The sequence below is a fragment of the Gordonibacter sp. RACS_AR49 genome (assembly GCF_030418435.1).
GTDB lineage: Bacteria > Actinomycetota > Coriobacteriia > Coriobacteriales > Eggerthellaceae > Gordonibacter > Gordonibacter urolithinfaciens.
Genome location: NZ_JAIUDM010000011.1, coordinates 55,621 through 100,749 on the forward strand (window position 1 = coordinate 55,621; position 45,129 = coordinate 100,749).

Sequence of the window (45,129 nt, forward strand, 5' to 3'; positions counted from 1 at the left end):
GGGAGATCCAGGGCGTTTGTGGAGTTCGTATGCACAACGTTTGTGAATCCTCGGCTTTTCCCTCGCGAAAAACGGAAGAATCGGTAACGAACGGACTCCCCGTTGGGACGGGCGGCTGCGAAGTGGCTATAATCGTCCGAGCTTGCGAACTCGCACGACAGCACACGTACCATCACCACACCAGGCAGCAGCAGGGGGCGCCGAAGCCCTTGGGCCTGCGTGCGAGCGAGCAGAGGACGGCCGTCGGCAAGGCAGGGACGGCCCGTAAAAGGAGCAAACGGAGTGCTAGACCAATTCTTCTCGCAGATATCGTTCGTCGACATCTTCAACTTCTGCGTGTTTCTCACGTTCAGCATCTGCTATACGTACCAGCTCTACTACGTGTTCGTGGTGCTCACGCGCAAGCCCAAGAAGCTCGTGGCGAAGAAGAACCATCGGTTCGCCGCCGTCATCTCGGCTCGCAACGAGAGCGCCGTCATCGGCGACCTCATCCACTCCATCAAGGTGCAGAACTACCCGGCCGAGCTCATCGACGTGTTCGTCATCGCCGACAACTGCACTGACGACACGGCCGACGTGGCCCGCGAGGCCGGCGCCATCGTCTTTCCCCGGCACAACGACAAGGAGGTGGGGAAGGGCTACGCGCTCGACTACGGCTTCCAGGTCATCCGCGAGCAGTACGCCGACCGCGGCTACGAGGCCTACTTCGTGTTCGATGCCGACAACGTGCTCGACGTGAACTACTTCCGCGAGATGAACGCCACGTTCGACCACGGCGCCAAGGCCTCCACCAGCTACCGCAACTCCAAGAACTACGACTCGAACTGGATCTCCGCCGGCTACGCCGTGTGGTTCCTGCGCGAGGCGAAGTTCCTGTCGCAGGCGCGCCTCACGCTCAACACGAGCTGCGTCGTGTCGGGCACGGGCTTCTTCGTGGCGGCCGACATCATCGAGCGCGCCGGCGGTTGGAAGTGGCACCTGCTCACCGAGGACATCGAGTTCTCCACGAACAGCATCCTGGAGGGCGTGCGCATCAGCTACACGCCCACGGCCATCCTCTACGACGAGCAGCCCACCACGTTCCGCGACTCGTGGAACCAGCGCTTCCGCTGGGCGAAGGGCTTTTACCAGGTGTTCTGGCATTACGGCGCCCGCCTTGCGAAGGGCGTCGTGGCCAACCCCAAGGGCGCGCGCTTCGCCTGCTACGACATGCTCATGACCATCGCGCCCGGCATGCTGCTCACTATCGTGTCGGTGCTGTTCAACGGCATCATCATCGCGCTGGCGGCCACGGGCATGATGTCCACGGGCATCATGATCGCCTCGTCCATCTCATCCATCTTCTTCTGCCTGTTCAACTACCTGGTTTTCATGTTCATGTTCGGCGTGCTCACCACGTTCGTGGAGTGGGACTCCATCCACGCCGCCACGGGCAAGAAGGTGCTCTACATGTTCACCTTCCCGTTCTTCATGCTCACCTACATCCCCATCGCGCTGGTGGCGCTGGTGAAGAAGTGCAAGTGGAAGCCCATCCAGCACAGCATCTCGGTGGACGTGGCCGAGTTTTCCGACGCTGCCAGCTCCAAGCGCGAGCGCACCATGTAGCAGGCGGCTAAACTGATAGTAACATTGGAACGGCGGATCGGAAGGTCCGCTGTTTTCGCGTTCAGGGGCGGCTTACCACACCCGGGCGAACGTGAGGCACCAGACGTGGGCGGCGCCGGCGCGGCGCAGGGCATCGGTGGCGTCGAACAGGGTGGCGCCGGTGGTGCAGACGTCGTCCACGAGCAGCAGGTGCCCCGGCACGGTGGCGCCGGGCAGGGCCTCGAAGCGGCCGGCCGTGTTCTCGAGGCGCGCCCGGCGCGAGAGCGCGCGCTGGTCGCGGGTGCGCGGGCGGGCGAGGGGGGCCGCCACGGGCAGGTTCAGCTGCTGTGCCAGGCCGCGCGCCAGCAGCTCCGCGTGGTCGAAGCCGCGCCGCCGGCGCGCGGCGGACGTGGCCGGCACGAACGCCACCGCCTCCGGCCGCCAGGAGGGAGGGTGGGCGCGCGCCATGAGGCAGGCCAGGGGCTCGGCCAGGCGGCGCTCTCCCTGGTCCTTGTACGTGCGCACGATCCGCGCGGGCGCCTCGCCGAACGTGACGGCGCTCGCGCACCCGTCGTAGGGCACCCCGTCGCGCCCGGCGCGCCCGAGCACCACGGGGTTGCACTCGCTGCACTGTACCCGCCCGAACGGCGCCCCGCACACCGGGCAGGCACGCCACCAATCCAGATAGGGCAGGGCGCTTCGGCAGGCGTCGCACAGCACCTCGCCGGGCGCGTCGCACACGGCGCAGCGCGTGGGCCACAACGTCTCCGCCAGGGCCTCGGCGGCACCGCGGACGTAGAGGCGCGTTCTGTCGACTGCGAGGGGCATATTACGAGCATAGCGCCGCAACCTTGCCCGCCGACCGTATTCCCGCCGTCGCCGAGCCGCCCGGGCCTTGCCCGAACCTGGCGCGGGCACCGTCCCCGCCTTGCCGACCCGCCGTGCGGACCTTGCCCGTCGGTCGTGCGGATCTTGCGCAGGCGGGCACGTCCGGCGCCGATCCTGCACACAGGGTTCCCCTGCGCGACCCCAACACCGGCCCGCCTGTTTTCGCGAACCTTCCGCGGGCAGGGGCGGGCCCTTTCGGATGCTTCCGGCGATTCTTGTCGTGCGATTCTGCGCGCCGCGCTTCCGGGCGTTTTCCCTATCTGCTAAACTGAACGGTGCTTCTTTCGAGTCTGTAGTTGCGGGACGTCTATCCCTAGTCCATGGCAGATGCGGTCGAAAGGATCCACGTAAGTCGAACCGACCTGGTCGGGGAGGCGATCATGGCGCATCCTAGAGGTAAGTCGCACCGCCCGTTTACTTATGACGCGGCATACGGCCGCGACGGGCGAGAGGGTAACCGGTGGGAGCTGGGCCCCGGTGCGCGAGTGTGGGGGCAAAGACTAGGTCAGTCGAAAGGGGCGCTTTGAGAGAGAAACAGCGGATGGAGGCACACCGGAAATGAAGCGTATGAAGGCGCTCGTATGCTGCGCGGCAGCCGCCTGCCTGGCGATGGTGCTGGCAGGATGCTCGTCGCAGCAGAGCTACACCCCTCCCGAGAAGAGCGCGACGGTGTCGTCGCCTGCCATCGGCAAGAGCGGCACGTTGCGGGTTGGCGTGAACGCGGGGTCGCCGCCGTTGGCCGGCTCGCCTTCGTCCTCGTCGAAGATCGTCGGCATCGACGTCGACGTGGCCGCGGCGCTGGCCGACCAGCTGGGCTTGAAGCTGGAGATAGTGGACGTGGGGACCGATCCCGAGGCCGCGCTCAAGGAGGGCAAGGTCGACGTGGCCATGGGCATCGGCTCCGAGATCGAGGTGCCGTTCTGGAGGTCGCCGGCGTACCTGCCGAAGGGCGTGGCGCTGTTCTCCACCTCGGCGAATGCGACGGTGCCCACCAAGGCGTCGTCCCCCAAGATCGCGGCCCAGGTGTCCTCCACCAGCTCGTGGCAGGTCACCAACGAGTTCGGCCAGGACGCGCTTGTGTCCGAGAACGACTTGAAGAGCGCGTTCGCCGCCCTTGCCGACGGCTCCGCCCAGTACGTGGCGGCCGATGCCGTCATCGGCATGTACGCGGCCCACAGCGGCGGCTACGACGCGCAGATCGTGGCGCTCATGCAGCAGCCCGGCGGTTACTGCGTCGGCATGCTCGAGGCGAACACCGAGCTGCAGGCGGCCGTCAAGGATGCGCTCGCTGCGCTCACCGACGGCGGCATCGTGTCGGTCATCGAGAAGAAGTGGCTGGGCGCGGACATCGACGCCTCGTCGCTCCCGCTCACGACGGGCGCCTCCTCGGCGAAGACGGACGAGTCCAAGACAAGCGGTGACGAATCGGACGGCGGCGAGAATGCGCCTGCTGCCGAAGATGACGAGGAGGGCAACGTCGAGAGCAACGCCGGCAGGAACGCCGTGCGGCCCACGGCGTAAGCCTTGTCGAGGAACCCGTTTCCCAAACCGAATGAAAAAGCCCGCTTATGCGGGCTTTTTCATTCGGTAGACTATCCAATCGCTCGGGAAAGCGCTTCGCACGCCGTGTGCGCGACGGGGAGGCTAGTTCAGGAAGTCCTCCAGGATCTCCTGCTCAGCCTCCTCCTCGGTGAGCCCGAGCGTCATGAGCTTGATGATCTGGTCGCCGGCGATCTTGCCGATGGCGGCCTCGTGCACCAGCAGCGCGTCCTCGCTCGCGGCCTCGATGCCGGGGATGGCCGTGACCTTCGCCTTGCCCATGATGATGGCGTCGCACTGCACGTGGCCGCGGCAGGCCGCCTCGCCGATCACGAGCGGGTTGAACACCTGCTTGGAGTTGTCCTGCGCCACCGAGCGCGAGATCACCTGCACGCTGGAGTCGTCGCCCTTGAGCTCCACCTTCATGTTCGAGGTGGCCACCTGGTCGTCGTGCGTCAGCAGCTTCTCGGTCAGCACGAGCTTCGCGCCCGCGCCCAGCTCGGCGTTCGTGTCGCGCACGGTGGACGACACGCCGCGCAGCTGCGTGAGCTCCATCTCGCAGCTCGCGTTCTCCTCCATGATGACGTTGGTCACCGGGTTCAGGATGCGCTCGCCGGTGCCCGCGCCCTCGCCGTAGTGCTTCTCCACGTACTTCACGTGGCTGTTCTTGCCGCAGTAGAACGTGTGGATGCCGTCGTGCTCGGAGGCCTGGTGGCTCTCGTTGTGGATGCCGCAGCCGGCGATGATGGTCACGTCGCAGTCGTCCTCGATGTAGAACGTGTTGTACACGACGTCCTTCAAGCCCGCCTGCGTCACGATGACGGGGATGTACACCGTCTCGCCCTTCGTGCCGGCCTTGATGCGGATGTCGATGCCGGGGTTGTCCGTCTTCGTGGCGATCTCGATGTTCGCCGACGAATGGCGCTCGACGAGCTGCCCGTCCTTGCGGATGTTGAACGCGCCTTTCGGCATGCCGTGAATGTTGGCGATCTCGGCGAGCAGGCTCTCGTCGATGGGGGACAAATCAACAGCCATGATGGCCTCCTTCTTCCTGACGGCTTCCCGTGGCGGCCGCCTAGCCGTTCAGCCCCTCATCGCCTTCGCACACGGCCCTAAGGCCGCTTAGCTTTAGGCTCCTCGGTGCTTCGCGGCTCTGACGACTCGCCACGGAAACCCTGTCTCTTCTTTAGCAGGTGGTGGGGATCTCGGTCAGGTGCAGCTCGGGCGGCTCGGTGAACGAGCAGCCGGGGATGCCCTTTGCCACGAAGCCCAGCTTCGGCATGAGTTCGGCGGGCGTTCCCGTCTCGGCCACCTGGCCGTTTTTCAGCAGCACGATCTCGTCGGCCAGCTGGATGATGCGCTCCTGGTGCGAGATGATCACGATGGAGCGCCCGTCGCGCGCCTCGTGGATGTCGCGGAACGTCTCGGTCAGGCGGTCGAAACTCCAGAGGTCGATGCCCGCCTCGGGCTCGTCGTAGATTGCCAGCTTCGGGTCGCGCGCGAGGATGGTGGCGATCTCGATGCGCTTCACCTCGCCGCCGGAGAGGTTCTTGTCCACCTCGCGGGTGAGGTAGTTCGCCGAGCACAGGCCCACGCGCGCCAGGTACTCGTTGCACGAGAGCATGGGCAGCTTCTTGCCGGCGGCGATGTCCAGGAGCTTCTTCACCTTCATGCCCTTGAAGCGGGCGGGCTGCTGGAAGCCGTAGCCGATGCCCTTCTTGGCGCGCTCGGAGATGGACAGGTGCGTGATGTCCTCGCCGTCGAACAGGATCTGGCCGCCCGTGGGCTGCTCCACGCCCATGATGAGCTTGGCGAGCGTGGACTTTCCGCCGCCGTTCGGGCCGGTGATGACCGTGAAGCGGTCGTCGGGGATCGTGAGCGTGAGGTCGTCGATGATGCGCTTCGTCTCCTTTGCGCCCTCCGACAGCGGTACTTCAAACGTGAGGTTCTTCAGTTCCAACATGGCAGATGCTCTCCGTCTCTTCCTCCACTAATTGATACTACATTACTACCATTTATGGTGCATGACGTCAAGGCGCGGTGCCCGAAACCCCCTCGGACGGCGCGCCGCGCCCCCTTGGGCGGCAGCGCGAAGAACCCGCTCATGCGCCGATTCGTTCCAATCGTTAATTCTAGCTTTTAAAGCCTGGAACGGAAGCATGAATGTCTTATTTATTCGCTCGAAAGGCGCAAGGTCGCACCAAGCACGTACAAATGTTCCACGTGAAACATCGCGTGTGCCCGCACACTGGAAATTCGAACATCGGAATAGCCACAGGTTCACCGAACGACCGCGTGGAAAAAGCGGGCGCGCGAAACCGGGCGATCGAAAAAACGATGCACGAAAAAACGAGCGATTGAAAAAAATGCGCTCCAGCGCGTTAGGGCGCTGGAGCGCATCTCGGGTGCGGTTTCGTCGCAGCGACGCCGCGGCCGTGCTGCGGAAGAGCGCTTGCAGCGCCCGCCTCAGCCGCGTTGCAAGCGCATCGTTACTCGTTCAGCAGGTCGACCACGTCGAAGGGGGTGCGGGAGGCCTCGATGATGTCCTTGCTGCCGAACGTGCATACGGCGTCGTGCGCCACCGCGTCGGCCAGGGGGGCGCCCAGCGCGCGTACGGCCTGCGGGTCGGCCGCAACCATCTCCTCACGGGTCTGGAGGCGCGTCTCGGGCGTCCGGCCGCCGAAGTAGTCGCCGTCTTGGCGGCGCGCCAGGGCGCGGGCCTTGAGCGGCGCGTCGAAGCCCGCCGCGGTGCTCACCACGTAGCCCTCCATGGCCTCGGGCTTCGGGTCGAACGCCTCGAGCCAGGCTGCCGAGGCGGCGAAGCGCGCCAGCGTCTCGTCCAGATGCGGGTCGCGATAGGAGTAGAAGCGCAGGTTGCCCGTGCGCGCCGCCCCGAAGCCGGCTCCGTAGGCGCCGCCCTTCACGCGCACCTCGTTCCACAGGAAGTCGTAGGACAGCGCGCGCGCCGCCACCTGCCAAGCGCCCGTGTAAGGCGCGCCGTCGGCGCGGCGGTCGAAGCCCTGCGCCGCGTAGCACACGTCGGTGGGCACGATGAACGCCTCGTTGCGCACGGCGGGCGCGGGCACGGCCAGCGGACGCTCGGAGGATCCCGTGCGCCCGGTGACGGCCCCGGCCCTCCAGAACCGCTCGAAGTCGTCGTCGGCGCCTGTGAAGCTCACCGTGCAGCCGTCGTCCACGAACAGGCGTCCCGCCAGCTCGGCCAGACGGCCGGCCAGATCGTCCGCACGCTCGTCGTAGTGCGCGAGCAGGTCCTTCAGGAAGCGGTAGAAGTCCACGCCCCCCACCTGCTCGCGCACGATGCCGGCGGGAAGGTAGTACGATGCCACGCGCGCCATGGCGGCCGCATGGCCGGCTGCGGCGAAGCCCTGCTCCATGCCGATGCGCCGCTGCTGCAGCACGTCCTTGATCTTCCCGGCGTCGGAGAAGTCGGTCTCCAACATGATCTCCAGCGGCAGCTCGCAGGCGGCCTCCACGTTCTCGGCGAGGGCGCTCGCGCCCACCACCAGCTTCGGCGCCAGGTCGTTCGCGCCGCCCTCGCCCTCGTGGACCTCGGTGAAGAACGACAGGTTCCCCAGCCGCCCGTTCACCAGCGTGTCGATCTCGGCGGCCGTGTGGCGCGCCGTGCCCAGCTTGCCCAGCACGAGCGCGAGCACGGCGACGTAGGGCAGGTCCTCGAAGCGCGCGCGCCCCAGGTCGAAGTAACGGTAGGCGTACGCGATGCCGCGCGTGGGGATGTCGTGGCGCAGGCAGGGCACGGGCGTGCCTTCCGCCAGGCCGTAGGAGGGCTCGACCGGCGCCGGCCCGATGTCGGCCACGGACAGGCGCGGCAGCGTGGCGAGCGCCGCGGGCGCGTCGGGCTCGGTCTGCAGGCGCCGCAGCTCGGCCTCTTCGTCGGCCACGCGCGCGAAGTCCTCGGGGCCCATGGCGGCCTCGGCGGCGCGCAGGCGCTCGGCCTCGTAGGCGTCCTCGTCGCCTTCGAGCGGCCGCACCTCGGCCAACGCCCAGTGGCCGCTCTCCAGGAACACGTCGATCATCAGGCGCTCGAAGTAGCCCGTGCCCAGCTCGCGGCGCAGCAGGGCGAAGTCGTCCTCGTAGCGCAGGTAGGTCGTGGCCATCTCGTCGTCGTAGAGCCAGCCCGAAAGCGCCGTCATGGACAGCGCCACGCCGTCGGCCATGCCGAAGTCGCGCTCGCGCATGACGAACTCGGCGCGCGAGAGCGACGCCTCCACGAGCGTGCGGTCGATGCCCTGCTCCGCTACGGCGCGCAGGGCACCCTCGAAGGCGGCGCGGAAGCGTTCGGCGGCCCCGGGCTTCGACCCGCGCAGCTGCACGACGGCGAACGGCTGCAGCATCCCGTCGGCCACGAATGCCTGCACGTCGTCGGCCAGGCCGGCGTCGAGCAGCGCGCGCTTCACGGGCGCCTCGTTGCTGCCCATGAGCGCGTCCAGCAGGATGTCCACCGCCACGAGGCGCGTGCGCTCGGCAGCGTCGCCTATGACGTAGCCCAGGCCCGCGCAGGCGTTCTCGGGGGCCGTGTCCATGTCGCGCACCACGTGCTCGGCCACCACGGGCGCCTGGGCCTCCAGGGCGTGCGGCTCGAGCGGCGCCCTGCCGGCTGCCGTGCGCTCGGCAGCGCGGGCGGCCTCCTCGTCGGCCACGGGGGAGAGGTACTGCCGGTCCAAGAACGCCAGCATGCGGTCCAGATCCACGTCGCCGTACAGCGTGAGGTAGCTGTTGTCCAGCCGGTAGTGGCGCGCGTGCTCGTCCAGGAACTGCTCATAGGTCAGATCGGGGATGGCACGCGGCGTACCGCCCGACTCGAAGCGGTAGGCCGTGTCGGGGAACAGCGCCGCCTGCAGCTCGTCGTAGAGCACGGAGTTCGCGTCGGAGAGCGCGCCCTTCATCTCGTTGTACACCACGCCGTTGAGCACGAGCTCCGCCTGGCCGTCCTCGGCCTCGGTCGCCGCCACGAGGTCGCCCGCGATGGAGTCGCCCTCGTCGGCCTCCGCGTCGGCGGCCAGCTCGTAGTGCCAGCCCTCCTGCTCGAAGATGGCGCGCTTATGGTAGATGGCCGGGTGCAGCACCGCGTCCAGGTACACGTCCGCGAGGTTCATCAGGTCCTGGTCGTTCGTGCTTGCCACGGGATACAGGGTCTTGTCGGGGAACGTCATGGCGTTCAGGAACGTCTGCATGGAGCTCTTCAGCAGGTCCACGAACGGCTCCTTGACGGGGAACTTGTCCGAGCCGCACAGCACCGAGTGCTCCAGTATGTGGAACACGCCCGTGTCGTCGGCGGGCGGCGTCTTGAACGCGATGGAGAACGCCTTGTTGGCGTCGTCGTTCGCCAGGTAGAGCAGTCGCGCGCCGCTCTTCCGGTGAGAGAGAACGTATGCCGTCCCGTCGATCTCGGGCAGCTCCTCGCGCGTGAGCACGGTGAACCCGTGCAGCTGGTCGTTAGGTGAGAGTTCCATGGGTGGCTCGCTTTCCTCGTGGCAGCGTTGCGTTTCCGCTCATTGTCGCACAAAAAAAGGAGGCCCGGCAGGGCCTCCATACTATCGGTTGACTAGTCGATGACCGCCGTTCCCGGGCCGCCCTCGTCGTAGCGGTGGCAGGCGCACTGGTGGTTCGGCTTCACCTCGACCAGCGGGGGCATGACCTCGTCGCAGCCCTCGACCTTCGCGAAGCAGCGGCCGGCGAAGCGGCAGCCGGGCGGCGGGTCGATGGGGCTGGGCACGTCGCCCTCGAGGATGATACGGTCGCGCTTCGTGGCCGGGTCGACCGACGGGATGGCCGACAGGAGCGCCTGCGTGTACGGCGACAGCGGGTCGGCGTACAACGACTTCTTCGGGGCGATCTCCATCATCTTGCCCAGGTACATGACGCCCACGCGGTCGGACACGTGCTTCACCACGTTCAGGCCGTGGGCGATGAACAGGTACGTGAGGCCGAACTGCTCCTTGAGCTCGTCCAGCAGGTTCAGCACCTGAGCCTGGATGGACACGTCGAGCGCCGACACCGGCTCGTCGCACACGATGAGCTTCGGGTTCACGGCGAGCGCCCGAGCGATGCCCACGCGCTGGCGCTGGCCGCCCGAGAACTCGTGGGGGTAGCGGTTGCGCATGTAGTTCGCCAGGCCCACGCACTCCAGCAGTTCGTTCACGCGATCCTCTACCTGGTCCTTCGGCAGGATGTTGTTGGTGAGGATGGGCTCGGCGATGATGTCGCCGATGCGCATGCGCGGGTTCAGCGACGCATAGGGGTCCTGGAAGATCAGCTGGATGTCCTTGCAGTAGGCCTTGCGCTCCGCGGGCTTCATGGCCGTGAGGTCGTGCCCGTCGAAGATGATCTTGCCGGACGTGGGCTTCAGCAGGTTCACCAGCATCTTGCCCACGGTGGTCTTGCCGCATCCCGACTCGCCCACGAGGCCGAACGCCTCGCCGCGGCGGATCTGGAAGCTCACGTCGTCCACGGCCTGCACGTGCGAAGTGGCCTTGCCGAAGAAGTTCGTCTCGGCGGCGAAGCGCTTCGTGAGGTGCTGGACGTCCAGCAGGATATCCTGCTGGGGCGCGGACGGCACGTCCGCGCCCGCCTGCGGCTGGGCGGCAGCGGCCTTGTTCCCGTTGCTCTCGCTCATCGGCCCGCCTCCTCGCTCTTCTCAAGTTCCTCTAGCTCTGCCTCGCGGATCTCCTCGCCGGCCAGCAGCGCCTCGGCCGTCTCCACGTTGCGCGCCGCCTCGGCGTCGGCATGCGCCTCGGCCTCGCCCTCGGCGATGGCGGCCGCGCTCTTGGCCTGGCCTTCGGCGTTCTCGTACAGGAAGCACCGCACCTTGTGGCCGCCCACGTCCACCAGGTCGGGGATCTTCTCGCGGCAGATGTCCATGCAGGAGTCGCACCGGTCGGAGAAGTGGCAGCCCGGGGGCATCTCCAGCGGGTTCGGCACCATGCCCTTGATCATGTACAGGCGCTTCGAGTCGTCGTCCTCCAGGCGGGGGATAGACTTCAGCAGGCCCAGCGTGTAGGGATGCATCGGATGGTCGAACAGCGTGCGCACCTCGGCCTCCTCCACCACCTGGCCGCAGTACATGACCACCACGCGGTCGGCCGTTTCGGACACCACGCCCAAATCGTGCGTGATCAGCAGCACGGCCATGCCGGTGTCGTCGCGCAGGCGGCGCAGCAGATCGAGGATCTGTGCCTGGATGGTCACGTCGAGGGCCGTGGTGGGCTCGTCGGCGATGAGCAGCTTCGGGTTGCACGACAGCGCCATGGCTATCATGACGCGCTGGCGCATGCCGCCCGACATCTGGTGCGGGTAGTCGTCGATGCGCTTCTCGGGGCTCGGGATGCCCACCTTGCGCAGCATGTCTATGGCGCGCTCGCGCGCCTCCTTCTTCGACACGTTCTCGTGCGTGCGGATGGCCTCCACGATCTGCTTGCCCACGCGGTACACCGGGTTGAGCGACGTCATGGGCTCTTGGAAGATCATGGCCATGTCGTTGCCGCGCAGCTCGCGGTACTCGCGTTCGGACAGCGTCACCAGGTCCTTGCCCTCGAACTCCATCGAGCCGCCGGCCACGTGCCCCGGCTCGGCCAGGAGGCCCATGACCGAGAGGCTGGTCACGGACTTGCCGGAGCCCGACTCGCCCACGATGGCCAGGATCTCGCCGGCGTCCACGTCGAAGCTCACGTCCTCGACGGCCTTGACGATGCCCTTCTTGACGGGGAACTCCGTGGAGAGGTTCTTCACCGATAACAGCATGCGATCACCTCTTCCTTGCTTTGGGGTCCAGGCCGTCGCGGATGCCGTCGCCCAGCAGGTTGAACGCCAGCACGGTCAGCGTGATGGCCATGCCGGGGAAGATCATGAGCCACGGCGCGCGGAACAGCTCGTTGCGGCCGCGTCCCAGCATGTCGCCCCACTCGGCCGCCGGAGGCTGCACGCCCAGGCCCAGGAAGCCGAGCGCCGCCGCATCCAGGATGGCGGTGGAGATGCCGAGCGTCGCGCGCACGATGATGGACGGCAGCACGTTCGGCAGCACGTGGCGGAAGATGATGGCGGCGTTGGAGTCGCCCACGACGCGCGCTGCGGCCACGTAGTCGTTCTCCTTGATGGAGAGTATCTCCGAGCGCACGATGCGCGCGTACTCGGGAATGGACACCAGGCCGATGGCCACGACCGCCTTCTCGATGCCGGGCCCGAGGGCCGCCATGATGGCGATGGCCAGCAGGATGGAGGGGATGGCCAGCATCATGTCCATGATGCGCATGATGATCGTATCCGCCTTGCCGCCCTTGTAGCCGGCGATGGAGCCCAGGAGCACGCCCACCGTCAGCGAGATGGCCACGGCGGCCAGGCCCACGGTCAGCGTGATCTGCGTTCCCACGAGCACGCGGCAGAAGATGTCGCGGCCCTGGATGTCGGTGCCGAACCAATGCTGCGCCGAGGGCCCGAGCAGAGACTCGCTCAGGTTCTGCGCGTACGGGTCGTAGGGCAGCACGCTCGGCACGAACTTCGTGACCAGCGCGATGATGATGAGCAGCAGGATGAAGATACCGCTCACGAGCGACGCCTTGTTCGACACGATGCCGGCGAACACGTCCTTCCAGATGCTCTCGCGCTTCTCCTTGGCCGGCCCGCCGTTCAAGACGATCCCGGCGGCGGGCTCGGTTGCGAGCTTCTGCTTCTTTCCCATCGATATCACCCCTCTTCCTTCGCGCCGTACTTGATGCGGGGATCAAGGTAGGCGTACACGATATCGACGACAAGGTTCATGATCACGAAGATGACCGCCACCAAGAGCACGATGCCCTGGACGACGGGGAAGTCGCTCTTCAGCACGCAGTCGACGGCGAACTTGCCGATGCCCGGCCAGGCGAACACCGTCTCGGTGAGCAGCGCGCCGCCCAGGAGGCTGCCGAACTGCAGGCCGATGACCGTGGAGATAGGCAGCATGGCGTTGCGCAGCGCGTGCTTGATGTTCACGGTGCCCTTCTTCAGGCCCTTGGCGCGCGCGGTGCGGATGTAGTCCGCGTTCAGCGTCTCGAGCATGCTCGAGCGCGTCATGCGCGTGATGATGGCCATGGAGTACAGCGACAGCGCCACCGTGGGCAGGATGAGGTGCACGAGCACGTCGCCCAGCGCCTTCCAGTCGCCCCGCATGATGGTGTCGAGTATGAAGAAGCCCGTCCCCCCGGTGGGTTGGAGCAGGGGCGTCACGCGCCCGCTCGAAGGCAGCACGTGCAGGATGCCGGCGAACAGCAGGATGAGCAGGATGCCCGACCAGAAGATGGGCATGGAGACGCCCACGAGGGCCACCACCATGCTCACGTTGTCGGCAAGCTTGTTCTTCTTCACCGCCGCCAGCACGCCGAGGGCCACGCCCAGAAGCGATGCCACGATGATGGCGCAGATGGCGAGCTCGGCCGTGGCGGGGAAGCGTGCGGCGATCTCGGCCGTGACCGGCTGGTGCGTGTAGTAGGACGTTCCGAGGTCGCCCTGCACGGCGCCCACGATGAAGTTGATGTACTGCATCCAGATGGGATCGTCCAACCCGTTGTCCGCGCGCCACGTCGCCATCGCCTCGGGTGTTGCGTGCTCGCCCAGAACCACCGGAGCCGGGTCCGGGGCCAACACGCGCGTGATGAGGAAGATGATGATCGTAACACCCAGCAAAACGGGAATCACCATGAGGATTCTCTTGAGGATGTACTTGAGCATAAAGCCCCTTTCTTACCTGTCCTGCTCCGTTATCCGAACGAATACAGGAACGAAGCCGAAGACCCGTGGCCCCCGGCTTCGGGCACGCCAAACCGTCCTTGGCGTGCAGATCATCAGATCGTTTACGACCGGATGACAGTGTAGCGCAAGTGCGGCCCGCACGCGACGAGAATACGACGTGCGGGCCGCACAGGGAAAACCCGGCGCCCTCGCGGGCGCCGGGGAACAGCCTTTACGCTTCCTTCGAGACGCCCTTGAAGAACACGACTCCCGTCGGATGGTAGTAGAAGTCCTTGACCTTGGGGCTGTAGCCCAGCAGGTTCTTGGAGTGGGAGATGAGCACCCACGGCTGCTTCTCGGCAACCATTTCCTCGCACTGCAGGTAGATGGCGTCGCGCGCGTCGCCATCGGGGGTCTTCAGGCCCTCGGCGATGAGCGCCTTGTACTCGTCGTCCTGCCAGTGGGCCACGTTCATGGACCAGTTCGTGTCGGCGAGCAGGTTCATGAAGTTGTCCGGGTCGCCGTTGTCGCCCGTCCAGCCGTAGAAGCAGATGTCGTACGGGTCCGTCTGCACCTTCGTCTTGTAGGTGGTCCAGTCGTACTGCGTGATGCTCAGCTCCACGCCCACGGCGGACAGGTAGCCCTGGATCATGTTGGCCAGGTCGCTGCCGCCCTTCTGGTTGTAGGGGCGGGCGGTGGTGTAGGTGATGCACTGCAGCGACGTGATGCCCTTGTCGGCCAGCGTCTTCTTGGCGGCCTCGGGATCGTAGGCCGTCTGCTTGACGTCCTTGGTGTAGGGGGCCATCCAGGTGGGCATGACCGAGTTCGCCACGGTGGCGTAGTCGCCGTAGATGGACTTCACCATCTCCTCGACGTTGATGGCCTGGGCCACGGCCTTGCGGACCTCCTGGTCCGTGCACTTGCCGGTCTCGGTGTTGAACGCCATGTAGTTGATGGTCATGCCGTCCTCGGAGAACAGCTCGAAGCCGTTGTCGACGATCTGGTCGGCCGATGCGGGGTCGACGCTGGAGATGATGTCGCACTCGCCGTTGATGAGCGAGGTCAGGCGCGTGTTGCCCTCGGCGATGATCTTGAACACGAGGTTCTTCGTCTTGGGAGCCTCGCCCCAGTAGTCCTCGTTGGCCACGAGGGTGACCGAAGCGCCCTTCGTCCAGTCGACGAACTTGTAGGGGCCGGTGCCCACGGGGTTGGTGATGGCCTGGCCGTCGGTGGCCGCCTCGATGGCGCTCGGCGCCACGATGGGGGAGGCCAGGGCCATGGCGAGGTTCTTCACGAACGGGGCAGAAGCCGCGCGCATCGTGATCTTCACCGTGTAGTCGTCAACGGCCTCGACGCTCGCGACGCCGTTGTCCGCCTCTTCCTCGCCGAACACGAACGACGCGTAGGGCATGTCGGAGTTGCGGTTGGGCTCGAGCTGGCGCTCGATGGAGGCCTTCACGGCCTCGGCGTTGAAGTCGGTGCCGTCGTGGAACTTGATGCCCTCGTTGAGCTTGATGGTGTACACCAGGCCGTCGTCGGAGATCTCGGGCAGGTCCTTGGCCAGGCAGGGCGACACCTTCGCGTCGGTCTTGCCGTACTGGTACAGGCCCTCGTACATGTTGCAGGACACCACGGCGGACTCGCCGTCGTCGAAGTACGCCGGGTCGACCGCGCGCGGGTCGGCCGTCAGGCTGTACGTGATGGTGTCGGCCGTGCCGCCGGCGGCGGGGGCGTCCGCGCCCTCGTCCTTCTTGGCGTCGTCGCCACCGCCGCAGCCTGCCATGCTGACGAGGCCGAAGCCTGCCGCCGACACGCCGAGCAGCTCCATGAACTGACGCCTGCTGAACGCACTCTTGCTTTCCATAGGGGTATGTCTCCTTCCCTCAAACCCCGCGCGTCGCGGGGCCCTCCTTCGAGCTTTCAGCTCGCGCGCGGTACGTCGCATCCTGCGGCGACCGTCGCGTATCCGTATACTTTATTACAATAAAGCGTAAGGAAGCGCAACAAAACCGCCCGAAACGCGATATTAATCTGCCGAGCGCACCAATTGGCCCCCGAAAGGCAGCGGAAGGGGCGGCGGGCGGAGGGCCTCGCTGCCGGGCCGGCCGCTTACGCGAGGGCGCGCCTGCGGAGCCTGCTCTGCCAGCCCGCTCGCGGTAGGGCCGCAAGAGGGCCTGCGCGCCGAGCGGCTTGCCGCGATCGGGATTGCCCCCTTCCCAAGGCCGCCCGGTTGGTGCTATGCTTCGTCCGACCCGGAAAGCCCGACCGAAGAAAGGCCGCAATGCCCTCAACCGCCCACACCGCAGCTTTCGCCGACAGCGTGCCCAACACGTTGCCCGTCGGCGCGTGGTGGTGGAAGAGAAGGCATTGATCCCGGGTCTCGCATAGGCTTCTGTTCCGCGCATGCATACACAGAAGAGCCCTCGGAGATCCGGGGGCTCTTTTTGTTTGCGCGGACGGAGGATGAACCGCGGCGGGGACGCCGCAGCAACGTGAAAGGAACCATCATGACCGAGAACGCGCCGCACCGCCTGTACCTGCGAGAAGACCAGATCCCCGCGCAGTGGTACAACCTGCGGGCCGACATGCCGGAGAAGCCCGAGCCCATCCGGCTGCCGAACGGCGCCGTGGCGCGCCCCGAGGACCTCGCGCCCGTGTTCTGCGACGAGCTGGTGGCGCAGGAGCTCGACGACGACACGGCCTACTTCGACATCCCCGAGCCCGTGCGGGAGATGTACCGCATCTACCGGCCCTCGCCGCTATGCCGCGCGTACAACCTGGAGCGCGCACTGGGCACGCCCGCGAAGATCTACTACAAGTTCGAGGGCAACAACACGTCCGGCTCCCACAAGCTGAACTCCGCCATCGCGCAGGCCTACTACGCCAAGGCCCAGGAGCTCACGGGCATCACCACCGAGACGTGCGCGGGCCAGTGGGGCACGGCGCTCGCCGAGGCCGCCGACCACTTCGGACTCAACCTGGACGTGTTCATGGTGAAGTGCTCCTACGAGCAGAAGCCGTTCCGCCGCAACATCATGGAGACGTTCAAGGCCAACGTCATGCCCTCGCCGTCGGACACCACGGCCATCGGCCGCAAGATGCTTAGCGAGCATCCCGATTCCACGGGATCGCTCGGCACGGCCATCTCCGAGGCGGTGGAGCGCGCGCTGAACATCCCCGAGAACAAAGGGCGCTACACGCTGGGCAGCGTGCTCAACCAGGTGGTGCTGCACCAGTCGGTCATCGGGTTGGAGAGCTACGCCGCTTTTCAAGAGCTGGGCGAGTACCCGGACGTGGTGATAGGCTGCGCGGGCGGCGGGTCGAACCTGGGCGGCCTCATCGCGCCGTTCATGCGCGACACGCTGCGCGGCGAGCGTCCCGACACGCGCTTCGTGGCCGTGGAGCCCGCGAGCTGCCCCTCGCTCACGCGCGGGCGCTACGCCTACGACTTCGCCGACACGGGCCAGACGTGCCCGCTTGCCAAGATGTACACGCTTGGCAACGGCTTCCAGCCCAGCGCCGACCACGCCGGCGGCCTGCGCTATCACGGCATGAGCCCCATCGTGTCGAAGTTGAAGCACGACGGCTACCTGGAGGCCGTGGCCGTGAGGCAGACCGACGTGTTCGCCGCCGCCGTGGAGTTCGCGCGCTTGGAGACCATCCTGCCCGCGCCCGAGAGCGCGCACGCCATCTACCAGGCCATGGAGGAGGCGCGCCGCTGCGCCGAGACGGGGGAGGCCAAGACCATCCTGTTCGGCCTCACCGGCACCGGCTACTTCGACATGAAGGCCTACGACGCCTTCAACAAGGGCGAGATGGTCGACCACGAGCCCACCGACGAGGAGCTGGAAGCCGGCTTCGCCACCATCCCGCACATCGAGGGCCTGCAGTAGGAGGCGGCCCTCGGCCGAGGCCGGAGGAGGGGAGTCCCCCTCCCCGGCCGACCGGCCGCGGCCGCTTGGCAGCGGTCGCGCTCTCCGCTTGGCAGCGGGCGCGATACCTGTCGGGGGCGCCACACCATGCGAGCGGGTCGCCTGGGCTGGGAGCTGCGTCGCGTTACGCGGGAGCCCTGCGCTCGAGCTTCGCACGGGGGACGCCGCACTGCACGGGGATCGCACCGAGCGGGAGCTCCGTAAAGAGCAGGGGCGCCGCCCCGGGTAGGGAGCCGCGCCGCGCAGGTGATGGCTGTCTCCGCATAGGCCGGTGTTTTTGTCACGCGAAACCGTCCTTCCTGTCAAAAAAGAGCCGGTTTGGCAATCGAGAAGCGCGTTTCGAGGCGCCTTTCGACAGGTCGCCTCGAGAAAGGCCAGGTCGCCTTTTTGAGCGTTACGTTGTCGATTGCCAAACCGGCTCTTTTTTGACAGGAAGGGCCGGAATCGGCGGCAGATCCCGGCCTTTCAGGCTCGCAAGGGCGGCCTGCGGTTCCGGCAGCGTTCTCTGGCGCGCTGCGAACGGGGATTCACCCGCCGTGCAGCGGGTCCATCAGGCGGGGCTTCGCTAGGCTCGCCCGCCCGCCCCGCTGCGGCGCGCCTGCTCGGGCGCGCGTCTGCATCCTAGCCGGCAACCGTTTCGCCTCATGAGACGAAACGGTGCTACCATGGTTCCATGAGCCTTTTCCGTGCCGAGCATATCGCCCTGTCCTACCGTCGCGGCGGCGAAGCCGTGCCGCTTCTGCGCGACGCGTCGCTCTCGCTCGAGGCGGGCGCGATCTGCGACCTCGTGGGGCCCTCGGGCGCGGGGAAGTCGACGCTCCTGCGCGCGTGCGCGCTCATGCTGGGGCGCGACTCCGGCGAGCTCTACCTGGACGGACGGCCCTCCTCGGCGTTCAAGCCGACCGAGTGGCGCCGCCAGGTGTGCCTCGTGCCGCAGCAAGCCGCGCTCGTGGCGGGCACGGTGCGCGACAACCTGGTGCTCCCGTGGAGGCTCAAGGTGAACGCCGGCACGCAGCCGCCCGCCGACGACGAGCTCGCGCGCCTGCTGGACGCGGCCGAGCTCTCCGACGTGGGCCTGGCCCGCGACGTGTCGCAGCTCTCCGGCGGCCAGGCCGCTCGCGTGGCGCTCCTGCGAGCGTTCGCCACGCGCCCCCGCGTGCTGCTGCTCGACGAGGTGGACGCGGCGCTCGACGACGACTCCGCGCTCGCGGTGGGACGCCTCACGCGCAGCCTCGTGGACGCGCGCACCGCCTGCCTGCGCATCCGCCACCGCGCCTCGGACGGCTTCGCGTCCGGCACGTTCACGCTGGCGGACGGCGCGCTCTCCTTCGCGGCGGCGGGCGGGGAGGGGATGCGCCCGTGACCGACGGCGTGGTGGACATCGGCTACGTGGAGCTCTTCTCGGCGAGCGCCCTCATGCTCGTGGCGGGCCTCGTGTCGTGGAAGCTGGAGCTCGGGCAGACGCGCCGCATCGCCGTGTCGTCGGTGCGCTGCTTCGTGCAGCTCCTCGCCGCGGGCTTCCTGCTCACGTACCTGTTCGAGTTCCAAACGTGGTGGCTCGTGCTCTTGGTGCTGGCGGCCATGGTGATCGCCGCCACGCAGATCGCCACGTCGCGCGTGAAGAGCCGCATCCCCGGGCTGGTGCCCGCCGTGTTCGTCTCGCTCTTCGTGTCCTCCACCGCCATCGGCCTCATCGTGGTGGAAGGGGTCGTGCACGCCGAGCCGTGGTACAACGCGCGGCAGCTCGTGCCCATCGTGGGCATGATCATGGGCAACGCCATGGCTGCCGTGGCCGTGGCCATCGATAGGCTGTTCGCGGACATGGACGCCCGCGCGCCCGAGATGTTCTCGCTCGTGGCGCTCGGGGCGACGCCGCACGAGGCGGCCGCCCCCTCGCTCAAGGCCGCCATCGGGGCGGGCATGACGCCGGTGCTTGCCAACATGTCGGCGGCGGGCATCGTCACGTTCCCCGGCATGATGACCGGCCAGCTGCTCGCGGGCGCCGACCCGCTGGCCGCGGCCAAGTACCAGATCGTGGTCATGCTCATGCTTTCGGCGGCCAACACCATCGCCATCGTCATGGCGAGCTACCTCACGTACCGCCGCCGCTTCGCCCCCGATGGATATTATTTGGACAAGGGCCTGCGCGGATAGGCCGTACCTTATAATCGGCAAGACGCGAAAGGAATGCACCGTGGCTGACGAGAAGGCGTTTTCCCATATTACGGTTACCACCGACGATGATGACGACGTCGTCATCCAGGCGGGCGCCCGCGCGGTTTCGCGCCCGGTCCCCTTACCCGTGCCGGAGCCCGATTGCGCGCCCGTTGCCGAGGAACCTGCGTCCGGCGAGGCCGCCGCGGAAGAGGACGCATCCGGCAACCCGTCTTCCAGCCGCTCGGGCGAGATGCCGCGGTCCTCGGAGGAGCCCTGTCGCGAGCAGCGGCTCGAAGATCTTTCGGGAGCACCCATGCCCAAGGCCCAGAAGGCCGTGCTGGCTACGGCGCTGCTGCTCATCGTAGGGTTCGCCGCATACTACTTCTTCTTCATGCGCTGATGCGCTCTCCTCAAAGGCAGGAAGGTCGAACGATGCCAAAACACGCTGCAAGCAAACCATCCGGGGCCCCGTCGGATCCCGATCGCATTCCCGATGCCGGCGGCCCTGCCGCAGACGACCGCGACGAGCGCATCGGCCTGACGGAGGCGTTCGCGCCCGTCGGCGCCGACCCGGTGGCCGCAGCGCCCGAGGCTCCAGCCGACGACCGGGACAACGCCATCGGCCTCACCCAGGCGTTCGCCCCGGTGGGCGGTGCTCCGAGCGGCCCGGCGCATGCCGGCGGCTTCAGCTACAAGGGCGACACCGACGACGAGTACCCGGACGCCTTCGACAGCCTCGAGCCGCGCGACACGCCGTCGCTGCTGCTCGACGACGAGGCGCCCCTGGAGCCCGAGCCGCCGAAGGGCCTCCACGGCAAGAAGGACAAGACGGACGTGCCCCCGCATATGCGCAAGTCGCGCCGCATGCGCCGCGTGCTCATCGTGGTTATCGTGCTGCTGGTGGTGCTCATCGGCGTTCTGGGCTACCTCACCTGGCGCCTCGTCACCGAGAGCCAGACGCTGGCCGCCCAGCAGACGCAGCAGCAGCAGGACGCGCAGGAGGTGACCGCCATCCAGCAGGAGGAGACGAAGGACGCCTCCACCGAGACCACGAAGAAGACCGAGGCGCCGAACCTCGCCGCCGTGCTGGGCCTCGGCCAGGACGAGGCCCTGGCTGCGCTCGCCCATGGCGCCCAGGTAACCGCCTCGAAGGACGTGAACGAGGAAGGCAACCCCATCAAGAAGGACGTGACGGTGGCTTTGACCGACGAGCCGGCCGACACGCGCACGGGCACGCCCACGGTGTACCTGGGCCTCAACGAGGAGGGCAAGGTCGTGCAGGCGGGCTATTCCGCCTCCACCGCCGCGCTCGGCTACGGATCGAGGAGTTTCGCTGATATCGTCCAGAATGATCATGTTGTAGAAAGAACATTGCAAGAGGCTGGTGTTCCTGTTGCCGAAGGCTCTGCCGTGCTTCCCGAGGACAAGATGGTTTATACCACTATGGATTCCAGTGGCACTAGGGTCGTGAAGGAGAACTGCTCGTTCTCGGGCACGGTCGACCTGAACGGCGCGCCCCACGAGTGGTCCGCGGTGCTGTCCTATAACTACACCACCGCGAACATGTCCGGCAACCTTGCCGACACCATCCGCATCATCTACGTGTACATCAACGCTTAGGGGTTCCGGCGGCCTCCTGGCCGCCGGAACCTGCCGACGCTGCGGCCGGCCGTGGTGCCCGATCTTGCCGCGATCCCGGAGGCTCGCGTACCGCAGTACGCTTCGCCTCCGCAATACCGCCAACCTCGGGCACGGCCGGCCTCGCTAACTTGCTACGACAATATGCGATCCCGTTTTCGCGCCTTCTCACGCCCCGTGCGGTCGGAAGCCGAAGTACTGCTCGCAGGCGTCGGCGAAGGCTGCCTCGTCGGGCAGGGGGATGCGCTCCTTCTTGCCGTCTTTTCGCACGGTGAGCATGTCGTCCCAGATGGCGAAGTAGCCGTTCGGCGTGCGCAGGTTCGCTATGCGGTGGTCGTGGAACTCCGTGCCCGGACGGGAGCAGGCAAGGTTGAGCGCGTCGAAGTCCCTGTCCATCACGGTTGCCAGGCACAGCTCCAGCTCGGTCTGCATGCGAGAGGGCCCCTCGATGCCGTAGAGATCCTTCTTCGCCCCGGTCACGCGATCCACGGCCCACCAGTACGCGTCGATGCGGCGCGCGGTGAACGACTCGCCGCGGATGATCTGCTCCTGTCCGTCCGCGAGCGAGAGCGAGGCCGAGGGCAGCGGCCCGCCGAAGCCCACGTCCACGAGGACCTCTTTGCCGTCCAGCTCCACGAGCACGGCGCGGTGGTTGATGGGATCTTTCACCTTGGCCCCGCATACGGCGCGGCACAGGCACGGACGCACCCGGTAGCCCAGGCTTGCCAGCAGCGCCTCGAACAAGGCGTTCAGCTCGAAGCAGTAGCCGCCGCGGCGTTGCGCGACCAGCTTGTCGAACACCCGGGCCGGCTCCAGGTCGGGCGGCTCGGTGCAGCGGTACATGTCGATGGTCTCGAACGGGATGGAGCACTGGTGCGCGTAGACGAGTTCGTCGAGCGCCTCCCGCGTGGGACGTTCGGGCCGCTCGAGCCCGAGGCGTGCAAGGTAGGCGCGCGTCCTTTGCGCGCCGAGAGCGAATTCGCCTTCCATAGATCTCCCCTGTTCGGTCTACGGTGCCCGGGCTTCCCCTGCGCCCGAGGCGTCACGTGCCAATGATAACGCAAAACGCACGCAAAGTGGGATGGGCCTTCCATTTTGCTCGATGCGGCCGCTTGCATGGCGGGCGGGCGCAGGCCGACAGGGCGGGCGGAACGCGACCGGCGCGGCGGCCTACTCGGCCTCGTCGGCCTTGCGGGCGGCGCGCACGTTCTCGAGCGAGATGGTGGGGATGCGCACGAGCATGAGGTACAGCAGGAACAGGGCCACGCAGCCCAGGACGATCCAGACGACGGGCTTGCGGACGAAAAAGGCGCTGGCGCCCATGAGCACGAACGACACGGTGAGTATGCGCACCTTCGTGGCAGCGGGGATGCCCCCGGCCTCCTTGAACGCGGCCACGTAGGTGCGGTAAACCTTCGTGGAGACGATCCACGCGTGGCAGCGCGGCGACGACCGCGCGAACAGGAACGTGGCCAGAAGGAGCAGCGGGGTGGTGGGCAGCACGGGCACGAACACGCCGATGCAGCCTATGACGCAGGCGATCCAGGCTCCGGCGAGCATGAGCAGGCGGGGCAGGCGATTCATGGAAGTCCTTCCGTAGCGGTGGGCGGACGGTGCTCCTCGGCGGCGTTTCGCCGTTGGCAGCAGTATACCGAACGCCAAGCTCCGCGGGCGGAATCCGCGGGGTTTTCCCGACGGGCGGCCTCGTGTCGGGCGTGCGTGTGGCGCAGGGCGACTTCGCCGCACTCCGAACAGCGCGTCGGCTGCCGAACTCACGTTGCCTTGTATCTTGGTTGGACATCTTCGGAGCCCCCCCCCTTTTTTTTCTCGCATACCGCCGTCTTTCGGAAAAATGTGCACGATGGGGGATATTTCTCGGTCGTTTTTATTGACGGGGGGGGGGGCGCTTTCTTTAAGCTGATCTAAGCCGTAACGTTTACGGCTTGGGCGCAAAGCATGCGAGCGGGGTTTTCGCAGCAGGCGGCGAAGCGTGTGCGACAACGTATCAGCACGGGGAAAGGGCAGGCTATGAGGTGGAAGAAACGGGTCAACCAATCATTAGCGATCGCACTGACTGTTGCCCTTGCCTTTGCGATGAATGTTCCAATTGCTGCTTGGGGAGATGCGCGGGATCCGGCTTTTGACGTGCCAGGCGCTGAACCTGCTTCCCTTGCCGAGCCGACCGCCGCGCAGCAGTTCGAGGCGCTGGTGGCCGAGCTTCCCGAAGCGAACGCCGTAACAGCCGCGGACACCGATGCCGTGTCGACTGCTCAGGCTGCTTATGATGCGCTCGCCGAGGACGAGAAGACGCTGGTGACGGTGAGCTTCGAGAGGCTCGCAGCCGTTGCAGCCGCCCTCGCGGCGCTGAGCACGCCGGAAGCTCCGGATGCCGAGACGCAAGCGTTCGAGGTTATGATAGGGGATCAAGGGTATTCGACGCTTGCTGACGCGATAGGCGAGGCTCAATCAGGCAGCACGGTTGTCCTCAAAGGCAATGTTGCCCTTACGGAAACGCTTGACATCGACAAAGGCCTAACGATCGAAGGCGGTGGGTTCACGGTGACGGCAGAAGGACTTGCACCGGCTATCCAGGTGAGCACGTCCGAGCCTGTTGTGATCAAAAATATCACCCTGACGGGTGTGCAGCGCGGGATCAAAATGAATAACAGCGCCGTGAATCTTGCATTGACTGGCTGCACCATCAATGCTTCGCTTCGCGGCATCGACTCTCCTTCCCTGATGTACAGCGGCGTTAGCCTTATCCTTGACAACACCACCATCAATTGCTCCGACGTTTCTGACTATGATACGCAGGTGAAGTACGATCAATCTTGTCGCGGGATATCGCTCTGGAATATCAAGAATTCGCAGGTCACCCTGCAGAATAACAGCTCTATCAACGGATTTTCGTATTGTATAAACGTGAGCGGCGATCCAAGCGAGAGCGGGGTGAGCGATACAGCCGGCTTGAAGGTTGATGTGGTTGATTCGACGTTGCGTGGGTGGACGGGCTTTAATATTTGGGGTTCTTCTGCTGTGTACACTATAAAAGGATCAACGGTCAAAGGCGTAAACACAAGCAGTGCTACATCGAATTCTTTTGCTGCAATCGTCTTTAACGACGATATCTACGATCAGTTCGCCCAGGCTCATGCGGTGAACAACACGCTCTCGATTGCGGATTCGACGATCACGAACTTCCAAGGGGGCTCGTGTACGGAAAATCTTCTGCGTATAGACTGCGGCATCACCAGGCTGATTCTTTCTGGTGAGGTCGAGTTTAAAGACACAACGGGAAACATTGCTGCTGCGTTGCAGCTCGACTCTATGGATGATCCTAATGAATTCCTGCAAAACAATGTGGTCTACGAGAGCGGCGCAAATGTTATATGCACGGCTCCTTCGGCGGCGGAGCTTCCGTTCAGTCCGGCGTATGCCGCTCATTACTACTGGCCCAATAACAACGGCGGCACGACGGGAGTCAATTGCGCTGATTTGACGGACATCTTCACCGGCAATGGGTACACCCTTTGCAACGGCGAATCGATAGACCTGTTGTTGGATGCTGCCCTCTCCCAAAATGTCGTTGTGGCGTTGAATGAGGGCGCTGGGGAGTTCACGCTCAATCTGAAAGGGCATCGGATTACCGGAGGCACAATATCCCTTCCTGCTGGCACGTCGGTAAAAACGGACGTCCAGAATACCGGGGTCTTTGTCGCGGCGGAAGGCTGCGAGTTAAAGGAGCGGGTCGATGGCGCGGTGTACGTATACACGAGCGTCCAATCGACTGCCGTTGCCCAGATTGGCGAGGGCGAGGCTGCAAAGAAATTCGAAACTCTTCAAGCAGCCATCAACGCTGCGCAATCCGGCGACACCGTGAAGCTTTTGAGCAATGTCGATCTGGGCGATGCCCCGAGGATCGATGTGATTGACAAGGAACTTGTCCTCGATCTGGCTGGATTCACGCTGACACGGTCTGGCGGTGTGATAGCTACTTCGAACTCCGTGGTCACCGTGAAAAACGGGTCGATTGTCGGCCTGTGCTTGAATTCGACGAATGGAGCTGAATTCGTTTCCGCGATTACAGCTGGCCGAGGATCCAAGTTGACTATCGCGGCCGATGCGAAGATCTCTGGACCCTTCGGCATCGGGATTGGGGCTCTTGGAAAAACAGAGGATGCCGCCACGGCGGGAGAGGGCACTGTCATCGAGGTCTATGGGACCGTGTGCGGTACTGACGAGGCTTCCGCTCTCGAGTGGAGCGGCACAGGCGCGATCACCATTAATGGGAACGTAACAAGTCTTGCAAACCATGCCACCGTGCATGTCCGCCCCGGAGCCAAGCTTGTTGGGACGCGAGGTACCGATCAGAATATCAATTACGCTACCGGGCCAGCTATTTACGCTGCTGGTTACGGTGAGTGGATCATCGATGAAGGAGCCGCTCTCACAGGCGACGAACCATTGAGCATCAAAGCCGGCAAGTTCACTGTCAACGGGGGGACGTTCACCGCTCAAGGGGAATACTGCGATCCCGTTACTGCCCATGATGGCGGAAGCGAGGCCACTGGTGCTGCTATCAGCATCACCAAGAACGGCTCGTATGCCGGACAAGTAAGCATGGAGATACTCGGAGGGACATTCGTCTCGGAAAACGGGTTCGCATTATTCGAAACAGATTCTAAAAAATACCCCGGTAGCCCCATGGCCCCGTCGTCGCCTCTTTTGATTAAGGGCGGAACGTTCAGCGGCAAAATGGGCGCCTTGTCCGTCAAGCATGCGACTGGATTCGTGCAAGGCGGCACGTTCTCGAGCGATCCTTCGGCTTATGTGGCAACAGGCTATGCAGCGACGCAAGACGGCGGCACGTGGACGGTTGCCGCGTGCAGCTTCGCGGAGATGACCATCGACGGAACGGCCAAGACCTATAACGATTCGCAAGCCTTCATCGGCGATCTGGTGGGTGCAACCGGCAAGACGATCGGTATCAAGATGCTCGCCGATGTGGATGTCGACGGATTCATCCCCATTGCCGAAGGGCAGACCGTAACGCTCGACATGAATGGCAAAAAACTCACGAGCTCGTATGCTGGCTCCTTCATCCGGAACAACGGAAACCTCACCATCACGGGCAACGGCACCATCTACACCACCGACATTGGGGCGCAGGGCCGTCATGCTGTCGAAAATTATGGAACGCTGGTCATCGAGAACGGCACGCTCGGCAGCAACAAGAGCCGCGGCAACGCCGTGCGCAACTTCGGCACGGCCACCATCAAGGACGGCACCTTCACAGCGTGCGACAACTACACCAATGGCGGATATGCATATGCTGTTGCGAACGGCAGCTCCGCTCATCCGAACGCGACGATGGTTGTTGAAAACGCGACGGTACGGGGCAATATGAACGGTGCGATTGCCTGCGACGGCGGAACCCTCACAATCAAAAACGGCTCGTACACGCTGGGCGACGGCGAGGCTAACAACCTCTTCAGACTTGCTTACGTGTCCGGCAACGGCACGGTGAACATCGAAGGCGGCGAATTCGTCCGAGATGTGAAAAATGACTACGGCTTCTTCGGCGGAGGAGACGGGACCGAGGGAACGACGGAGGGTATCAACATCTCCGGCGGCACGTTCACTGATCGGGTGAACGGGGCTATCCGCTTCGATTCCGGCAGGACGCGCATCTCCGGCGGCACATTCAATGGTGGCCTCGTGTCGGGAGGGAAAGCGACCGTGACGGTGACGGGCGGCACGTTTGCAGCCGATCCCCTCAAGGACGGGTTCGTAGCTGATGGCTTCGTCGTCAAGCCCAACGGCAGTGGCGCGTTCGTGGTGTCCCAGGTCACCGATGCCAGCAAGATCCAGGTGACCGACGAAAGCGGCAAGACCGTGGATGCGGTGGGCACGATGGGCGAGGCGGTTGACAAGGTTGCGGCGACGGGCGGAACGCTGACCCTCATGGACGACGCGACCGAGGCTGCTCCCATTGCGGTTGAGCCCGCTGCAAGTGGGCAGCTTGCGAGCGTCTCCATCGACCTCAACGGCAAGGCTCTGAACGCCTCCATGACGATCGGCCATAACGCCACCTGCACCATCGCCGACACGACCGGCGTCGGCACCCTCAAGACCAGCACATCTGATCCAGCGGTTGCCGTTTCGGGTGCTTTGACCGTTGCGGGTGCGGTAATTGAAAATGCCCAGGGCAGCGCTGTCAAAGTAGCTCCGGGTGCGACACTGACTATCGACGGCGGTGTGGTGCGTGCTCAGGCCGCTCCCGCTCCCGTAAAGCTTATGGCGGCTGCAACATCGACAGAGCAATATGGCATTGTCGCCGAGTCGGGAACTGCTGAAAACCCGACGAAGGTTAATATCTCCGCAGGCAAGGTGCTTGGCACCACGGGTGCTCTTTCCGTTGGCGAAAACGTAACCACCAACATCACCGGCGGCGCGTTCAGCCATAACGTGGCGTCGCTTCTCGCTTCCAACTATGCCGAGAGCGAGGTAGGCGGCCTGTTCTACGTAGCCAAGGACGGCATGTACGAGGTTTCCGCGTACAAGGCCGATCCCGCCGATTCGGCCACATGGGCATACCCTGATGGCGCTAAGGGTCAGGTGTTCGCCGGCTGGTATGCGGACAGTGCTTTCAGCACGCCCTTCACGGCCGCTTCCGGTCAGGCCTACGCCAGGTTCGTGAACGTGAGCGACATCATCACCTTCAAGGGCGGCTCGCTGAAGATGGGCGGCGATCCGGCGACTTCTACGAGTCTTCGTTTTGGATACTCGTTCACGTTGCCTGGAGATGTTTCGTTTGAGAATGCAGGCTGGTCTTACCTGAACCAAACCACTGGGGTAACAGCCAGCTTCGATATGAAAAACTGGGTGTTCAACGATATTGACGGAGGCGTTTTCGAGTCGTATCTGGTGGTCACGGGAATTCCGGCTGCGAATTACAGGGATGGCATAGCGACCGAGTTGTTCGTGAACTACGCAACGGCAGATGGCACGCCGGTGCATTTGGAGGACACGGCCTTCCAGTCCCGTTCCGTCATGCAGGTAGCGCAGTCAATACGGGAATCCTCTTATGCTCCCGCCGTGGAGAAGGAATATGCAAGCAAGATTCTTGCTGTAACGCAAGCCTAAGTAGAAAGGAAGAACGTGAATTCGAAGACGTATGAGAAACCAGCCATGGATGTTGTAATGCTTGAGGCTGAGGATGTGGTGTGTACTTCCTCGGAAATTCCCGGCGAGAATCCGGAACCATTCCCCGGCTAGAAGGCATTGAAGCGCGTTATAACGTTTACGTCGGGCTGCGTTGCGTCGGCATTTCAGCGGTGGGCTATGGGCCGGTTCCATCATGGGCCCATGCTCGCCGACGGTTTCCGAGTCGCAGCCCTTCGCATAAGGTAGGTGCCTTGTGGCAAAACCTATAAAAGCAAAACTTGTCGTTGGCGTTTCCGCTGCAGTGCTTGTTGCGGCGGTTGGGGTTGCGGTGTGCATCGACTCGCTGGGGGATGAAGCCTCGAAAGAGCCGACCGATCTTCAAGCTGTCGAGGTGAACGATATCGCTGTCGTAAGGGAGGGGGCATCTGGCTCCGAGGTGGGTTCGGAGGCTGCCGAGTCCGGAAGTCGAGTCCCATCTGAGGGCGACGCTACCGCATCCGAGGGCAGCGTCGCCGCCGAATCCAGTTCGCCGTCTTCTGGCACAGGGAATTCGCCTGGGGGGAACGGCCAGGCCGATAACTACATGAGCTTCGACGATGGCGGCAGCGACGGAAGCAGCGAAGGCGGCGACCATGCCGGCGTTGCGGGCGAGGACCAGTCTTCGGAGAACCCGAGTTCTCAGCCGGATTCCGATGGCGAGCAGTGGACCGGCTACTACTAGAGGACGCGGCCGAGCCGGTGCCATCGTTCGACATCAACCTGGCGGGGGAGCGCATCTGCGTGTCCCCGCTGCATGAGCGGGTGCGCGCGCTGTGCGGGGACTACCTCTGCGACGGGGTTCCCGCTCTGCGCGTCCGCACCGCGCAGGCCGACATCGACGCGGAGCGGGACGGGCCGCAGTGGTCCGACGCCTACCTGGAAACGCTCGCGGTCTACCGCAAGATCGCGGAATGGCTGCCGACGCGCGGGCGGATGCTCGTGCACGGGGCGGCCGTGGCGTTTCAGGGGCGGGCATACCTCTTCTGCGCGTCCAGCGGCACGGGCAAGTCGACGCACGTGGGGCTGTGGCGCGAGCATCTGGGCAGCGCCGTCACCGTGATCAACGGGGACAAGCCCATCGTGCGCGTCCCCGCCGACGGCGGACCGGCCGTCGTCTACGGCACGCCGTGGGCGGGCAAGGAGGGGTGGCAGGCCAACACGTCGGCGCCGCTCGCGGGCATCTGCCTGCTCGGGCGCGCGGAGCCGGGGGCCAGCCGCATTCGGCGCGCGCGGCCGGCCGAGCGTCTGGACGCCGTGCTGCGCCAGGCGTACCTGCCGGCCGACCCGCTGGCGGCGGGCCTCACGTTGGAGCTGCTCGATGCGCTCCTTGCGCGCGTGCCCCTGTTCGATCTAGCTTGCGACGTGTCCGAGGACGCGGTGCGATGCAGCTTCGAGGCGCTTTCGGGGCGCGCCTACGACGACTGGAAGATCTCGAATTGAGGGAAGAGGAGGCGCGGATGGCGCGCATCAAGGACGGCTTCGTGCTGCGGGAGGTGGCTGGGCAGGCGGTGGTCATCGCCACGGGCGAGGCCAGCGAGGGCTTCCACGGCATGATCAAGCTCAACGGCACGGGCAAGCGCATCTGGCAGGGGCTGGCAGAGGATCGCGCGGATGAGGACATCGCGGCCGACCTCGCAAAGGAGTACGGCATCGACCCAGGCCAGGCCACGGCAGATGTGGCGGAGTTCGTGGAGCGCGTGCGCGAGGCGGGCTTCCTCGCGTGACCGCCGCCCAGTTCGAAAGCGCCCTGCATATCGAAGACGTGCTCGCGCGCGAGGGCGTGTTCGTGGGCACCATGGCGGGCTCCAGCATGTGGCCCCTGCTGCGGCATCGGCGCGACACCGTGGTCATCCGCCCTTGCGCGGCCCGGTTGCGCGCGGGCGATGTGCCGCTGTACAGGCGCGGGGACGCCTATGTGCTGCACCGCGTGGTGGAAGTGCTGCCCGACTCGTACGTGATCTGCGGCGACAACTGCGCGGAGCTCGAGCGCGGCGTGCGCGACGAGCAGATGGTGGGCGTGCTGGAATCCTTCTACCGCGGCGAGCGGCCCGTCAGCCTGGACTCGCGCGCCTACCGCGCCTACGTCCGAGCCTGGCGCGCGCTCTGCCCGCTGCGTTGCGCATGGAAGCGCATGCGAGCCCGGGCGGGCCGCGTGGCTCGGTCGCTCGCGAAGGGGCGCTCGTGAGCACGCGGCGCTGGATCGTGCGCGTTGCCGGGCGCGCCGCATGGCTCGTGGCGGCGCTCTGCGCGCTGCAGGCGGCCATGGCGGCGATCGGCGTGTCGTTCGCCCTGCTCATGCGGCAGGCCATCGACCAGGCGGTGGCGGGCGCGGCCGAGGCGTTCTGGGCGGCGTCGCTCGCGTTCGGCGGCCTCATGCTTCTGCAGGTGGCCCTGCTCGCGGCCAATCGCCACCTCTCCGAGCGCGCCCGCGCCTCGCTCGACAACCGCTTCCGGCAGCGCGCTCTCTCAGGCGTGCTCGGCCAGGACTGGCGCACGGCCTCGTCCTTCCACACGGGCGCGCTCATGAGCCGCATGACCTCGGACGTCTCCGTGGTCACGGAGGGCGCGGCCTCCTTCGTGCCGTCGGTTGCGTCCATGGGCGTGCGCATCGTCGGCGCGCTCGCGGTGCTCTACCTGCTCGTGCCGGCGCTCGCGCTCGTGTTCCTGGCGGCGGGCTGTGCGATGGCGCTTCTGTCGGTCGCGCTGCGCGGGTGGCTCAAGCGCCTGCACCGCGGGGTGCAGGACGCCGAGAGCGACGTGCGCTGCTTTCTGCAGGAATGCCTGGAGAGCCTGCTCGTGGTGCACGCGTTCGGCGTCGAGGGCAAGGTCGAGGGCGTGAACGCGCGCAACATGGACCGCCACCTGCGCGCCCGCATGCGCAAGGCCGATGCGTCCAACCTGTGCAGCACCGGCCTCATGCTGGCCATGCAGGCGGGCTACGTGCTGGGCTTCGTCTGGTGCGGTTACGGCATCCTGCAGGGCACGGTGAGCTACGGCACGCTGATGGCGGTCATCCAGCTGGTGGGCCAGATCCAGTCGCCGTTCGCCAGCCTGGGCGGCACGTTCTCCAAGTACTCGTCCATGCTGGCCAGCGCCGAGCGGCTCATGGAGCTTGACGGCGACGGCGGCGGGCGCGAGGAGTCGCGCGTCGATACGGATGCGCAGGAGCTGTACGAGTGCATGGAGGCGCTGCGCTTCGACGACGTGACGTTCGGCTACGGGCGCGACCTTGTGCTGGAGGGTTTCTCGCTCGCGGTGCCGAAGGGGAGCTTCGTGGCGGTGACCGGCCCGAGCGGCCGTGGGAAGAGCACGCTCGTGAAGCTGCTCTTGGGGGCGTGCTCGCCCGCTGCCGGCGAGGTACGCCTCGAGGGCCCGGATGGGAGCGTTCCCGCAGCCGATGTGCCGGCGGGGTTCTTCGCCTACGTGCCGCAGGGCAACCTGCTCATGTCGGGCACGGTGCGCGAGGTGGTGGGCTTCGCCGCGCCCGACGGTGAGGTGGACGACGCGGAGGTAGAGCGCGCCTGCCGCGTGGCCTGCGCCGACGGGTTCGTGCGCGAGCTTCCCGACGGCTACGGCACCGTGCTGGGCGAGCGCGGCGCGGGCCTCTCAGAGGGGCAGATGCAGCGGCTGGCCGTGGCTCGCGCGGTGTACTCCGGCGCGCCGGTTCTGCTGCTGGACGAGGCGACCTCGGCGTTGGACGCGGCCACCGAGCGTCGGATGCTGGAGAACCTGAGGACGCTGCCTGGGCGGACGGCCGTCGTGGTGACGCATCGGGCAGAAGCGCTCGCCCTCTGCGATGAGGTGGTTGAGATGGGGGAGGTGCGACATGGGCGCTGAAGGCGACGTTGGCGCGCGGGCCGCGGAGGGATGGCGCGCTTCGGGGCTCTACCTGGCGCATCTCGTGGACTGCGCGCTGCACGGCGCAGCTCCCGAGCCGCTGCCGGAGGGTGCCTCGTGGGAGGAGGCGCACGCGCTCGCCGCGCGCAACGGCATGGAGGGAGCCAGCTGGCATGCGGCCATGCTGCGCGACGACGTGCCCGGCGAGCTGAGCCGGCGCTGGGCCGCCGAGGCCGACATGACGCTTCTGCGCCGCCTGCGCTTCGACGTGGAGCGCGAGCAGGTGCTCGCAGGCCTGGCGGCGCGCGGGCTATCGTACCTGCCGTTGAAAGGCGTGCTCATAGCCGGGTACTATCCGGCTCCCGAGATGCGCTCCATGGCCGACAACGACATCCTGTACGGCTTCGTCGAGCCTGACGAGCAGGGCGGCTTCCGCATTCGCGGTGTTGACGAGGCCGAACGCGAGCGCACGACGGCGCGGGCCGTGCGCGAGGCGGCCGCCCTCATGGCCGAGCGCGGTTACGAGGCCGTGTCGCTGGAGAAGGGAAATCACGAGAGCTTCCACAAGGAGCCCAGCTTCAACTTCGAGCTGCACCGGCGCCTCGTCGCGTCGTCCAGCCCGCACGCGGCCTACTACGCCAACCCCTGGAAGCGGGCGCTGCGCGACGAGGCCGACTCGCATCTGCTCCGCTTCTCGGACGAGGACGAGTACTTGTACTTCCTTGTGCATGCGCACAAGCATTTCGACGCGTCCGGGTGCGGCATCCGGTTCCTGGCCGACCTGCGCGTGCTGATGGATGCCAAGGGCGAGGGCATGGACTGGGGCTACGTGCGGGGCGAGCTCGAGTCGCTTGGCCTCGCAGACTTCGAGGCCTGCTCTCGGACGCTCGCGGACGCCGCATTGGGAGGAGCTTGCAGCCTGGCCGGGCCTGACGGCGGTCCGCTTCTGAACGGGGTGCAGGAAAGACTGCTCATGCACTTTCTGGGATGCGGCACCTACGGTACCTTGCGGGTGCGCGTTGGTCGCCAGCTGGAGAGAATCGTCGCGAAGAGCGAGGGCGACCTGGCGCAGGCCAAGCGCCGCTACCTGTTCGAGCGCACCTTCATCCCCGAGGATGTGATGAAAGACGCGTTTCCGGCGTTCCACCGCCACAAGGCTCTGCGTCTGCTGCTTCCTGCGTATCGCGCTTGCCGGGGCTTGGCACGTCACCCGAAGCGAATCTGGCGGGAGCTTAGGATGCTGATCGAGGCGCGATAGCTGCCAACCGGCTTTCATCCTTCGGGTGCGCGAAGGCGTTGCAGGGCATCCTGGGCGTCTATGGGAACTTTTTGGGGGAATTCACCCCTTGCATCTTCCGCTTGCCGTGCTACAATAGGCGGGCTGTTTACACAAGCGAGGGGAAACCCTCCACCTGATTCGGCGCTTCGGCTGCTGATGGGTCGCTCGAATACGGGGCCGCACGCGGCCCGGTCATGAGAATCGAACCCGTCGCTTTCCGGAGCGGCGGGTTTTTCATTGAAGCGCGCAAGCGCGGAAGAATGGGAGGTGAGCGCGATAGCTGCTCAAGAGCCTCGGCTCAACGAAGAAATCACCGTCCGGGAATGCCGTCTGATCGGCTTCGACGGCGAGCAGATGGGCATTTACGTCACGGCGGAGGCCCAGCGCGTCGCGGACAACCAGGGGCTCGATCTCGTGGAGATCGCCCCGAACGCCGAACCGCCCGTGTGCCGCATCATGGACTACGGGAAGTTCAAGTACGACCAGGCCATCAAGGCCAAGCAGGCCCGCAAGAACCAGAGCAAGGTCGAGACGAAGGAAATGAAGTTCCGGCCGAAGATCGACGTGGGCGACTACACGACGAAGAAGAAGCACGTCATGCGCTTCCTCGACGCTGGCAACAAGGTGAAGATCACCATCATGTTCCGCGGGCGCGAGATGGCGCACCCGGAGCTGGGCCTCACCATCCTGGAGCGCCTGGCCGACGACCTGAAGGACGAGGCGGTCATCGAGAACCAGCCGAAGATGGAAGGCCGCAACATGCACATGCTCATCGCCCCCCTGCCCGCAGCGGTGGCGGCGAAGAAGAAAAAGGAAAACGAGAAGAAGGAAGCTGAAGGGAAGGACGAGTAATGCCCAAGATGAAGACCCATCGCGGCACCGCGAAGCGTTTCCGCGTCACCGGTTCCGGCAAGATCATGCGCTCGAAGGCCTACAAGAGCCACATCATGACCAAGAAGAGCCAGAAGCGCAAGCGCAACTTCCGCCACGAAACCGAAGTGTCCAAGGCCGATCAGAAGACCGTCGCGCGCGGTCTCGGCCTTCGCTAGAGAAGGAACAGGTGATAGAACATGGCTCGTGTCAAGCGTGCAGTCAGCGCCCATAAGAAGCGTCGTACCGTCCTCAACCGTGCCAAGGGCTACTACGGTGCGAAGTCCCGTTCCTACCGTGCCGCGAAGGAGCAGGTGCAGCATTCGCTCCAGTACATGTACCGCGACCGCCGCAACAAGAAGCGCGAGATCCGCCGCCTGTGGATCACCCGCATCAACGCGGCCGCCCGCATCAACGGCATGAGCTACTCGGTGCTCATGAACGGCCTCAAGAAGGCCGGCGTGCAGCTGGACCGCAAGGTGCTGTCCGACATGGCCGTCAACGACCCCGCGGCGTTCACCGCCATCACCGAGGTTGCCAAGAAGGCCCTGTAGCAACCTGCGGGCCTTCGGGCCTGCAGAGCTTTCTGCGCCGGAAACGAACGGCGCCATGAAGAAAAGGCCCCGCATCGCGGGGCCTTTTGCGGTGCTCGACGGGGCATCGGGCGTAACAGGGAGACGGGGACAATGTCACGCCCCGTGGAGGGGATGGGCGTCTTACGCTTCGGCAAGATCCCGGTCGTGGCCATCTTCGTGCTCCCAGCCATCCAGGTGGCACAGCTCGTCCACGCCGGTGAGCGTGCGGGTGAGGTAGGCCTGCACCACTTCGCGCGCGCTTCCGTGCGCGCCGGCTATGACCTCGATACCTGCGTGACAGAACACGTTCGCCACGTCGTAGTCGATGGCTCCCACGATGAGCGTGTCCACGCCCATCTCCACGAGCAGAGCCACGAGCTTGGGGGCGGCCAAGCCGGGGTTCGGCAGGTTCTGGCATTCCACGATGATGCCCCGGTCGACCCGGTAACACATGTAGCTGGCGCATTGCCTGAAACGGGGAGCAACTTCCAAGCCTTCGCTGGCTACTGCGATCCTCATGAGCACCCTTTCCATTCGATCTGACTCCCTTACGATAGCGTGTTTGCCCGATTGCGTGTCCGCCCTTTCGCCCAGCGGGGAAAAATAGTAAGCTGAACGACATGGATACCTTTGAAGAGCTTTCTTATGACGTCGTCGTGGTTGGAGCGGGCATAGCCGGCGCGGCCTGTGCCCGAGAGCTGTCCCGCTACCGGCTTGACGTGGCCGTGCTCGAAGCCGGCAACGACGTGGCCTGCGGGGCGACCCGCGCGAACTCCGGCATCGTGCATGCCGGCTACGACCCGGTGCCCGGCTCGCTCAAGGCGCGCTACAACCGGGAGGGCTCGCGGCTCTTCGCTCGGTGGGCGGAAGAGCTGGGTTTCGCCTACCGGCGCAACGGCTCGCTCGTGCTGGCGTTCACCGACGAGGAGCTGGCGAGCGTACGCGCGCTCGTGGCACGGGCGGCGGAGAACGGCGTGGAGGGCGTGCGCGAGCTGGACGCTGCGGAGGTGCGCGCGCTGGAGCCGGCCGTCGCCCCGTCTGCGAGGGGCGCGCTGCTGGCCGAGACCGGCGCCCTATGCGATCCGTACGAGGTTGCGCTCGCCTGCTTGGAGCAGGCCGCGGAGCACGGCGCGCGGCTGTTCTTCGGCGAGCGGGTGGTGGGCATCGGGCGGCCGGGGCAGGGCGGCGAGGGCGGTCCGGACGGCTCGGGCGGGCGCTATCTCGTGTCGACCTCGTCAGGCGCGCGCATTGCCTGCCGGGCCGTGGTGAACGCGACGGGCGTGCATGCCGACGAATTGAACAACCTGGTGAGCGCTCATAAGCTTCGCATCGTGCCGCGGCGGGGCGAGTACCTGCTCTACGACACCGACCAGGGCGGCGCGTTCTCCCATACGGTGTTCCAAGCGCCCTCGCGCGCGGGCAAGGGCGTGCTCGTGACGCCGACCGTGCACGGCAACCTGCTGGTGGGGCCGAACGCCGTGGAGCAGGGGAGCAAGGAGGACGTGTCCACGAGCGCCGAGGGCCTCGCGTTCGTGCTGGAGGCGGCGCGGCGAACGTGGCCCGATGCGGGCACGCGCGGCGTCATCGCGAACTTCGCGGGCCTGCGTGCCTCGTGCGCGGAGGGCGACTTCGTCATCGGCCAGCCGGACGACGCGCCGGGCTTCTTCAACGTGGCCTGCTTCGACTCTCCAGGCCTCACCTCGGCGCCCGCCGTGGCCGTGGACGTGGCCGCCGGCGTGGCCGGGCTGCTGGGGGCTTCGCCAAGGCCGGACTTCGACCCGCGCCGCCGGCACGCCGTTCCGTTCTCCGAGATGGGCGAGGAGGAGCGTGCCCGAGCCATCGCGGCCGATCCACGCGCCGGGCATGTGGTGTGCCGCTGCTGCGAGGTGACGGAGGCCGAGGTCGTGGCGGCGCTTCATGGCCCGGTGCCCGTGCTCTCGCTCGACGCGCTCAAATGGCGCACGCGCGCTACGATGGGGCGGTGCCACGGCGGGTTCTGCTCGCCCGAGATCGCGAAGATCGTCGCGCGCGAGACGGGCACGGCTCCGGACGCCTTGGACAAGCGGCTGCCGGGCTCGCCGCTCGTGGCCGCGGCGCAGCCGGACTATGCGGCGCTGGCGCGGATCGAAGGCGAAGGGGGCCTTGCGGCCGGCGCGCACGCGCTTTCGGGCGCGGCAGGGCGCGGCACCGACACGGTCGGGTCGCTTGCCGATGCCCCTTCCGTGGCGGGTTCCCCCTACGACGTGGTCGTGGTGGGCGGGGGCGCGGCGGGCATGGCCGCGGCGCGCGCCGCGGCTGACGCCGAAGCGCGCCGGGTGCTTTTGGTGGACCGCGAGGCGAAGCTGGGCGGCATCCTGAAGCAGTGCGTGCACAACGGATTCGGCCTGCACCGCTTCGGCGAGGAGCTCACCGGGCCGGAGTACGCCGCGCGCGAGGCCGCGGCGCTCGAAGGACGCCCGGCCGCCGTTGGCGGTGAGGCCGGGGCGCAGGATGCGCCCGGTGCGACGGCCTGCGTGGAGGTGCTGCTCGGAGCGTCGGTGCTTTCGGTAGACGCGGCGCGCGCCGATGCCGGGGAGCTTGTGGTGCGCGCAGTGAGCGGGGAGGGGGTCCACGTGCTGCGCGCCCGCGCCGTCGTGCTGGCCACGGGCTCGCGCGAGCGCGGCGCCGGCGCGCTCAACCTGGCCGGCAGCCGCCCGTCGGGCGTGTTCTCGGCCGGCAGCGCTCAGAGCTTCATGAATTTGCAGGGGTGCCTGCCGGGCCGGCGCGCCGTCATCCTGGGCTCGGGCGACATCGGCCTTATCATGGCGCGCCGCCTGGCCTCCCAGGGCGCCCAGGTCGAGGGCGTCTACGAGCTGATGCCCCATCCCTCGGGCCTGCGCCGCAACATCGTGCAGTGCCTGGACGACTTCGGCATCCCGCTGCACCTGAGCCGCACGGTCGTGCGGCTGGAGGGTGCGGGCCGGCTGGAGGCCGTGCATATCGCCCATGTCGACCCCGCCACGCTCGAGCCCGTCCCGGGTACCGAGCGGCGCGTGGCCTGCGACACCCTGCTGCTGTCCGTGGGCCTCATCCCCGAGAACGAGGTGGCGAAGACGGCCGGCGCGGCGCTCGATGCGGTGACGGGCGGCCCGCGGGTCGACAACCGGTTGGCCACCGGCGTGCCGGGGCTCTTCGCCTGCGGAAACGCGCTGCATGTGCACGACTTGGTGGACCATGCGTCCGCCGAGGGCGAGTCGGCCGGCGCGGCTGCGGCGGCCTATGCGCGCCGCGTTGCCCTCGGCGGGCATGCTGCCGGGGAGGGGGCGCGCGGTACCGCGTTGCCGGTTGCCGCCGTGACGGCCGTTCCCGTGCTCCCGGACGAGGGGGTTCGCTACGTGGTTCCCCAGGCCATCGACCCGGCCACAAGCGCCGACGAGGACGTGACGCTGTCGCTGCGCGTGTCGCGCGCCCTGCGCGGGCCGCGCTTCTTCGTGGAGGGCGTGGCCGCCGACGGGTCGGTGCGCACGGTGAAGAAAGCCAAGACCATGGTGGCGGTGCCCGCCGAGATGGTGCAGATCAAGCTATCGGGCGCCGACGTTGCGGGCCTCTCCTCGCTGCACGTGCGGGTGGAGGGGCGTCCGAACGACGAGGCGCCGCCCGTTGCGTCGCAAGCGGCGGCTTTGCAGGCCGCGCGAGGCGCCGACAAGCGGTCCGACGTGGCGGGAGGGGGAGCCGAATGATGCAGCTTGCCACCGAGATAACCACGTTCACCTGCATCTGCTGCCCGTTGGGCTGCCAGCTTGAGGTGTCTTTCGACGAGCAGGGCAGCGTGGCCGAGGTGTCCGGCAATACGTGCGGGCGCGGTGCGGCGTACGCGGAGCGCGAGGCTGCGGCGCCCGAGCGCATGGTGACGGCCGTGCTGCCCGTGGAGGGCTGCCTGGAACCCGTGAGCGTGAAGACGGCATCCCCCGTGCCGAAAGCCCGGGTGGCCGACGTGCTGGCAGCCTGCCTGTCCGCGCGCTTGGCGGCACCGGTCGCGGCGGGCGACGTCATCGTGGCCGACGCGTGCGGCACCGGCGTGGACGTCGTCGCCACGAAAAGCGTACCATAGCGGCGAGGATTGCAAAGGGCTGCCAGGAGCGAGGGCGCCGGCAGGCGAGGCGAGGGCGAAGGGGCAAGGTGGCCGCCATGGCGGACGAGGACGTGCGGGGACAGCAGGAGGAAGGGCGCGGTGCCCGCATCGCGGGGACGGCCATCGTGGCCGTGGGCGTGGTCGCGCTGATATTCGCCGCTGCCGCGGCGGCGTTCTTCCTGTTGGCCGAGCTGCTGCAGGGAGCGTGGCTCCTGGCCGGCAGCGCGCTCGTCGTGCTGGCCGGCCTCGTGTGGGCCGCCAACCGCCTGGTTCGCGTCGCCGCCAACCAGAACAAGGACCCGCTGGGGTAAGACCCTCGCCCGCGGATGGCGGAAGGGCGTCCCGGCTGGCCCATGACGGGAGGACGGCCACGGCCAGTTGGCGGTTCCGGCCAGCTGGCGGCGGGGATGCGGGTGCCTTGTCGGCGACCCGTTCCGGTGCCGGGAGAGGGTCGGGTGGACGAGATCCGGGGCTATGGCATGTTTGCCGTCCGGATAACGCAGGGCAGATTCTCCCGAACAGGTGTTTCTCTGTGATCGTTCCAATCGTGCAGGCGGAAAACATGCCATAGCCCCGGATCTCGTCCCTGTGCCTTTAGGTCGGGTATTGCCCGATGCCGCAGCTTCCGGCAGGTGCGATTCTCCTCCCTAGCGCTGCTTCCCGCGGCGCTTCGCCACGTCGGCGCGGTGGGCGCGCCCGGGCCGCAGGTCGCTGCCGCCGCGGGCGGACTTCGCCGGCGAAGATCCCTTCGCCGCCTGCTGCTTCGGCTGGGCGGGACGACCAGCCCCCTGCGCGGGCTTCCTCGACGAGGGCTGTGCCGTCGGCTGGCCTTTGCCGGCTTTCGCCATCGCGCCCGAGGCCGGCTTCTTCGGGCCCTTCTGGGCGGGGCGCTGGCGGGTCGGCTGGCCGCCTGCCACGCCGGCCGGCTTCTTCGCCGCGCGTTTCCTGCCGCCCTGCCCGCCGGTGCCGGCACCGCGACCCTGCCCGCGCCCGCCGGCATCCTGCGCCCCTTCCGCGGCGGCCTCGCGGGCGCGCTCCTTCTTGCGCTCGCGCTTCGCCATCTCGCGTGCGGCCTGGGCTATCTCGGGGTCGGTGCGCGCGGCCTTGCGCGTGGCGTGGGCAGCGGCCTCGGCCAGCGCCTCCTGCTCGTCGAACGAGGCTATCTCCATCTCGGGGATCTCGCGCTTGATGAGCTTCTGGATGTCGCGCAGCGCGTCCTCGGTCTCCGGGCTCACGAACGAGATGGCCCAGCCCTCCTCGCCGGCGCGGCCCGTGCGGCCGATGCGGTGCACGTAGTCCTCGGGCACGGTGGGCAGGTCGTAGTTGATCACATGGTCGACGCTCTCCACGTCGATGCCGCGCGCCAGCACGTCCGTGGCCACGAGCACGTCGGTGGCGCCGCTCATGAAGTTGTCGAGCGCGCGGCGGCGCTGGTTCTGGCTGCGGTCGGAGTGGATGGCCTCGGCCGTGTAGCCCGCCTTCTTCAGACGGCGGCACGTGGCGTCGGCACGGCTGCGGGTGCGGGCGAACACGATGACGCGCTCGTGCCCCTTCTCGGCCAGCACCGCCTTCAGCAGGGCCGGCTTGAGCGTCTGCGGGGCGCGGACGATGAACTGCTCCACCGTGTCGGCCGTCTCGCCCTTGTGGGCTATCTCCACCATGGCCGGGTCGTGCAGGAGCTTTCCCACGCTGCCCATGATGGAGCGGTCGATGGTGGCCGAGAACAGGAGCGTCTGCCGGCTGGCGGGCGTCGCCCCTATGATCTTGCGCATGGAGGGCAGAAAGCCCATGTCCAGCATGCGGTCCGCCTCGTCGAGCACGAGCACCTCCACGTCGCCCAGGCGCGCGGCCCCTTGGTCCATGAGGTCCACGAGGCGGCCGGGCGTGGCGATGAGCACGTCGGTGCCGTGCTTGAGCTTCTGGATCTGCGGCTCGTAGGACAGGCCGCCCACCACGGTGGCTATGCGGTGGTGGGTGGACACGGCCACGGCGGCGCACACCTCGCCGATCTGCTGCGCCAGCTCGCGCGTGGGCGTGACCACCAGCATGAGCGGCCCCTGCCCGCCCTTCGCGTGCCCGAGCCCGTCCAGGGCGGGCAGCGAGAACGCGGCCGTCTTGCCCGTGCCGGTCTTGGCGGCCGCAATGAGGTCGCGGCCCTTCAGCACCAGCGGGATGGCCTGCTCCTGCACGGGGGTGGGCATTTCATAGCCCAGACGCGCCACGGCGTCGAGGACTTCCGGGGACAGCCCCAGCTCGTTGAATTCTGCCATAGGTATCGCTTGCGTTCCTTTCGATAGTCTCGCGCGCGGCGTCGGGCCGGGCGCGTCAGCGCGTGTGCGCAGGCTTCCCGCCCCAGTAGAAGCGCAGGAAATGCTTCCTCCGCTGCGGGTCGTCGGGGCCCTTGGGGTGCGCGGCCAGCTCCAGCGTGGCACGGGCGACGTCGCGCGCGGCGTCCGGGTGGCGCAGGAAGCTGCCGTTGATCAACATGGAGCGGATGCTCTCCGGGTTCTTCTCGATGTGGCGCAGCGCGTCCAGCAGCTCGCGGGACGTGGTCACGTGCATGGCCGCGCCGAGCGAGGTGAGCATCCGCACGTTCACCTTCTCCTGGCCGTACGCGCGGCCCAGCAGCACCATGGGCACCTGCGCGCACAGGCATTCCGTGACCACGAGGCCGCCGGACTTGCAGATGACCACGTCGCTGGCCGCCATGAGCGCCGCCATGCCCTCCACGTAGTCGAGCACGCTCACGTTGGCAAGTCCCAGATCGGCGCATTCCTGCCGCAGGTGGCGGGCGTAATCGGCGTCGTTGCCGGCCACGATGACGAAGTGCATGTCCGAAAGCGCGTGGAGGTAGGGCAGCAGCTTGTCGAGCGCGTCGCGGAAGTGCACGTAGGGGCGCGGCAGCTGCGCGCCGGCCAGCGCCAGCACCACGGTCTTGTCCTGCGGCAGCCCCAGGCGCTCGCGCGTCTTGCGCTGGTCGTAGGTGCGGCGGAAGTCCTCGCGCGTGGGGATGCCCGTGATGCGGATGCCCTCCTCGGGCACGCGGCGGGGGCGCAGCGTCTCGGCCATGGGCTCGTTCGCCACGCAGAACAGGTCGGTGTAGCGGTGCGGCCAGAGGCCCTCTGTCTCGTAGTCGGTGGGCACGCACACGATGGGGAACTCCAGGCCCGAGAGCATGCGCGCGCCCACGGCCACGTTCGCCGCCGTGATGTGCGTGCACACGATGGCCAGCGGGCGCACCTCGCGCACGTGCTCGGTGAAGGCGGGGTACATGATGCGCGACCATGCGGTGCCGCCGGCCCACAAAAGGCGGCCGGTGAGCGTGAAGCGCCAGGTGAGGTCATAGATGGGACGCGTGGCCCCGGTGAAGAGCGATGCGGCATGGTCGCCGTCGAACACGATGCGGCCCCAGTCCAGGATGTCGACGACCTCTACTTCCAGGTCCTCGGGAACGGGAACGCCGGCAAGCGCGCCCTGCGGCGCATGGGGGCGGGGCGCGCCGTCTGCGTCTTCTCCGGCGCCGGCCCGGGCGGCCGCCGCCTCGTCGCGCAGCAGCTCGAAGGCCTGGGCCACGGCCATGGCCGCGCTGCGGTGGCCCGAGCCCACGGAAGCGTGCATGACGATGACGCGCGGCTTGGGCGGCGCTGCGGCCTCGTCGCCCGCGGGCTCTGCGACATCCGGCAATGCCGGCGCGGCGGCCGGCGTGTCGGCTGCATCGGAAGGCCTCGCATTTCCGACGGGGCCCGAGGGGGGCTCCTCGGCCTCGCCGGGGCGATCGATTAGGGGTTGCGGCCGAGCCGCCTTGTCCGTGTCCATGCTCCCATCATACCGCAACGTCCCCGCTTGCGGGCGATTTCCCGGTCCGCCAGCACCCGGATTCACGGAACGAGTGGAACCCTTCCGAAAGCGGGGCGCCCGATGGTTACGGATTCGTGACGGACGGCGAACGGGAAGGTGCGCGCCCGGCCGTCCGGTAAACTGGTCGCCGGCGGTACTCCGGCGCACGGGAACTCGGAAGGCACGACCGTGCGCCGGAAGCGCCATCTCTCGGCTTTGCGCGGGCCGTCTTGGAACCCGGGCCCGTTCCGATACGCGCGGGCCGCCCTGACATCCTGCTCCGACATCCGCGGCATCGCTGCGATCGGCTCTTCGATGCCTGAAAATTCACCCTTGCATTGCCGCGCTGGCTTTGCAATAATGTTCAGGCTGTTTTCCTTGGCGGAAAACGACTTCGTCCCCATAGTCTAGAGGTCAGGACGCGGCCCTTTCAAGGCTGAGACACGGGTTCGATTCCCGTTGGGGGCACCACCCTTGCAACCCGGCTACCCTCGTGGAGTCGGGTTTTCTGTTTCATGCGGAGGATGGAATGGAAATGGGAATCGACGAGAGAAAAATGCTTGGCAGGAAGATACGGGAATACCGTGAGGGGCTCGACCTCACTCGGGAGGAACTGGCCGTTGCCATAGGAAACGGCAGCAAGCAGTACGTCTCGTCTATCGAAAACGGCGCGAAGAACGTTACCATCGACGTTCTATGTCGCATCGCGTCCTCTCTTAAAGTGAGGGTAGGAGACCTCATCACATTCCAAGTCGAGATTTTATCCCCGCCGGGGGGGGGCATTGCTTCATGCATGCCTGGACGCCCGTGAAAGCCGCCTGCGTTCTCATGATCTTTACCTGGCATCTTCCAGAACGCCGGTTTTGGCGGGGAGCAGGTTCGGCAGCTGGGACACCACCACGCCTGCCAGGATGACGACGACGCCGACGGCCTGCAGGGTGCTCACGGGCTCGCCCAGCACGAACACCGAGATGAGGATGCCGCAGGGCAGCTCCGAGGACGCCATGATGGTGGACAGGCCGGTTGGCAGGTGCGGGGTGCCGATGCCGAACAGCACCACGGGGATGAGCAGGCCGAATGCACCGAGCACGAGGCCGTACTTCCAGATGCCGGCCTGCAGTGCGCCGCTTGCGAAGTAGCCGGGGCACACGGCGAAGCCGAGGATGCACGCGCCCAGGCATACGAACAGGCCGCGCTGGATGGGCGGCAGGTCCACGCCGATGCGCCCCGACAGGAACATGAACAGCGCCGTGCTCACGGCCGAGAGCAGCCCGCACGCCACGCCGAGGGGATCCATGGCGCCCGCCCCCTCCGAGAACAGCCCGCTGGCGAGCAGCGTGCCGCCCAGGATGATGGCGGCCGCCGCGAGCTCGGCCGTGCTCGGACGGCGGCGCGTGACGACGATCTGGATGACCACGCCTATCCAGGTGAACTGGAACAACAGCGTGATGGCCACGGCCACGGACAGCCTCGTGAGCGCGAAGTTGTACAGCACGCAGGTAGTGCAGGTGGTCAGGCCGAGTCCCAGCAGGCGCAGCACGCCGCGGGGGGAGAGATGCACGGGGCGTTTGCCCGCAAGCGCCAGCACCGCCAGCGCCACGGCGAACAGGAGCGTGCCGAACAGCGGCTGGCTCGCCGCGACCTGCGTCCATTGGAAGCCGTCCGCAAGCGCGAACTTCACCGTGGTGGCCATGATGCCGTAGCTGGCGCCGCCCGCGAACACGAGGGCCGAGTATTTCAAGATGTTCTTCTGCATGGACGCCATTCTAGCGCATTCCCCGCGCGGTGCGCGGTTACAATAGCGCCATGCCTTACCGAACCATCATAGCCGAAAACGCCGCTGCGGCCCTGGGCGCCGCCGTGGCCTGCGCCCGCGACCTTGCCGACGGCGGGGCCGTGCCCGCGATGCTGGTGCCCTCGCCGCCCGCCGCAGATCGG

36 protein-coding genes and 1 tRNA gene are annotated in these 45,129 nt (G+C 66.7%); 22 read left to right on the forward strand and 15 right to left on the reverse strand.

Features of this window, described 5'->3' with window-relative positions:
- Positions 1-282 precede the first annotated feature (282 nt).
- Positions 283-1,605 carry a glycosyltransferase family 2 protein gene (locus LB310_RS13990; protein ID WP_301155248.1) on the forward strand — a complete coding sequence of 441 codons (1,323 nt, stop codon included), beginning with the start codon at positions 283-285 and terminating at the stop codon, positions 1,603-1,605.
- A gap of 72 nt (positions 1,606-1,677) precedes the next feature.
- Here the strand turns inward: LB310_RS13990 and LB310_RS13995 are convergent, their stop codons facing one another.
- Positions 1,678-2,412 (reverse strand): ComF family protein, encoded by a 735-nt coding sequence (locus tag LB310_RS13995; protein WP_278805451.1) that lies wholly within the window; start codon positions 2,410-2,412, stop codon positions 1,678-1,680.
- Positions 2,413-3,030: 618 nt separating this feature from the next.
- Here LB310_RS13995 and LB310_RS14000 point away from each other — a divergent pair.
- On the forward strand, positions 3,031-3,993 hold the full coding sequence (locus tag LB310_RS14000; protein WP_301155249.1) for an ABC transporter substrate-binding protein: 963 nt from the start codon (positions 3,031-3,033) through the stop codon (positions 3,991-3,993).
- 123 nt (positions 3,994-4,116) lie between these two features.
- Here LB310_RS14000 and LB310_RS14005 read toward each other — a convergent pair whose 3' ends face one another.
- The 8 genes from LB310_RS14005 to LB310_RS14040 form a co-directional block, all read right to left on the reverse strand.
- Positions 4,117-5,046 carry a SufD family Fe-S cluster assembly protein gene (locus tag LB310_RS14005; protein WP_087190502.1) on the reverse strand — a complete coding sequence of 310 codons (930 nt, stop codon included), beginning with the start codon at positions 5,044-5,046 and terminating at the stop codon, positions 4,117-4,119.
- A 151-nt stretch (positions 5,047-5,197) separates the two neighbouring features.
- Positions 5,198-5,974, reverse strand: coding sequence for an ABC transporter ATP-binding protein (locus tag LB310_RS14010; RefSeq protein WP_096228271.1), 777 nt, complete (start codon positions 5,972-5,974; stop codon positions 5,198-5,200).
- A 526-nt stretch (positions 5,975-6,500) separates the two neighbouring features.
- Positions 6,501-9,503 carry an insulinase family protein gene (locus tag LB310_RS14015; protein ID WP_301155250.1) on the reverse strand — a complete coding sequence of 1,001 codons (3,003 nt, stop codon included), beginning with the start codon at positions 9,501-9,503 and terminating at the stop codon, positions 6,501-6,503.
- 92 nt (positions 9,504-9,595) lie between these two features.
- The gene (locus LB310_RS14020; protein WP_301155251.1) at positions 9,596-10,666 is read right to left on the reverse strand and encodes an ABC transporter ATP-binding protein; all 1,071 of its coding nucleotides are present in this window, start codon (positions 10,664-10,666) and stop codon (positions 9,596-9,598) included.
- A complete protein-coding gene (locus tag LB310_RS14025) occupies positions 10,663-11,790 on the reverse strand; it encodes an ABC transporter ATP-binding protein (RefSeq protein ID WP_096228274.1) in 1,128 nt (375 codons plus the stop codon). The genes LB310_RS14020 and LB310_RS14025 overlap by 4 nt, the downstream gene beginning before the upstream one ends.
- Positions 11,791-11,794: 4 nt before the next feature.
- Positions 11,795-12,724 (reverse strand): nickel transporter permease, encoded by a 930-nt coding sequence (nikC, locus tag LB310_RS14030; protein ID WP_301155252.1) that lies wholly within the window; start codon positions 12,722-12,724, stop codon positions 11,795-11,797.
- A gap of 5 nt (positions 12,725-12,729) precedes the next feature.
- Positions 12,730-13,749, reverse strand: a complete 1,020-nt coding sequence (locus LB310_RS14035) for an ABC transporter permease (protein WP_301155253.1) — start codon at positions 13,747-13,749, stop codon at positions 12,730-12,732.
- 232 nt (positions 13,750-13,981) lie between these two features.
- Positions 13,982-15,613, reverse strand: coding sequence for an ABC transporter substrate-binding protein (locus LB310_RS14040; protein WP_301155254.1), 1,632 nt, complete (start codon positions 15,611-15,613; stop codon positions 13,982-13,984).
- Positions 15,614-16,256: 643 nt separating this feature from the next.
- Between LB310_RS14040 and LB310_RS14045 the strand changes: the two genes are divergently transcribed.
- From LB310_RS14045 to LB310_RS14065, 5 genes are all read left to right on the forward strand, one after another.
- On the forward strand, positions 16,257-17,642 hold the full coding sequence (locus LB310_RS14045; protein ID WP_301155255.1) for a TrpB-like pyridoxal phosphate-dependent enzyme: 1,386 nt from the start codon (positions 16,257-16,259) through the stop codon (positions 17,640-17,642).
- A 712-nt stretch (positions 17,643-18,354) separates the two neighbouring features.
- Positions 18,355-19,044: an ATP-binding cassette domain-containing protein gene (locus LB310_RS14050; RefSeq protein WP_301155256.1), complete on the forward strand. Its 690-nt coding sequence runs from the start codon at positions 18,355-18,357 to the stop codon at positions 19,042-19,044.
- A complete protein-coding gene (gene fetB, locus LB310_RS14055) occupies positions 19,041-19,835 on the forward strand; it encodes an iron export ABC transporter permease subunit FetB (protein ID WP_301155257.1) in 795 nt (264 codons plus the stop codon). Before LB310_RS14050 ends, fetB begins: the two co-directional genes overlap by 4 nt.
- 40 nt (positions 19,836-19,875) lie before the next feature.
- Entirely contained in the window at positions 19,876-20,238 is a 363-nt protein-coding gene (locus tag LB310_RS14060; RefSeq protein ID WP_301155258.1) for an SURF2 Surfeit locus protein 2, read from the forward strand.
- Positions 20,239-20,270: 32 nt separating this feature from the next.
- Positions 20,271-21,458: a histone-lysine N-methyltransferase gene (locus LB310_RS14065; protein ID WP_096228282.1), complete on the forward strand. Its 1,188-nt coding sequence runs from the start codon at positions 20,271-20,273 to the stop codon at positions 21,456-21,458.
- A gap of 186 nt (positions 21,459-21,644) precedes the next feature.
- Here LB310_RS14065 and LB310_RS14070 read toward each other — a convergent pair whose 3' ends face one another.
- Positions 21,645-22,466, reverse strand: a complete 822-nt coding sequence (locus LB310_RS14070) for an arylamine N-acetyltransferase (RefSeq protein WP_096228283.1) — start codon at positions 22,464-22,466, stop codon at positions 21,645-21,647.
- A 180-nt stretch (positions 22,467-22,646) separates the two neighbouring features.
- Complete coding sequence (locus tag LB310_RS14075) at positions 22,647-23,060, reverse strand: YbaN family protein (RefSeq protein ID WP_087190516.1); 414 nt, start codon at positions 23,058-23,060, stop codon at positions 22,647-22,649.
- Positions 23,061-23,504: 444 nt separating this feature from the next.
- Between LB310_RS14075 and LB310_RS14080 the strand changes: the two genes are divergently transcribed.
- The 10 genes from LB310_RS14080 to rplT all read left to right on the forward strand — a co-directional run bounded on the left by LB310_RS14080 (position 23,505) and on the right by rplT (position 35,222).
- Complete coding sequence (locus LB310_RS14080) at positions 23,505-28,622, forward strand: hypothetical protein (RefSeq protein WP_301155259.1); 5,118 nt, start codon at positions 23,505-23,507, stop codon at positions 28,620-28,622.
- Between the two features lie 274 nt (positions 28,623-28,896).
- Positions 28,897-29,364, forward strand: coding sequence for a hypothetical protein (locus LB310_RS14085; protein ID WP_301155260.1), 468 nt, complete (start codon positions 28,897-28,899; stop codon positions 29,362-29,364).
- Positions 29,346-30,122, forward strand: coding sequence for a hypothetical protein (locus tag LB310_RS14090; RefSeq protein ID WP_301155261.1), 777 nt, complete (start codon positions 29,346-29,348; stop codon positions 30,120-30,122). Before LB310_RS14085 ends, LB310_RS14090 begins: the two co-directional genes overlap by 19 nt.
- A 17-nt stretch (positions 30,123-30,139) precedes the next feature.
- Positions 30,140-30,406: a PqqD family protein gene (locus LB310_RS14095; RefSeq protein WP_278805390.1), complete on the forward strand. Its 267-nt coding sequence runs from the start codon at positions 30,140-30,142 to the stop codon at positions 30,404-30,406.
- Complete coding sequence (locus tag LB310_RS14100; RefSeq protein ID WP_301155262.1) at positions 30,403-30,867, forward strand: S24/S26 family peptidase; 465 nt, start codon at positions 30,403-30,405, stop codon at positions 30,865-30,867. Before LB310_RS14095 ends, LB310_RS14100 begins: the two co-directional genes overlap by 4 nt.
- Entirely contained in the window at positions 30,864-32,519 is a 1,656-nt protein-coding gene (locus LB310_RS14105) for an ABC transporter ATP-binding protein (protein WP_301155263.1), read from the forward strand. Before LB310_RS14100 ends, LB310_RS14105 begins: the two co-directional genes overlap by 4 nt.
- Positions 32,509-33,777, forward strand: coding sequence for a nucleotidyltransferase family protein (locus tag LB310_RS14110; protein WP_301155264.1), 1,269 nt, complete (start codon positions 32,509-32,511; stop codon positions 33,775-33,777). The genes LB310_RS14105 and LB310_RS14110 overlap by 11 nt, the downstream gene beginning before the upstream one ends.
- A gap of 288 nt (positions 33,778-34,065) precedes the next feature.
- Positions 34,066-34,650 (forward strand): translation initiation factor IF-3, encoded by a 585-nt coding sequence (gene infC / locus LB310_RS14115; RefSeq protein WP_172623289.1) that lies wholly within the window; start codon positions 34,066-34,068, stop codon positions 34,648-34,650.
- Positions 34,650-34,847, forward strand: coding sequence for a 50S ribosomal protein L35 (rpmI, locus tag LB310_RS14120; RefSeq protein WP_015540216.1), 198 nt, complete (start codon positions 34,650-34,652; stop codon positions 34,845-34,847). The genes infC and rpmI overlap by 1 nt, the downstream gene beginning before the upstream one ends.
- Positions 34,848-34,868: 21 nt before the next feature.
- Positions 34,869-35,222 (forward strand): 50S ribosomal protein L20, encoded by a 354-nt coding sequence (gene rplT, locus LB310_RS14125; RefSeq protein ID WP_015540215.1) that lies wholly within the window; start codon positions 34,869-34,871, stop codon positions 35,220-35,222.
- A 162-nt stretch (positions 35,223-35,384) separates the two neighbouring features.
- On the opposite strand, the gene LB310_RS14130 is transcribed toward rplT, so the two are convergent.
- On the reverse strand, positions 35,385-35,777 hold the full coding sequence (locus tag LB310_RS14130; protein ID WP_331712899.1) for a NifB/NifX family molybdenum-iron cluster-binding protein: 393 nt from the start codon (positions 35,775-35,777) through the stop codon (positions 35,385-35,387).
- 86 nt (positions 35,778-35,863) lie between these two features.
- Between LB310_RS14130 and LB310_RS14135 the strand changes: the two genes are divergently transcribed.
- From LB310_RS14135 to LB310_RS14145, 3 genes are all read left to right on the forward strand, one after another.
- Entirely contained in the window at positions 35,864-38,962 is a 3,099-nt protein-coding gene (locus LB310_RS14135; RefSeq protein ID WP_301155265.1) for an FAD-dependent oxidoreductase, read from the forward strand.
- On the forward strand, positions 38,959-39,333 hold the full coding sequence (locus tag LB310_RS14140) for a DUF1667 domain-containing protein (protein ID WP_278805395.1): 375 nt from the start codon (positions 38,959-38,961) through the stop codon (positions 39,331-39,333). The genes LB310_RS14135 and LB310_RS14140 overlap by 4 nt, the downstream gene beginning before the upstream one ends.
- Positions 39,334-39,410: 77 nt before the next feature.
- Positions 39,411-39,665 carry a hypothetical protein gene (locus tag LB310_RS14145; RefSeq protein ID WP_087190648.1) on the forward strand — a complete coding sequence of 85 codons (255 nt, stop codon included), beginning with the start codon at positions 39,411-39,413 and terminating at the stop codon, positions 39,663-39,665.
- Between the two features lie 336 nt (positions 39,666-40,001).
- Here LB310_RS14145 and LB310_RS14150 read toward each other — a convergent pair whose 3' ends face one another.
- Both LB310_RS14150 and LB310_RS14155 read right to left on the reverse strand, forming a co-directional pair.
- A complete protein-coding gene (locus LB310_RS14150) occupies positions 40,002-41,624 on the reverse strand; it encodes a DEAD/DEAH box helicase (protein ID WP_301155266.1) in 1,623 nt (540 codons plus the stop codon).
- 55 nt (positions 41,625-41,679) lie between these two features.
- The gene (locus LB310_RS14155) at positions 41,680-43,170 is read right to left on the reverse strand and encodes a glycosyltransferase (RefSeq protein WP_301155267.1); all 1,491 of its coding nucleotides are present in this window, start codon (positions 43,168-43,170) and stop codon (positions 41,680-41,682) included.
- Positions 43,171-43,587: 417 nt separating this feature from the next.
- Here LB310_RS14155 and LB310_RS14160 point away from each other — a divergent pair.
- A tRNA-Glu gene (locus LB310_RS14160) sits at positions 43,588-43,662 on the forward strand.
- A 64-nt stretch (positions 43,663-43,726) separates the two neighbouring features.
- Positions 43,727-44,002 (forward strand): helix-turn-helix transcriptional regulator, encoded by a 276-nt coding sequence (locus tag LB310_RS14165; protein ID WP_301155268.1) that lies wholly within the window; start codon positions 43,727-43,729, stop codon positions 44,000-44,002.
- Between the two features lie 24 nt (positions 44,003-44,026).
- On the opposite strand, the gene LB310_RS14170 is transcribed toward LB310_RS14165, so the two are convergent.
- The gene (locus LB310_RS14170) at positions 44,027-44,947 is read right to left on the reverse strand and encodes an EamA family transporter (RefSeq protein WP_231897402.1); all 921 of its coding nucleotides are present in this window, start codon (positions 44,945-44,947) and stop codon (positions 44,027-44,029) included.
- Positions 44,948-45,129 lie beyond the last annotated feature (182 nt).

What these genes read in the sequence shown, in the direction of transcription:
- LB310_RS14005 (WP_087190502.1), bottom strand. Translation starts at nt 5,046, where the DNA reads ATGGCTGTTGATTTGTCCCCCATCGACGAGAGCCTGCTCGCCGAGATC.
- LB310_RS14140 (WP_278805395.1), top strand. Translation starts at nt 38,959, where the DNA reads ATGATGCAGCTTGCCACCGAGATAACCACGTTCACCTGCATCTGCTGC.
- LB310_RS14040 (WP_301155254.1), bottom strand. Translation starts at nt 15,613, where the DNA reads ATGGAAAGCAAGAGTGCGTTCAGCAGGCGTCAGTTCATGGAGCTGCTC.
- rpmI (WP_015540216.1), top strand. Translation starts at nt 34,650, where the DNA reads ATGCCCAAGATGAAGACCCATCGCGGCACCGCGAAGCGTTTCCGCGTC.
- LB310_RS14110 (WP_301155264.1), top strand. Translation starts at nt 32,509, where the DNA reads ATGGGCGCTGAAGGCGACGTTGGCGCGCGGGCCGCGGAGGGATGGCGC.
- LB310_RS14075 (WP_087190516.1), bottom strand. Translation starts at nt 23,060, where the DNA reads ATGAATCGCCTGCCCCGCCTGCTCATGCTCGCCGGAGCCTGGATCGCC.
- LB310_RS14150 (WP_301155266.1), bottom strand. Translation starts at nt 41,624, where the DNA reads ATGGCAGAATTCAACGAGCTGGGGCTGTCCCCGGAAGTCCTCGACGCC.
- rplT (WP_015540215.1), top strand. Translation starts at nt 34,869, where the DNA reads ATGGCTCGTGTCAAGCGTGCAGTCAGCGCCCATAAGAAGCGTCGTACC.
- LB310_RS14015 (WP_301155250.1), bottom strand. Translation starts at nt 9,503, where the DNA reads ATGGAACTCTCACCTAACGACCAGCTGCACGGGTTCACCGTGCTCACG.
- LB310_RS14070 (WP_096228283.1), bottom strand. Translation starts at nt 22,466, where the DNA reads ATGGAAGGCGAATTCGCTCTCGGCGCGCAAAGGACGCGCGCCTACCTT.
- LB310_RS14095 (WP_278805390.1), top strand. Translation starts at nt 30,140, where the DNA reads ATGGCGCGCATCAAGGACGGCTTCGTGCTGCGGGAGGTGGCTGGGCAG.
- LB310_RS14130 (WP_331712899.1), bottom strand. Translation starts at nt 35,777, where the DNA reads ATGGAAAGGGTGCTCATGAGGATCGCAGTAGCCAGCGAAGGCTTGGAA.
- LB310_RS14045 (WP_301155255.1), top strand. Translation starts at nt 16,257, where the DNA reads ATGACCGAGAACGCGCCGCACCGCCTGTACCTGCGAGAAGACCAGATC.
- LB310_RS14080 (WP_301155259.1), top strand. Translation starts at nt 23,505, where the DNA reads ATGAGGTGGAAGAAACGGGTCAACCAATCATTAGCGATCGCACTGACT.
- LB310_RS14035 (WP_301155253.1), bottom strand. Translation starts at nt 13,749, where the DNA reads ATGCTCAAGTACATCCTCAAGAGAATCCTCATGGTGATTCCCGTTTTG.
- LB310_RS14170 (WP_231897402.1), bottom strand. Translation starts at nt 44,947, where the DNA reads ATGCAGAAGAACATCTTGAAATACTCGGCCCTCGTGTTCGCGGGCGGC.
- LB310_RS14010 (WP_096228271.1), bottom strand. Translation starts at nt 5,974, where the DNA reads ATGTTGGAACTGAAGAACCTCACGTTTGAAGTACCGCTGTCGGAGGGC.
- LB310_RS14050 (WP_301155256.1), top strand. Translation starts at nt 18,355, where the DNA reads ATGAGCCTTTTCCGTGCCGAGCATATCGCCCTGTCCTACCGTCGCGGC.
- LB310_RS14000 (WP_301155249.1), top strand. Translation starts at nt 3,031, where the DNA reads ATGAAGCGTATGAAGGCGCTCGTATGCTGCGCGGCAGCCGCCTGCCTG.
- nikC (WP_301155252.1), bottom strand. Translation starts at nt 12,724, where the DNA reads ATGGGAAAGAAGCAGAAGCTCGCAACCGAGCCCGCCGCCGGGATCGTC.
- LB310_RS14135 (WP_301155265.1), top strand. Translation starts at nt 35,864, where the DNA reads ATGGATACCTTTGAAGAGCTTTCTTATGACGTCGTCGTGGTTGGAGCG.
- LB310_RS13995 (WP_278805451.1), bottom strand. Translation starts at nt 2,412, where the DNA reads ATGCCCCTCGCAGTCGACAGAACGCGCCTCTACGTCCGCGGTGCCGCC.
- LB310_RS14065 (WP_096228282.1), top strand. Translation starts at nt 20,271, where the DNA reads ATGCCAAAACACGCTGCAAGCAAACCATCCGGGGCCCCGTCGGATCCC.
- LB310_RS14155 (WP_301155267.1), bottom strand. Translation starts at nt 43,170, where the DNA reads ATGGACACGGACAAGGCGGCTCGGCCGCAACCCCTAATCGATCGCCCC.
- LB310_RS14020 (WP_301155251.1), bottom strand. Translation starts at nt 10,666, where the DNA reads ATGAGCGAGAGCAACGGGAACAAGGCCGCTGCCGCCCAGCCGCAGGCG.
- LB310_RS14025 (WP_096228274.1), bottom strand. Translation starts at nt 11,790, where the DNA reads ATGCTGTTATCGGTGAAGAACCTCTCCACGGAGTTCCCCGTCAAGAAG.
- LB310_RS14145 (WP_087190648.1), top strand. Translation starts at nt 39,411, where the DNA reads ATGGCGGACGAGGACGTGCGGGGACAGCAGGAGGAAGGGCGCGGTGCC.
- LB310_RS14165 (WP_301155268.1), top strand. Translation starts at nt 43,727, where the DNA reads ATGGGAATCGACGAGAGAAAAATGCTTGGCAGGAAGATACGGGAATAC.